The organism is Sphingomonas sp. CD22, from assembly GCF_034556155.1.
GTDB lineage: Bacteria > Pseudomonadota > Alphaproteobacteria > Sphingomonadales > Sphingomonadaceae > Sphingomonas.
In genome coordinates this window covers 394587-451298 of record NZ_JAYDYX010000003.1, presented here as the reverse complement: position 1 = coordinate 451298, position 56712 = coordinate 394587, and the positions used below count along the sequence as shown (strand labels likewise).

The window sequence follows — 56712 nt, the reverse complement described above, 5'->3', positions numbered from 1 at the left end:
CGTCGGCAGCGGCTGCGCCACCTCGCGCGGCGGCGCGAACACCACCCGCGTGAACGGCGAGGCCGGCACCGGCGTCTCGACCGCAGCGGTCCGCACGGGCGCCGCCTGCGCCGGCATCACCGGCACCGGCGCGTTGAGCGCCAGCGCCACCGGCCGGCCGGCATCGGCCCCCGCGGTCACGCCGAGCAGGCTCGCCACCTGATCCGACGCCGCCCGCGGCTGCGCGAACGCCGCCCATTGCTCCAGCCGCGCGTCGACATCGGCGGGCGACATATCCGCCGCCGCCGCGACCCGCGCCATCGCCCATTGCCCGGCGAGCGCATAGCTCAACGCCAGATTCTGCCGCACCTTGGCATCCGCGCCCGGCGTCCGCGCCGCCGCGTTGAGTGTGGCGATCGCGCCGGCCGGATTGCCGGCGAGCGCGGTGGCAAGGCCGAGGTCGCCGACCGGGATGATCGCGGCGTTGCGCGTCAGCGTCGCCTGCGCCGCCGACCAGTCGCCGGTGGCGATCTGCGCCAGCGCGAGGTTGAGCGCCGCCTTGCCGTTGCCCGGCGTCAGTTCCATCACCTCGGCGAAGGTATCGCGCGCCGACGCGAAGCGCCCCGCCTGCTGATATGCCTGCCCCAGCACCATCCGATAGTCCGCATTCCGCGGCGCCAGCGCGACCGCCGCCTCGGCGCGTTCGATCGCGGTGGCGGGATCGCGTTTCGCCAGCGCCCGCGCCGCTTCCTCGGCGTGCCGCGTCGCGGTCCGCGCGACGATCCCGTCGTTGCGATCGCTCACCGCGGCGATCCGCCCGCCGCCGCCGGTACACCCGACCACCGATCCGCCGAGCACCAGCGCGGACAGGCCGAAGGTCAGGATCAGCCGCGGGGCAGAAGACATCACCGCGCTCATGCTCCGACCACCCGCCGACCGAAGCCACCCGCCGCCGGGCGCGGTCCGAAGCCCCCGCCATGCACCGTCGGCACGCTGAACACGGTACGCCGGAAATTCGTCTCCAGCCGCCCGGAGACGTAACTCCACAGCTGCGCGATCTCCGCCGCCGCCCTGCCGCCGGGATCGGCCTCCATCACCGTGCCGCCGTCGATCATCGCCGTGGCATAATCGGGGCGCTGGTGGACGGTGACCGGCGCGACGCTGCCATGCTGCGCCAGCGCCACCGCGGCGTCGGCGTTGATCTGCGCATCCGGCGTCGCGGCGTTGATGACGAAGATCAGCGGCTTGCCGGCGCGCTGACACAGATCGACGGTCGCGCCCACCGCGCGCAGGTCGTGCGGCGACGGCCGCGTCGGCACGACGACCAGTTCGGCGACCGCAATGACGCTCTGGATCGCCAGCGTGATCGCCGGCGGCGTGTCGATCATCACCAGCTTGAACCCCTGCTGGCGCAGCATCTCCAGATCCGCCTGGAGCCGCGCCACGACGGTCTGCGCGAAAGCGGGATACGCCGTGGTACGATCGCCCCACCAGTCGGACAACGTGCCGTGCGGATCGATGTCGATGAGGACCACGGGGCCATGCCCGGCGATCTGGGCCTGCACCGCCAGATGCCCGGACAATGTCGTCTTGCCCGAACCACCCTTTTGCGATGCCATCGCGAGAACGCGCATAGGCCCCCTTCAATCTGTGCCGTCAAACCGTAAGCGAACCTGACAGGACAGCGCTAACGGACGGTTAATGTAGCGCTTTGCGCGATGTGGCTTTGCCTGCGCGCCGGTCCGGGGCATGATGCGACCGATATGGTGAAGAGGGTGACGAGCATGCGGAATACCGGTTGGATCGCGGTCGCGTTGCTGGCCAGCCTCGCCGGTGCCGCACCGGCCGGGGCGCAGGCGGTCAAGGCGGGCGTCGATGCCTGGAGCCGCGGCGACTTCGCCGGCGCGGTCGCGCAATGGCGCGGCCCGGCGGTCGCGGGCGATGCCGACGCGCAGTTCAACCTCGGCCAGGCGTATAAGCTCGGCCGCGGCGTGCCGCTCGATCCGGCGCTGGCGGAAAGCTGGTTCCGCAAGGCGGCGCTGCAAGGCCATCCGCAGGCCGAGGACAATTACGGCTTCGCGCTGTTCCAGGCCGGCCGCAAGGCGGAAGCCGCGCCCTGGCTCGAAAAGTCGGTGCGGCGCGGCGAGCCGCGCGGCCAGTTGGTGCTCGGCACGATGCTGTTCAACGGTGACGGCGTGCCCCGCGACTATCCCCGCGCCTATGCGCTGATGACGCTGGCGTCGCAGGCGGGGCTGAAGTCGGCCTCGGAAACGCTGGCGCAGATGGATCAATATATCACGCCCGCCGACCGTCAGCGCGGCACGGCGCTGGCGCAGCGCTACGCGACCGAATCGCGCGCCGGGCCGCCCGCCGCCGACCGCGGTGGGATGATGGCGGCCGAGAACACCGCCCCCCGCCGCGGTACCGTTCCGATTGCCACCCCGGCGAAGGCGCCGGCGCGCCCGAAGCCGGCCCCCGCGGACCTGTCGCCCGACCGCCCGGTCGCCGATCGCATCGCGCCGCACGAGAAACGTCCCGCCCCGCCCCGCCCCGCGGCGGCGCCCGCCGGCGGCGCGTGGAAGATCCAGCTCGGCGCCTTCAGCACGCAGGCGAACGCGCAGACGCAATGGTCGCGGGTCCGCGGCAAGCTCGGCGGCGCACAGCCGGTCTATGCCAAGGCCGGCACCGTGATCCGCCTGCAAGCGAGCGGCTTCGCATCGAAGGCGGCGGCGCAGAAGGCGTGCGCCACCGCGGGCGTCGCATGCGTGGTCGTCGCGCCTTAGATCCGATCGACAGCCCTCAGCCCGTCACCCCGGACTTGATCCGGGGTCCCGCTGCGTCCTTTTTATTGCTGTCGGGAAAAAGCGGGACCCCGGGTCAAGCCCGGGGTGACGGAGGAATGGTTCGCGCGGAGGCGCAGAGGACGCAGAGGTGTAGCGCATGGGGTTCAGCGCGATCTTGCCCCCGGCTTCGGCGAGAAAGTCGTCGACGCGGCGAGCGTAACAGCTCTGCGTCCTCCGCGCCTCCGCGCGAACCCGATCGTCGTTTAGACCTTTCGCTTCCGACGATGGTGAATGTCGGGTCCGCCGCAATTCCGCGTGGCGGCCTTTATCCGTCGACCCAGTCGGCGCGCCGATACCCCTGCGCATAGAGGAGCGTCGACAGGTCGCCATGATCGATCCGCGCGCCGGCTGCCGCGGCGACGATCGGCTTGGCGTGATAGGCCACACCCAGCCCCGCCCGCTTGATCATCGCGAGGTCGTTGGCGCCGTCGCCCACCGCAAGCGACAGCGCGGGATCGATGCCGCGCTCGGCGATCCAGGCGAGCAACGTGTCCTCCTTGGTGGCCGACCCTACGATCGGCTTGGCGACGTTGCCGGTCAGCCGACCGTCCTCGATCAGCAGCACGTTGGCGATCGCGCGATCGAAGCCGATCTCTGCGGCGACGGGTTCCGCGAACCGGGTGAAGCCGCCGGACACCAGCACCGCCGCCGCACCCTGCGCGCGCATCGTACGGACCAGCGCCTTCGCCCCCGGCATGATCCGCACTTGCTCCGCGAGGCATTGCGCGATCACCGCTTCGTCCAGCCCGGCGAGCAAGGCCACACGCGCATCGAGCGCCCCCTCGAAGTCCAGCTCGCCGCGCATCGCCGCCTCGGTCACCGCCGCTACCTCTGCCTTGATGCCGGCATAATCGGCGAGTTCGTCGATGCACTCGACGGTGATCATCGTCGAATCCATGTCGGCGACGATTAGCGCCTTGCGCCGCGTCGCGGTCGGCTGGACGATGACGTCGCTGCGGGCGATGACGCCTTCCAGCGCGCCCCGCGCCGCATCCGCGTTGCCGGCGAAGGCGATATCCGCGGCGACGCCGGGCTCCAGCCACGTCGTCGCGCCCGGTACGCAGCCCGCCGCCGCCAGCCGGTCGGTCGCCACCGACAGGTCGCCTGCGCCGAGCGTTTCGCCTATGAGCGTCGCGGTGAACATGCCGGTCTCCAACCCCAAACCAAGGGTCGCGCTCATCGCAGGCCCCACCGCCAGCGGCAAGTCCGCCGCGGCGATCGCGCTTGCCGAGGCGCACGACGGCGTCGTCATCAACGCCGACGCAAGTCAGGTCTATGCCGATCTCGCCGTCCTAACCGCCCGCCCGAGCGCCGAGGAGACTGCACGCGTACCGCACCGGCTATTCGGCCATGTCGACGCCGCCGATGCCGGCTATTCCGCCGCGCGCTGGGCCGCCGAAGCGCGCGCTGCGATCGCCGCGGCGCATGCGGCGGGCAAGCTGCCGATCCTCGTCGGCGGCACCGGCCTGTACCTGCGCACGCTGCTCGACGGTATCGCGCCGGTGCCGGAGATCGATCCGGCGATCCGCATCGCAGTGCGCGCGCTGCCCGTCGCGGAGGCGCATCGCCTGCTCGCCGGCGAGGATGCGGCCGCAGCCGCCCGCCTCGCCCCGGCGGATACGGCGCGCGTTGCGCGTGCGTTGGAGGTGGTGCGATCGACGGGCCGGCCGCTGGCGGCATGGCAGCACGAGCGCGTCGGCGGGATCGGCGATACGATCACGCTCGCCGCCGCCATCCTGCTGCCCGACCGCGACCGCTTGTTCGAACGGATCGACACGCGGTGCCACGCGATGTTCGACGGCGGCGCGATCGAAGAGGTCGCCGCCCTGCTCGCGCGCGACGACGTTCCGGCCGATGCGCCGATCCGCCGGGCGATCGGCGTCCCCCCGATCGCCGCGCTGCTCGCCGGGACGATCGATCGCCCCGCCGCGGTGGCGCAGGTACAGCTCGACACGCGCCGATATGCCAAGCGGCAGTATACCTGGTTCCGTAATCAACCGCCGGAGAGCTGGCGACGCGAGACAGATTCAAACGAATTAATCTATTCATTAGCAAGTTTATTACGCGAAGAGGGTTGACCCGTATCGGACCGGCGGCTAACCGCACCGCAGCATTCCCGTACAGCAACGTTGGAGACAGACCGTGGGCGAAAAGTGCGGAGCAGACATCCTGGTCGAGGCGCTGTGCGATCTCGGCGTGGAGGTCGTGTTCGGCTACCCCGGTGGGGCGGTCTTGCCGATCTATGACGCGATGTTCCGCGCCAATGCGAATGGCGCGCGGCTGAAGCACATCCTCGTCCGCCACGAGCAGGCGGCGACGCATGCGGCGGAGGGCTATGCGCGCTCGACCGGCAAGCCCGGCGTCGTGCTCGTCACCTCGGGTCCCGGCGCGACCAATGCGGTCACCGGCATCACCGACGCGTTGCTCGATTCGATCCCGATGGTCGTCATCACCGGACAGGTGCCGACCGCATTGATCGGCACCGACGCCTTTCAGGAGGCGGATACCGTCGGCATCACGCGCCATTGTTCCAAGCACAATTATCTGGTCAAGGACCCGGCGACGCTCGGCGCGACGATCCACGAGGCGTTCCATATCGCCACCTCGGGCCGCCCCGGTCCGGTCGTCGTCGACATCCCCAAGGACGTCCAGGTCGCGACCGCGCGCTACAGCAAGCCCGGCCCGATCCAGCACAAGACCTATCGCCCGCAGGTGAAGGCACCGCAGCCGCAGATCGAGCAGCTCGTCGACATGCTCGCCGCGGCGGAGCGGCCGATCCTCTACACCGGCGGCGGGATCATCAATTCGGGTCCCGCGGCGTCGCAATTGCTGCGCGAACTGGCGCGGATCACCGGTGCGCCGGTGACGTCGACGCTGATGGGCCTCGGCTGTTTCCCCGCCTCGTCCGACCAGTTCCTCGGCATGCTCGGCATGCACGGGACCTATGAGGCGAACATGGCGATGAACCAGGCGGATCTGATCGTCGCGATCGGCAGCCGCTTCGACGACCGCGTCACCGGCCGGCTCGACGCGTTCAGTCCGAACAGCCGCAAGGTCCATATCGATATCGACCGGTCGAGCGTGAACAAGAACGTCCGCGTCGATCTCGCGATCATCGCCGATGCCGGCCACGCGATGGAGGATATGGTCCGCATCTGGAAGGCGCGCCAGCATCCCAAGCCCGATACCGCCGAATGGTGGAACCGGATCGCCGGGTGGCGCGCCAAGAAGAGCCTGAGCTTCCCCGAAAGCGGCGAGGCGATCATGCCGCAGCGCGCCGTCCGCGCCTTGTGGGAGGCGACGCATCGCCGCGACCCGATCATCACCACCGAGGTCGGCCAGCACCAGATGTGGGCCGCACAGCATTTCGGCTTCGAAAAGCCCAACAAATGGCTGACCAGCGGCGGACTCGGCACGATGGGCTACGGTCTGCCCGCGGCGATCGGCGCGCAGCTCGGCAACCCCAATGCCCTGGTCATCGATATCGCCGGCGAAGCCTCGATCCAGATGAACATCCAGGAGCTCGCCACCGCCTCGCAATACCGGCTGCCGGTCAAGATCTTCATCCTCAACAACGAATATATGGGGATGGTGCGCCAGTGGCAGGAACTGACCTACGAGAGCCGCTATGCCGAAAGCTATTCGGATTCGCTGCCCGATTTCGTCAGGCTCGGCGAGGCCTATGGCTGGAAGGGCATCCGCATCGACACGATGGGCGAGCTGGACGACGGCATCCAGGCGATGCTCGATCATGACGGGCCGGTGATCGTCGACTGCCGTGTCGCCAAGCTGGCGAACTGCTTCCCGATGATCCCGTCGGGCGCGGCGCATACCGACATGATCCTTCAGGCCAACGAAGTGTCCGGCACGATGGACGACGAGGCCAAGGCCCTCGTCTGACCAAACCAGAACAGACCGTCACCGCGGCTAAAGCTGGGGTTTCGTGCCCCAAGCGCGCGCTCATACAACAGGGAGACCCTGGCCTTTGCCGGGGTGACGATGCGGATGCATATCAAGACCGAAGCTGCCGAACGCCATACGCTGGCGGTGATCGTCGACAACGAGCCGGGCATCCTCGCCCGCATCGCCGGCCTGTTCACCGCACGCGGCTATAATATCGAGAGCCTGACCGTCAGCGAGATCACCGCCGACAAGACGGTCAGCCGCATCACCATCGTCACCAGCGCCTCGCCGGCGACGATGGAGCAGATCATCGCGCAGCTCGACCGGCTGGTGCCGGTCCACAAGGTCACCGACCTCACCGCGCAGGGCGCGCACGTCGAGCGCGAGCTGGCGCTGATCAAGGTCGCCGGCACCGGCGATCACCGGATCGAGGCGCTGCGCCTCGCCGACGTCTATCGCGCCCGCGTGGTCGATGCGACCACCACCAGCTTCGTCTTCGAGGTGACGGGCTCGATCGAGAAGATCGACAAGTTCGTCGAGCTGATGAGCGAGGTCGGCCTGATCGAGGTCGCCCGCACCGGCATCGTCGCCATTTCGCGCGGCCGCGAGGCGGCCTGAATTTTACCCACCACCCCGTCACCGGCGGTGACGAAAGGAAGAAGCATGAAAGTCTATTACGATCGCGACGCCGATCTGAACCTGATCACCGACAAGAAGATCGCCATCGTCGGCTACGGAAGCCAGGGTCATGCTCACGCGCAGAACCTGCGCGATTCGGGCGTCAAGGACGTCGCGATCGCGCTGCGCGAGGGGTCGGCGACTGCCAAGAAGGCGATCGATGCCGGCTTCGCGGTCAAGTCGAACAAGGAAGCGGCGCAATGGGCCGACATCGTCATGATCCTCGCCCCCGACGAGCATCAGGCGGCGATCTGGGACGCGGACCTCAAGGGCAACATGAAGCCCGGCACGGCGCTCGCCTTCGCGCATGGCCTCAACGTGCATTTCGGCCTGATCGAGCCGCCCGCGGACATCGACGTCATCATGATCGCCCCCAAGGGCCCGGGCCACACCGTGCGCAGCGAATATGTCCGCGGCGGCGGCGTGCCCTGCCTGATCGCGATCCATCAGGACGCCAGCGGCAACGCGCATGACGTCGCGCTCGCTTATGCCAGCGGCGTCGGCGGCGGTCGTTCGGGGATTATCGAGACCAACTTTCGCGAGGAATGCGAGACCGACCTGTTCGGCGAGCAGGCGGTGCTGTGCGGCGGCATCACCCATCTGATCCAGGCGGGTTTCGAGACGCTGACCGAGGCGGGTTACGCCCCCGAGATGGCCTATTTCGAGTGCCTTCACGAGACCAAGCTGATCGTCGACCTGCTCTATGAGGGCGGCATCGCCAACATGCGCTATTCGATCAGCAACACCGCCGAATATGGCGACATTACCACCGGCCCGCGGATCATCACCGACGAGACCAAGAAGGAGATGAAGCGCGTGCTCGCTGACATCCAGTCGGGCCGTTTCGTCAAGAACTTCGTCCTCGACAACCGCGCCGGCCAGCCCGAGCTGAAGGCGGCGCGCAAGCAGGCCGCCGCGCATCCGATCGAGAAGGTCGGCACCGAACTGCGCGCGATGATGCCGTGGATCGGCGCCAACAAGCTGGTCGACAAGGACAAGAACTGACGTCGTACGGCTCCTCCCCCGCCAGGGGGTGGGGGACCGCCACGCTTCAGCGTCGTGGTGGAGGGGGACGATACGGGACGTTTCGATAACGAGGCTCCCGCCTTTCCTCCCCCTCCGTCAGCGTTGCGCGCTGCCACCTCCTCCTGCGGGGGAGGAATGGAAATTGGAACGATCCGTTTCGGCTTTGCCTCTTCCGATTGTCACAAACCCGTGGTTAAACCTCCGAAACATCTATTCGGAGCTTCCCATGCGCCTCATCCTCGCCGCCGTGCTCGCAACGGCCGCCGTCCCCGCCGTCGCCCAGATCATCCCGACCGCCCCCGGCCAGCCGGGCCAGCCGACCGCGAAGGTGCCGGCCGGCACCTATCAGGTCGATCCCGCGCACACGCAGGTGTCGTGGGAGGTCAACCACATGGGCTTCTCGATCCTCGAGGGCATGTTCGGCGCCGCGAGCGGCTCGATCACCGTCGATCCCGCAAAGCCCGCCGCCGCCAAGGTCGACGTGACGTTCCAGATCGCCGACCTCGCCGTCACCGCGGCGCCATTCGCCAAGCACCTCCAGTCGCCCGACTTCTTCGACGCCGCCAAATATCCGACCGCGCGCTTCGTCTCGACCAGCGTCACGCCGCGCGGCGGCAACAAAGCGACGATCACCGGCAATCTGACGATCAAGGACCAGACCAAGCCGGTGACGATCGACGCGAGCTTCATCGGTGCGGGCGCCAACCCGATGAGCAAGAAGCTCAACTTCGGCTTCAACGGCACCGCGACGATCAAGCGCAGCGACTTCGGCGTCGGCGCCTATGCGCCGGTCGTGTCGGACGAGGTCAAGCTCCACATCCACGCCGCCTTCGCCGCGCAATAACCGGGCCGGCGCGCGACCGGTCAGGCCGCGCGTCGCACCTTGGCGAAACCCGCGAACGTCGCCCGCACCGCCGGGTCGGCGTTCGCGGTGAGCTTGCCGATCCGTTCCAGCGGATTGCCGCCGTCCTCGCCCGGCGCCTGATAGGCCATCGCCCATTCGCCGAACTCGCGTTCCTCGATACGCCGGTTCGACAGCACGACCAGGGCATGATGCCGGGCGTCCGCCTGGATGCGCGCGAACGTGGCGTCGACCGTCGCCTCGTCGCCCTCCAGCGCCTGAAGGAAGCGCTTGCCGTCGAAGAACAGCAGGCCCGTCACCCGCGCCCGCGCGTTGTTGCGGCGCGACTGCGCAAGGATCGTCGCAGGATCGACATCCGCCGGTTTTCGCACGCTGCTGATATAGACGAGCTGACGCATCCTAAGCCCTTCAAAACATATGTTAATGAGAGGTCTCGCCGTCTCATCCCGGGCTACCCCGGAGAGGCTTAACGCAGCGTCAACGCCGATCGACGGCGATGCGACGGGTGGACAAGCCGAACCGCCTCGGCCATGACCCGCTCCGATATGGACCGCACCGCCCTTCTTCTGCGACTTATCCGCCCTTAGGGCGGCGGTTGCTCGTGCACGCTTCCCTAAGGGCCGGATAACGCTTCAGCGCCACCCTGCCGCGTGCGACCCGATGGTCCGCGGCCTCCAGACGGGACCAGTCATGCTCCGCGATCCTTCGACCAAATACCGTGCCTTCCCGACCATCGACCTGCCCGACCGGCAATGGCCGTCGCGCGTCATCACCCGCGCGCCGCGCTGGCTGTCCACCGACCTGCGCGACGGCAACCAGGCGCTCATCGACCCGATGGACGCCGAGAAGAAGACGCGCTTGTTCGACCTGCTCGTCAAGGTCGGCCTCAAGGAGATCGAGGTCGGCTTCCCCTCGGCGGGCGCCACCGAGTTCGACTTCATCAGCGGGCTGGTGAAGTCCGGCCGCATCCCCGACGACGTGTTCGTGCAGGTGCTCACCCAGTCGCGCCGCGACCTGATCGAGACCAGCTTCGCCAGCCTCGACGGCGCGAAACAGGCGATCGTCCATCTCTACAACGCGGTCTCGCCGGCGTGGCGCAAGATCGTGTTCGGCATGACCCGCGACGAGGTGAAGCGGATCGCAATCGAGGGCGTCAAGGTGCTGCGCGACGAGGCGGCGAAACGTCCCGACACCGACTGGCGCTTCGAATACAGCCCCGAGACCTTCTCGACCGCCGAGCTCGATTTCTCGCTCGAGGTCTGCGCCGCGGTGATGGACGTGCTCCAGCCGACCGCGGACAGACCGATCATCTTCAACCTGCCCGCGACGGTCGAATGCGCGACGCCCAACGTCTATGCCGACCAGATCGAATGGTTCGGCCGCAACATCCCCAATCGCGACGCGGTGGTGATCTCGCTCCACACGCACAACGATCGCGGCACCGGCGTCGCCGCGGCGGAATTGGGACTGATGGCGGGCGCGGACCGCGTCGAGGGCTGCCTGCTCGGCAATGGCGAGCGTACCGGCAATTGCGACCTCGTGACCGTCGCGCTCAACATGTACACGCAGGGTGTGGCGCCGGGCATCGACCTGTCGGACATCGACGGCATCGTCAACACGATCAATTATTGCACCAATATCCCGGTGCATCCGCGCACGCCCTATGCCGGCGATCTGGTGTTCACCGCCTTTTCGGGCAGCCATCAGGACGCGATCAAGAAGGGGTTCGCCGCACAGGCCGCGCGCAACGACGAATTGTGGGAGGTCCCGTATCTGCCGATCGATCCAGCCGATCTCGGCCGCAGCTACGAGGCGGTGATCCGCGTCAATTCGCAAAGCGGCAAGGGCGGCGTCGCCTGGGTGATCGAGCAGGACAAGGGGCTGAAGCTGCCCAAGCGCTTGCAGGCGGATTTCAGCCGCCACGTCCAGGCGCTCGCCGACGAGACCAGCCGCGAACTCGGCGCCGCCGACATCTGGGGCCGGTTCGAGGCGACCTATCTGCCGCGTCCGACCGACCGGTTCGTGCTGCGCGATTATGACGAGAGCGGCAGCGCGGGCGACCGGCTGTTCGTCGGCCGGGTCGCGGTCGACGGCGAGGAGCGGTCGATCTTGGGCCGCGGCAACGGCCTGATCTCGGGCGTGATCGCCGCGCTCGGCGAGACCGGGCCGGCGCTCGACGTGGTCGATTACAGCGAGCATGCGATCGGCCACGGTGCCGACGCGCAGGCGGCCGCCTATGTCGAATGCCGCACCTCCGACGGACGCATCGTGTTCGGCGTCGGTATGGATACCGACATCGCCACCGCCAGCGTCCGCGCGGTGCTGAGCGCCGCCAACCGCGCCTGACCGCGCCGCACGCGCGTGCTCGGCGCGCGCGGTGTCGGACGACATGGACAACATGGACACCTGAATGGAAACGATCCACCCCGATCGTTTCCATTCCTGCACCTTTCGCGTCACCGAGTCGCGCACCGGGTGCGGCAAGGATTGCCTAGCGCCGAAAATATATCGTTCGGCATCAAGCCGATGAGAAGGAGCCGGAGAGGATATTAGCCTCGCCACGGCATGTAGGACAGGCGGTAGTTGCTTGTCTCGCACGGTGCGTTAGTCTGGCCCGGGTCCGAAGGTCTTGCTGCTGGAGAAGCGCATCATGCTGATGATCGTCGCACTGGCGCTCGCCACGCCGCAGGTCTGTACCGACGTGGCGAAGGTCTGCCGCGCGTGCACGGCCAAGGACGGCAAGACGGTGTGTTCGGACATCGGCATCGCCTGCCAGCCGAAGCTGCGGACCTGCCGGCCGCGGAAGGTGCCGGAGACGCGGGCCAAGACCCCGCGCGTGCGTTGAGGGCGACGGGATATGCGCGTCACGCCGCTGATCCTCACAGCTCTGCTGCTTGGCGCCGGCCCGGCCGACGTGCCGGTCGGCCAGTTCCGCAATTGGCTGTCGTTCGAGAAGAAGTCGCTCGACTTCACATCGGGCGGCGTGACCGTGCACGTCGCGCCCCTGCCCTGCCCTGCAAAGCCCGTCGGCGATTCCTCATGTCGATGGGACGGCTTCAACAATCAGGGGTCGGTGACGGTGCGAGCGCCGGGCATCCGGCCGGTCACGGTGGCCACCGATCCGCAGAGCGAGTATGCACGCATCGCGGTCGTGCGCTTCGATCGGCGCGACCCGCGTCCCGGCGTGATCGTCGAGAGCCAGTCCGGCGGCTCCGGTGGCGAACTGACCGTACGATTGCTGCTACCGGTCGGCGACGGCTATCGCGCCTTACCCATGGTGCGACGCGGCGGCGGCAGTCTCGAAGGGCAGATCGCCGATTTTCCGGTCGATCGGTCGGGAGACGGCCGGATCGATCTGATCCTGGAAGATGGCGCGTTCGATTCGACGTTCGGCTGCAACGCCTGCACCCCGCGGCCGCCGCGGGTCTTCGCGGTGATTGGGGGCGTGCCGGCGGACGAGAGCGACGATCCCGCGCTGCGCAGCGTATTCGCCGCGGACATGAAGCGATTGGCGCCGGGATGTCTGTCAAACCGGCAGTCGCGTAACGGCACCTGCGCCGCCTATGTCGCGGATGCCGCCCGCGCCGGGCAGGTCCCGGCGGCTTGGGCGGCGATGCTGCGTCACTACGAACATGGCGTGGACGTGTGGCAATCCTGCGATTCGTACCTTCCGGCGAAACATGCCTGCAAGCCCGGGCATGAGACGCGATATCGCGATTTTCCGGAGTCGCTGCGAGCGTTCCTGATCCGCGCCGGGTATCTGCGGCGGCGTGGCGCGACGGTCACCGCATCGTGATGACGATGGGGCTGGCTATGAGGCTCGCTGGATCAGCCAGGACTCGATCGGGACCTTTGCAAAGACCTCGATCACCGGTGAATCAACGCAATGCTCCTGCGAACGCAGGAGCCCAGAGCCAAGCAAAACAACGTCTCATGGCGTTCGCGCCTCCTAGGCTCCTGCGTTCGCAGGAGCACTGCTGATATCTCATGGAATACTCAACGACCGAAAATCTCTCATCTGGCTCTACTCATCCATAACATCCTATCACTATGGTCCGGAGCACCACATGGCCCGCGCGTTTCTCGTTATCGATATCCAGAACGACTATTTTCCCGGCGGCGTGCTGCCGTTGTGGGAGCCGGAGGCGGTCGAGGCGAGGATCGTTGCGGCGATCGGGCGGGCGCGGGCGCAGGGGGATCGGGTGATCCTCGTCCGGCACGAATCGCCGGCCGACGCCGGGCCGTTCGTGCGGGGCAGCGCCGGGGCCGAGATCCGTCCCGCGATCCTCGCCGCCGCGGGAGACGCACCGGTCGTCGTCAAGCAGCATGCCGATGCGTTTCAGGATACCGATCTCGCGCAGCATCTGACGGGGATCGACGCGCTGATCGTCGGTGGCATGATGACGCAGAATTGCGTGGTGTTCACCGCGCTGTCGCGCGCGGCCGAGGGGTTGCGGGTGCAGGTGGTGGGCGATCGCTGCACCGCGCCGATCGAGGTCGTGCACAGGATCGCGCTCGGCGCGCTGGAATCGAAGACGATCGTCAGCAGCGCGGCCGACGTCTGGCGCTGAGCCTTTCGGGGGCGGGAGATGCGGGGTCAGCGGGTGCGGACGATCTCGCAGCCGACTGCGGCGTCCGGATAGACGTCGGGCTTGAGCGAGCGGACACGGACCTCGCGGACGCGCGGGTCGGCGAGGCAGAGCGTGGCGATCGCCTCGACCAACGTCTCCTGCAACGCGAAGCCGGGGCCGGCGGCCATCGCGAGGATGCCGTCGCGCAGGAAGTCGTAGTCGAGCACCTCGTCGATGCCGTCGGCGCCCGGCGGCGCGGGATAAGCGACCGTCATCCACACCGACAGGCGGACGCGCTGCGGCGCCGCCTCGTGCGGGTGGATGCCGAGGCGCATCGCGACCTCGAGCCCGTCGAGGATCGTGGTATAATCAGCCATCGCGTCCCTCGAACATCACGTCGCCGTCGCGGCGCAGGAAACGCTGGCCGCAATCGACGTAGAGCGTCTGGCCGGTGACGCTGCGCGCGTCGAGCAGATAGACCACCGCCCCGGCGACCGCCGCCGCGCCGACCGGGCGGCGCAGCAGATTGTCGGCGGCGACGGCGGCGAAATCCGCCTCGCTCTGGTCGCCGCTCGGCAGGGTGATGCCCGGTGCGACCGCATTGACGCGGACCTTGGGCGCCAGCGCCTGCGCGAGCATCTCGGTCGCGCCGGCCAGCGCGTATTTGCTGAGCGAGTAACTGAAGAAATCGGGATTGGGATTGGCGAGCTTCTGGTCGAGCAGGTTGACCACCGCGCCGTCGGCGAGGTCGTCCTGCGCGGCGAGTGCGGCGGCGAGCATCGCGGGGGTCATCGCGTTGATCGCGTGGAGCCGTGCCGCCAGCGCGGGGTCGATCGCCTCGGGCCGGTCGTAGGCGAAGAGCGAGGCGCTGTTGACCAGTGCCGCGATCGGCCCCCCGGCGGCGTCGCGGGCGCGGGCGAACAGCGCGGCAGCGCCCGCGGGATCGGCGAGGTCGCCGTGCACGGCCGCGCCGCCCAGGTCCGCCGCCAGCGCCTGCGCCTCGGCGGCGGAGGCGCCGTAATGCACCACCACGCGCCAGCCGGCGGCGGCGCAGGCGCGCGCGATCGCCGCGCCGAGCCGCTTCGCGCCACCGGTGACGAGGACGGTGCGGGTCAGCATCCCATCAGCGCCAGCACTTCCTTGCGGCTGCGGTCGTCGTCGCGGAACACGCCCATCATCCGGCTGGTCACCATCGACACGCCCGGCGTGCGGACGCCGCGCGCGGTCATGCAGGCGTGGCTCGCCTCGATCACCACCGCGACCCCCTGCGGCTTGAGATTGTCCCAGATGCAGTCGGCGACCTCGGCGGTGAGCCGTTCCTGCACCTGCAACCGGCGGGCGAAGCCGTGCAGCACGCGGGCGAGCTTGCTGATCCCGACGACATGGTCGCGCGGCAGATAGGCGATGTGCGCCTTGCCGATGATCGGCGCCATATGGTGTTCGCAATGCGACTGGAACGGAATGTCCTTGAGCAGGACGATCTCGTCATAGCCGCCGACCTCCTCGAACACGCGCGACAAATGGCGGGCGGGATCGTCGGCATAGCCGGCGCAATATTCCTTCCACGCCTTGGCGACGCGGCGCGGCGTGTCGATCAGCCCTTCGCGGCCGGGATCGTCGCCGGCCCAGCGGATCAGCGTGCGGATCGCCTCGGCGACTTCGGTGGGGACGACCGGCGCGTCGCCGGTTGCGGCGGTGGTGCCCTCGTCCGGCGCGTCGTGCTGATCGGTCATGCTGCGTTCCTTGATCCTGCCGCCGGTGGCGGCATCGGCCTCCATAAGTTCGTTTCGGCAACGCGTCCAACCGCCCCGCCGCAGCGCGTGCAACCCTTTGCCGCATCCGCGCGCTGTTGCGGGCGTAACGAACGGAGAGAGACGATGGCGGACCTCAAGAAGGGCGACGACGTGACCTGGAACAGCCATGGCGGCACCGCGCACGGCACGGTCCAGAAGAAGCAGACGAGCGACACCGAGATCAAGGGCCATACCGTCCGCGCATCGAAGGACGACCCCCAATATATCGTAGAGAGTGACAACGGGGGAAAGGCAGCGCACAAGGCGACCGCGCTGAAGAAAGCGTAACGTTTAGAGCACCCGGGATCGACCGGGTGCGAGCAGGAAGGAATGCGATGGCTACGACTACCAAGACCGGCGGCATCCACGCGCCCGTTCAGCCCTCCCCGGAGCTGGGCGCGATCGTCGGCAACGAGAAGCTGCCGCGCAGCCAGGTGATCAGCAAGGTGTGGGAATATATCAAGGCCAACAACCTGCAGAACCCTGAGAACAAGCGCGAAATCCTTGCAGATGACAAGCTGCAGAAGGTGTTCGGCCGCGACAAGTGCACGATGTTCGAGATGAACAAGTACATTTCGCAGCACGTGAAGGCCTGAACCCCACACGACTTTCGATCGGGAGCATCGCGCCACTTGCGGCCGGCGATGCTCCCGACGTCAATAACAAGCGATCGATCGGGATGAGCCGCGGTGCGCCGCGGCGCCGGCTCAGCGCGAGCGGGCCGGCAGGAACGGCAGCGCGATCGCCGAGGCGATGATCATCACCACCCCGACCAGCACATAGAGCCAGAAGGCGAGCGGCTTGATTCGCGATCCGCCGAGCGCGGGCGAATCGGCCTTGGCCGGCGCCGGCGCGCTGATCGTCTGGCTGATCATATTCATCCCCAAGTGGCTGATCCGGCTGCCGGCGTAGCAGCGGATTGTTGCCGGCATTTTGCAGTCCGGGCGATCGCCCCCCGGCGACCCCAGCGGGCGCGCTATGCGCCGCACGACGGCCGGATGCAAGCCGGGCCGATCCGGACCGATGCCGTCACACCGCGGCGGGATCGACGCGATGACGGGAATGGTGACCCCGGCGCGATTCGAACGCGCGACCTACAGATTAGGAATCTGGCGCTCTATCCGGCTGAGCTACGGGGCCACTGTGCGTCTGATACCGGGCGGCGCCCGGCGGGTCCAGCGGCTCAATTGGTCTTTTCGGGCGGCACCACCGGGCAGAGCAACGGCGCCACCGGCACGCCGTCCGCGACCAGCGCCTTCGCCTCGGCGAGGCTGGCCTGGCCATGGATCGGGCGGACGACCTCGTCGCCGTCGTGCATCGCGCGCGCCCGCGTCGCGAAGTCGCCGCCGACCCAGGACGAGGTGGCGAGCGTCCTGGCCTGGTCGGCGGCGATCTCACGCAGCGCCGCCTTGATCGCCGCGGCCGGCGGCAGATCGGCGCGGCGGTTGCCCTTGGCCGGAATGCTCGGCGCCATCAGCGCCTTGGCGACCGCGGTGTCGCCGCACATGGGACAGGCGAGCAGCCCCGCCGCCGCCTGCGCATCATAGGCCGCGCTCGACGCGAACCACGCCTCGAAGACGTGATCCAGCCCGCAGCGCAGGTCGAAGACGATCACGCGCGGGTGACCGGCGGGATCGCGCGGGCATGGTCGAGCACCGGGATACGGGCGCGGACATCGGCGACGCGCGCCGGGTCGATCTCGGCGAGCCCCAGCCCGCGCGCCTCGCCCATGTCGAGCAGCACGTCGCCCCACGGATCGATAACCAGCGAATGGCCGTAGGTGGTGCGGCCATCCGCATGCGCACCGGCCTGCGCCGCGGCAACGACGAAACAGCCGGTCTCGATCGCGCGGGCGCGCATCAGCGCATGCCAATGCGCCGCGCCGGTCGGGCGGGTGAAGGCCGCGGGGATCGCGAGCATCTGCGCGCCCGCCGCGGCGAGCGCGGCATAAAGCGCGGGAAAGCGCAGGTCGTAGCAGATCGACAGGCCCATCGGCCCGACCGGCGTATCGACCACCACCGCGGCGTCACCGGGCGCATACGCCGCGGATTCGCGCCAGCTTTCGCCGGTCGGCAGGTCGACGTCGAACAAATGGAGCTTGTCGTAGCGCGCGCGGATCTCGCCCGCGGCATCGATGACGAAGCTGCGGTTGGCGTAGCGGCCATCGTCGCGACGCACCGCCAGCGAGCCGACATGCACCCACAGGCCGGCGACCGCGGCGGTCTCGCGGACGCTGGCGAGCACCGGATCGTCGGCCTCGGCGTGGATCGACGCGGCGGCACGCGCGCGGTCGCGATCGATCAGCCCCGCCATCTCGGGCAGGAACACCATGCCGGCGCCGTTGGCGGCCGCGGCGGTGATGCCGTGGCGCATGTCCGCGGCATTGACGGCGGGATCGATCCCGCTCGTCATCTGCAGCAGCGCGATCCTCATGCGGCGAGCAGCGGGTCCAATCCTCCGCGCGCGTTGAGCGCGGCGAGATCGTCCGAGCCGCCGATATGCGTGCCGTCGATGAACACCTGCGGCACGGTGGTGCGGCCGTTGGCGCGCTGGATCATCTCCTGCCGCTGCGGCCCGCCGAGCGAGATGTCATGTTCCTGCGGCGCAACGCCCTTGGATGCCAGCAACGCCATCGCGCGCGTGCAATAGGGACAATATGCCTTGGTGTAGATTTCGACCTTTGCCATGGGCTTGAGGTGTGGGCTGAGGACCGGCTTGTCAATCGCCCGCCGCCCCCGAGCCGACCACCCGTGCCCAGCACAGCACCACCACCGCGGCGGCCCCGGCGCGCAGCAGCGCCTGCGTACAGGCGGCGGCGGTGGCGCCGCTGGTATAGACGTCGTCGACCAGCGCGATCGTCCGGCCCGCCACCCGCGCCGGATCGGGCACCGCGAACGCGCCGGCGACCGCCTGCCGCCGACGACCGCGACCGAGCGCGCGCAGCGGCACCGTGGCGCGGCGGCGGACCAGCGCGAACGGATCGTGCGCGATGCCGGTGCGCCGCCGGACCGCGGCGGCGATCAGCGCCGCCTGATTGAAACCGCGGCTCCACAATCGCCAGCGGTGCAACGGCACCGGCACGAGCAGGTCGATGCCGGGCGGCAGCGTCGGCGCCATCCGCTCCGCCATCGTCGCGGCGATACCAATCCGGCCGCCATATTTCAGCTTGAGCGCCAGCCGCCGCGCCACTGGTCCATAAGCGACGGCGGCGCGGATGCCGGCATGGCGCGGCGGATCGGCGAGGCAGGCGGCGCAGCGTGCGTCGGCGCCGCGGTCATGCGCGAACGGCCGGTTGCATGCGGCGCACCACGGCGGGGTCAGCCAGCGCAACCCGCCCCAGCATGTCGCGCAGAAACGGTGGTCGGCGGCGACCGGCGTCCCGCAGCCGGGGCAGCGCGGCGGCAGCGCCGCGCCGGCGATCGGACCGAGCAGCAACGCCAACGCGCGGCGGCCGCGCGCCGCGATCGCTGTCAGCCCGCCCGTGCCGATCGTCCGCATACCCGCTTGTCGCGCACCGCCGCAACAGGCACAAGCCGGGCGGTGAACGCCAATGCCATCTTCGACCGCCCTGCCCGCCGCCTGCGCCGCGACCGCGCCGCCGACGGCTATCCCGACCACGCCTTCCTGCGCGACGTCATGGTCGAGGGGTTGCTCGAACGGCTCGACGCGGTGAAGCGCGCATTCACCGACGTGCTCGACATCGGCGTGCCCGACCGCAGCCTCGTCGTTCCCGGCGCGCGGATCGCACGCGTCGATCCCGGCTTCCGCTTCGCGCAGGCCGCCGGCGGCGTGCAGGGCGACGAGGAGCGGCTGCCGTTCGCCGACGGCAGTTTCGATGCGGTGCTGAGCGCGGGCGTGCTCGATCAGGTCAACGATTTGCCCGGCGCGCTGACGCTGATCCGGCGGGTGCTGCGGCCCGACGGATTGTTCCTCGGCGCGTTCCTCGGCGGCGGCAGCCTGCCCACGCTGCGCGCGGCGCTGCGCATCGCGGAGGGCGAGCGGCCGGCGGCGCGGCTGCATCCGCAGATCGACGTGCGGTCCGCGGGCGACCTGCTGATGCGCGCCGGCTTCGCGCTGCCGGTCGCCGATATCGAAACGTTCGACGTCCGCTATGCGAGCTTCGGCCGGCTGCTAGACGATTTGCGGGGCATGGCGGCGAGCAACATCCTGATCGGTCGCTCGGCGATGACGCGCGGCACGCTGGCGCGGACCGCGGCGGCGTTCGCGGCGGCGGCAGGACCGGACGGGCGGACCACGGAGCGCTTCTCGATCGTCTTCCTCACCGGCTGGGCGCCGGACGCCTCGCAACCCAAGCCGGCGCGACGCGGCAGCGCCACCTCGTCGCTGGCCGCCGCACTGCGCGTGCCGTCTTCGCCGCCAAAGGCCGATTAGACATTTAGGGCTCAGTCGAATTCCTCCCCCGCCAGGGGGAGGTGGCGCGGCGAAGCCGTGACGGAGGGGGAGGACACGGAACAGACGTGTCGCTTACCTCCCCCTCCGTCATGCCTGCGGCATGCCACCTCCCCCTGGCGGGGGAGGAATTTGGTCGAATATCGATCCGGCCGAACGGGGGGAAGAGCAGTGTTCACGCGGAGGCGCGGAGGTGTTGCGCTTGCCGCGCTAGCGGCTCTCCCATCAGCGATGCGATGACAGGGCCACGCAGCCCCACGCGATTCCTCCCCGCGCCTCCGCGCCTCCGCGCGAACACAGCCTTTCTTCTGCATTCTTCCCCGGTTGGTGCCGAGCTTGTCGAAACACCGTGAGACTCAGGGCGAACCCCAAGACGGTTTCGACGGCCTGTGCCTACAAGCCCCTTATCTCAAACCCTTCCCGCCTCGCGGGCGTGGATGAGCCCGGCTTCGAGACCGCGCAGTTCGGCAAGACCGCGCAGGCGGCCGATCAGCGAATAGCCGGGGTTGGTACTTTTGTGCAGGTCGTCGACCATCTGGTGGCCGTGGTCGGGGCGCATCGGCAGCGCGCGGCCGGTCCGTTGTTGCAGATCGACCACCGCGGCGACGATTCCCGCCATGTCGGCGTCGCCGCGCAGATGCCCGGCCTCGTGGAACGCGCTATCCGGCTCGCGTTGCACCGAGCGGAGGTGGAGAAAGCCAATACGCTCGCCCAGGCGCCGGACCATCCCGGGTAGATCGTTGTCAGCGCGCACGCCGAGCGAACCGCTGCAGAAGCACAGGCCGTTGGCCGGCGACGGCACCGCGGCGAACAGCGCGGTGACGTCCGCTTCGGTGCTGACCACCCGCGGCAGGCCGAAGATCGGGAATGGCGGATCGTCGGGATGGACGACGAGCCGGATCCCCTCGGCCTCGGCGATCGGACAGACCGCTGCGAGGAAGGCGATGTGGTTGGCGCGCAACCGGTCGGCGTCGATCGCGGTATAGCTGCCGATCCGGCGCAGCAGCTCGGCCGAAATGAAGCTCTCCTCACTGCCCGGCAGGCCGGCGATGATCGTCCGTTCCAGCCGGTGGCGGCCCGCCTCGTCCAGCGCGGCGAAGCGCTGCGCCGCCGCGGCGACGACCGCGGGGGAATAGTCCGCCTCCGCACCCGGTCGACGCAGGAGATGGAGGTCGTAGGCGGCGAGCGCGTGCAGCTCGAAGCGCAGGGCGCGGGCGCCATCGGGCAATTCCCAGCCGAGATCGGTCCGCGTCCAGTCGAGCAACGGCATGAAATTGTAGGTCACCACATTAATGCCATGCGCGGCGAGGCGGCGGAGGCTGATCGCATAGGCCTCGATCAGGCGATCCCAGTCCGCCGACCGGGTCTTGATCCCCTCGGCGACGGGCAGGCTCTCGACCACCGTCCAGTCGAGGCCGGCGTCCTCGATCATCCGCTTGCGGGCGGCGATCGCATCGTCGGGCCAGGCGTCGCCGTTGGGGATGTCGTGCAGCGCGGTGACCACCCCTGTCGCGCCGGCCTGCCGGATCGCGGCGAGCGGCACCGGATCGTTCGGGCCAAACCACCGCATGGTCTGGGTCATCATCATCGTCGCCGCCATCCCCGTCTTGATTGGCTGGGGTGACTAGCAGCGCGATGATTGGTCTGACAACATAGAAGCGTGCGGTTTGCCGCTTTGCGTCAGGCGGCGGGCAAGGCGCCGTAGCGCCGGCGCGTGCTGGCGAGCGAGCGGCGCACCTCCTCGACCGCGAGTTCCTCGGTGCGGAACAGCAGGTGATCCATCACCGCCGACAGATGCGCACGCATCGCGGTGCGGGCGGCATTGGCGTCGCGCGCGCGAAGCGCGTCGATGATCGCGGCATGTTCCTCGACCACCGGGCGCACCTTGGCATTGCGCGCCTTGGCGTGGAGCAACGCGCATTCGGGCGAGGTCGAGCGCAGATGCCACAGATCCTCGATCGTGCGCAGCACGCCGGCGTTGCGGGTGGCGGCAGCGATGGTCAGGTGGAAATCGCGATCCGCCTCCTCGGTCACCTCGGGCAGCAGGTTTTCGGTCGCCATCGCCGCGACCAAAGCGTCGAGCCGGTCGATCTGGTCGTCGGTGACGTGCAACGCCGCGAGTGCCGCCGCCTCGCCCTCGAACATCAGCCGCACCTCGGTGAGTTCGAACGCGGTGATCGCGAAGCCGGGCTCCTCGCCCTGACCGGGCAGGCGGCAGACATAGGCGCCCGAGCCGACGCGGACTTCGATGAACCCCTGCACTTCCAGCGCGATCAGCGCCTCGCGCACCGCCGGGCGGCTGGCGCCATATTCGATCGCGAGTTCGCGTTCGGCGGGCAGGCGGTCGCCGATCGCGAACGCGCCCGAGGCGAGCTGGTCGAACAGCTTGCGGGCGAGGCGCTGATACAGACGATCGTTGGTGGCGCTCTCCTTGCCGAGATCGACCTTCGAAGGGCGGCGGATGGTCGGCTTGGGCATCGGACTTACCAATTAAAGCGGGCTGAGCGTCCTCATTACTACGAGAGGCAGGCGTATGGAAAGGCCGCGCTGCACGCGATTCGAACCGGAACCGGTCAGACGAGCATCCCGCCGTCGGCGTCGCGCGCCAGGATGCGGCCCATCGCCTCGAACAGCGCGTCCATCGCGACCGGCTTGAACAGCACTTCGTCCGCACCCGCGGCGATGCAACGCTCGCGCAGGTCGAGCGCGGTGTCGGCGGTGATGACGATGATCGGCACCGCCGCCTTGCCGTCGGGCCGCGCGCGGATGTGGCCGATCGCGGTGATGCCGTCCATGCCGGGCATGCGCAGGTCGATCAGCAGCATGTCGAAATCCTGCGCGTCGATCGCGCTCAGTCCGTCCTCCGCGCTTTCCGCCTCCATCATCGTGACCCCCGCGACATCGAGCATGTCCCTGACGACGCGGCGGTTCATCCGGTCGTCTTCGATGAACAGGACGTTCATCGGGAGGGCTGCGGCGTCGGTGGGATCAGCGATGGCATGCTAATGCGTCTACGCTTCATGCCGCCTGCGACACAAGCGCCACATGGCACGCGGGATAGAGGAATGCGACCAATGTCGAACCACTGACCGGTTTGATAACGTTACGGAATGCTGCATCCGTTTCGGACGCGCATCGATCGGCGTCCGCGGCGCTCGGCCAGAGGATCGTGATGTCCGCAGCAGCGGCCGCATCGGCCAGTTTTCGCAAGGCGACGCGGGCTTCGTCGGGCTCGCCGAGCGCAGATGCGTCGACCAGCAGTTGGTCGAACTGCGTCGTGGCCAACGCGGCGAATGCCTCGTCCAGCGTCGCGCTGACCATTACCGCGCCGGCATGCGGCGTCATCAGCGTCCGGAGCATGCTGCGCGTGATCGGGTTGCGGTCGAGCACCAGCATCCCCGCGGTGCCGGCCGCGGCATCGGCCGGCGCGGTCGCGGCCTCGGCACGGACCAGCGGCAGATCGACGATGAACCGCGACCCCTCGCCCATCACGCTGGTCACGGTGACGTCGCCGCCCATCGCGCGCGCGAGATTGCGGCAGATCGACAGGCCCAGGCCGGTGCCGCCGAAGCGGCGGGTGGTGCTGGTGTCCGCCTGACGGAAGGATTCGAAGATCGCCTCGCGCGTCTCGGCCGGGATGCCGATGCCGGTATCGGCGACGACGATGCGCAGGCGGTCGTCGCCGACCGCGGACACGTGCAGCGTCACGCTGCCCTCCGTCGTGAATTTGAGCGCGTTCGACATCAGGTTGAACACGATCTGCCGCAACCGCGCAGCGTCGCCCTGAATCATCGTCGGGCACGCCGCGATGTCGCGGTGGAAAGCGATGCCCTTCGCCTCCGCCTGGTCCTGCCACAATCGGGTCGATTCGGTGATCATCGCGCGCAGGTCGAACGGCGCGTCCTCGACCGTGAGGTTGCCGGTCTCCATCTTGGCGACGTCGAGGATGTCGTCGACCAGTGTGCGCATCGTCACGCCGGCGCTGTACACGACGCTGAGCCGGTCGCGCGTGCTGCCGCCGATCCGCGCGTCGGCGAGCATCACCTGCGTCATGCCGAGGATGCCGTTGAGCGGCGTGCGGATTTCGTGGCTGGTGGTGGCGAGGAATTCGGTCTTGGCGGCCAAGGCCTTGCCGAGCGCGGTGTTGGTGACGGCGAGGTCGTTGTTGGCGGCGCGGACTTCGTTGCGGCTGCGGCGCAGGGTGATCAGGCCGATCCCGAGCAGACCGATCGCGAGGATGGTCGAGGCGACGACGCCGAGGAAGATGTTGCGCTGCGTGCGGGTGCGCGCCTGTTCGTAGGCGACGTTGCGGCGGGCCTCGTCGCGCTGCAGGCTGGCGATCTTGAGTTCCTGATTGGCGAAATCGAACCGCGCCGCCATCAGCGCCGCGCTGGTCGAGCGGGCGAGCGCGGTCGATTCGTCGTCGAGCCGCTTCAAGGCGACGAGATGACGCAACGCCAGTTCGGGCCGGCCGGCGGCGCGATAGATGGTGTAGGCGGTGCGATGCGCCTCGCGATCGATAAGGGTGGTGCGGTCGATATCCTCGCCGTCGAACCGTTCGGCGATCAGCGCCAAGGCCTTGGGGATATTGCCGCGCTGATAGGCAGCCTGCGCGTCGAGGCCGATCAGCGTCTTGCGAAACCCCGCCGCCTCGCCGCGGGTCGACAGTTGCAGCCCCTGGTCGATCGCGCGCTGTGCCCCGGCGACATCCTTGTCCATCAGCCGTGCCTCGGCGATGTTGCCGAGGATCAGCACGCGCAGCAACGGGCTGTTGATCCGTTCGGTAAGCGCCAAGCCGTTGCGGAACTGCTGCGCCGCCTCGCGGTAACGACCGAGGTCCTTCAGCGAGTTGCCGCGGTTGTTGTAGAGCGTCAGCGCCAGCATCGGATCCGAACGGTAGAGTGCAAGCGCCTGATCGTAATAGCGAAGCGCGCTCGCCTGATCGTTGGCGTCGGCGTAGAGCGACCCGATCGACTGCAATGCCTTGGCTTGGCTACGCGTATTGCCCAAAGCCTGAAAGATGCCGTGCGCGCGTTGATAGTCGCTGAGCGCACGAGCAACATCGGCATGTACGGTATGAATCCAGCCGCTGGCGAGCAATGCGTCGCCTTGCAATTCCGATCCCGGTGCCAGCCGTGACGACAACGTCACCGCCTTTTCGATCAACGGTTCGGCGGCGCCGACGTCGTTGAGCCGCATCAGCGCCTCGCCGCGCAGCCAGTTGGCGGTTGCTTGCCGGAGCGCACGCTGACGCGACGGCGGCTCGCGATCGGCGAGGCGTTCGGCAGCGAGCGCGCGGTCGGCGGTACGGTGGGGATCGCTGAGCATCGCCGTCTTGGCGTCAACCACAAGCGTATCGAAGACATCCGCCGTCGCCGAAACCGGCGCCAGCGCGAGCAGGCCGACCGCCAGCCACGACCGCCAGGGCCAGCGGCGCATCGTCAGACGACGCGTCGGGTAGCGGCGAAGCCGCCGAAGCCCGCGAGCGGATCGGGTGCCGGCGCGCGGTGGCGCCCTTCGTCGAGATATTGGATCAAGGATTCGAGCACGACGGGGCGGCTGATCAGGAAGCCCTGCACCATGTCGCAGCCCATCACGGTGAGCAGCGCCAATGCGGCATGCGTCTCCACGCCTTCGGCGACCACTTCCATCTCCAGCGCGTGGGCGAGATCGATGGTCGAACGGACGATCAACGGATCGCGGTTGGAGCTGGTGAGCTGGGTGACGAACAGCTTGTCGATCTTGAGCTCGCGCGCCGGCAATTGCTTGAGATAGGCGAGCGAGGACAGGCCGGCACCATAATCGTCGATCGCGATCGTGATGCCGAAATCCGCAAAGATCTGGAGATTGGCGATCGCGCTAGCGGGATCGCGAATCACCGACGTTTCGGTGATCTCGAAGCCGAGCTTGGCGTCGCTGCCGCCGACGAGATCGCAGGCGGCGCGGACGAAGGCGCTGTCGGCGAGCAACTGGCCGGCGATGTTGATGAACAGGCGGAGATCATGGCCGCGCGCGGCGAGGGTCCGCTGATCCTCGATCGCACGACGGATCGTCCACAGGGTCATGCGGTCGATCAGCATACATTCTTCGGCGACCGAGATGAAATCGTTGGGCATCACGAGGCCGCGCTCGGGATGATGCCAGCGTACCAGCGCCTCGGCGCTGCGAATCTCCTGATGGCGGACGTGCACCTTGGGCTGATAGTGCAGCACCAATTCGTCGCGATCGATCGCCTGATCGAGATCGCGCGCCACTTGCAGCACGTCGAGCGTCGACCGCGGCGCGACCGCGTGGGTCACCGTATGATAAGCGGTGCGTGCCTCGGCGAGGGCATTCTCCGCCTCCTCGATCAGGGCAACCTCATCGAGATTGGCGGCGGGTGCGGCGGCGGCACCGAAGGTCAGGCGGATGGTGACCTGCTGATCGTCGAGGATGAAGGCCTGTTCGAACGCTTTTTCGATCGCGACGATGTTGCGATCGACCGCGGCCCGGTCGCCGTCGCGGAAACCGCTGGCGATCTGGGTCCGGCCAAGCACGGCGACGCTGGCGGTCGGCAACACCCGCGCGACTCGGTCGGCGACGAGGCCGACGAGCAGTTCGGCGCGGGCGCAGCCGAGGCGGCGGCGTAGTTCGATGAAATTGGCGATTTCCGCGATCAGCTGGAAGCGGAACGCCGGATCGGTCGTCCGCTGTGCCCCCGTCTTGGCACGGGAAGCCAGCATTTCCACGGTTTCCGAGCGGTGCGCGACGGTCATGGGCTCGGGGTAGGCCATCAGGTTTGAAGATAAGATTAATCGCGCATGAGCCATCTAAGCGGCTGCGGGACGGATTGTTAAATGCTTAACATCAGGTTAAGGAAATCACGCATCCTGGAGATGCCACGATAAGGGAGATTAGCATGTCGGTAGTTTTCGCACTCGTCCTCGCGGCCATTTCGGTTAACATCAAGCCCTGGTAACCGCCTTCGCGGCCCGGGCCGTGTCGTTCCCTGTCGCTGGTCGGCGGGATCGCACGGGCCGGGCCGCTTCGCGTTCGAGGGTCACCGCCCTCCCCTTACGGGCCGCCGGCGAACGATCAGGCGGCGTCGCGCCGGCCGGGCTCCGGATTGTCGAAGACCATGTCGTCATCGACCGAGCCGAACCGCAGCGCGACCACATCCAGCACATAATTCTGGTTGAGCTTCCACGGCTTGCGCGCGCCCTGCTGCGGCAGGAGATGCGCCGCCCGCTGGATGTACCCAGAGGTGAAATCGACGAAGGGTTCGGTCGCCATCGCCGGATCGCGCAGCCGCGGCGTCGCCTGACGCAGCCCGCGCTGGCGCATCGTATTGAGCAACCGGCAGACATAGGTCGCCACCAGCTCCGCCTTCAGCGTCCACGATGCGTTGGTATAGCCGAAGGTGTAAGCGAGATTCGGCACGTCCGAGAACATCATCCCCTTATATTGCAGGGTCTTGTCGAACGCGATCGGTGCGCCGTCGCGCGTGAAGCGGATGTCGCTCAGCCATTGCAGCCGCAGTCCGGTCGCGGTGACGATCACGTCGGCGGGGATTTCCTCGCCTGAGCCGAGGCGGATACCCGTTTCGGTAAAACGCTCGATCGTCCCGGTCACCACCGAGGCGTCGCCGCGCTTGAGGCTGGCGAACAGATCGGCGTCGGGGACGAGGCAGAGCCTTTGGTCCCACGGATCGTAGCGCGGCGTGAAATGCCGCTCGACGTCGTAATCGGGGCCGAGGTGGCCGCGGACCATCGCCAGCAGGCGCGCCCTGAATTGTGCAGGGCGGGTCTTCGCGAGCCGGTAATAGACCATGCTGGTCAGCACGTTCTTCCAGCGGGTGATGCGATAAGCAGCCTTGCCGGGTAGCCGCGCGCGCAGCCAGTTGGCGAGGCGATCTTCCGCCGGGCGCGACACGACATAGGTCGGCGAGCGCTGCAACATGGTGACGTGCGCCGCCTGCCGGGCGAGTTCGGGTACCAGCGTCATCGCGGTCGCACCGCTGCCGATCACGACGATCCGCTTGCCCGCATAAGAGAGGTCGTCGGGCCAGAATTGCGGATGGACGATCGTACCCCCGAACCGCTCGGCATCGGCGAAGTCGGGCGTGAAGCCCCGGGCGTAATCATAATAGCCCGAACACATGCACAGGAAATTGCAGATGAAGACCCACGGTTCGCCGTCGGGGCCGGTCGCCTCGATCGTCCAGCGCGCCGCCTCGGTCGACCAGGCGGCGGTGATGACGTGGTGGCCGAAGCGGATGTGGCGATCGATGCCATGCGCTCGCGCCGCCTCCTCGACATAGCTGCGGATCGTCGCCCCGCCGGCGATCGAGCGTTCGTCCGTCCAAGGATGGAAGGAGAAGCCAAGCGTATGCATGTCGCTGTCCGAGCGGATGCCGGGATAACGGAACAGGTCCCAGGTGCCGCCGAGCGTCGGCCGGGCTTCGAGGATCAGATAGCTACGGTCGGGGCAGCGGCGTTGCAGGTGATAGCCCTGGCCGATGCCGGAAATCCCGGCACCGACCACGAGGACATCGACGTGCTCGGCCATCGCCCCCTCAATAATCCTTCGAATATTTCAGTCGGGCATCCGAACCACCGGCCGATCCGGTCGAGGTGAGCAGACTCAACGCCTTGGTGAGCGCGATCTCGAGCTGCGTCGCGGTATAGCCGCGGGCATCGGTGACGATCTCGACGTAGATGTTGTCGGTCAGATATTTGCCCGCGGCGAGGCTGGTGCCGCGACCGCTCGCCTCGTCGGCGCCGAGGACGCGCAGCCGGTCGAAACCGGTCGCCGAACGCAGCTTGCCGAGCGGGTTGAGCCCACCACCGCCCGACCCGCGCAGCGAGTTGAGCGCGCTGGCCAATTGCAGCGCCTCGGTCGCCGAGAGGTTCTCGGGGTTGGTGCCGAACAGCAGGCGGCTGAGCACTTCGTCCTGCGGCAGCGCCGGGGTCGAGGTGAAGGCGATCTGCGGTCGCTGGCCGGTGCCGGTGATCGCGATCACCGCGGTGATGCCGTTGACGGTGGTCGACGCCTGGATGTTGATGTCCGGATCGGTCAACTGCCCGCCGCGGAAGCGGATCGTGCCGCGCGTCACTTCGAACCGCTTGCCGGCGAACGAATAGGTGCCGCGCACCAGATCGAGGCCGCCGGTGATCACCGGCGCCACCGAAGTGCCGCCGACCTTCAGGTTCATCTCCCATTCGGATTCGAGACCCATGCCCGACACGAAAAGCTGGTTGGCGGCGCGGACGGTGAGGTCGAGCTTGATCAGGCTGACCGGCGCCGGCTTGGGTCGATCGGTCGGCCGCGGCGTCACGATCTGGCTCTTGCGGCGGATGCCGGTGAGTTCGGGAACCTCGGCAGAGCCCTGGCGGATGATCTCGTAGCGCGCCTCGGGGATGTTGAGGTTGCCCTGCAACAGGCCGCCGTCACGCCCATACGTGAAGCGGATGTCGCCCGAGGTGGTCGCCGACAAAGCGTCGCTCTTGGCGAGCTGCGCATTGTCGAGCTTGGCGCGCAGGTCGATCGGGAAGCCGCTGGCGGCGGCCAGGCCGACGCTGCCCTGCGCCTGCACCGTGCCGTTGCCGGCACGCGCCGACAGGCTGGTCAGTTCGAGGCGATCGTTGGTGAAGCGCGCGGCGATCTTCATCTGCGACAGGCGGGTCCCGTAGGTCTCGTTGTCGTAGGTGAGATTGTCGGCACGGATCAGGCCGTTGAGCTGCGGCGCGGAGACGCGGCCGGAGAAATCGGCGGCGACCGCGATCGGCCCGCTGAGCTGCTGGCCGGGCAGAGCGGCGAGGCTGAACAGCACGCCCGACGGACCGTTGTAGCGGATGCCGCCGGACAGCGGCGCCTGCATCAGCCGTGTCGTCCACGAACCCGCGCCCGGCGGCAGCGGCCGCAGCGTTGCGAGCAGGCGACCGACGGTGGTCGTCCCGCGCTTGACCAATGCCCGCGCCTCGCCGCCGTCGGGCACGAGCCGGCCGACGAACTGGACGTCGACGGGTTCGGACACCGCGGCAAGGCCGGTGCGCTGGAAGTTGGCGATGGTGACGCGCGCGTCCGCCTGCGGGATGGCATTGCCCTGCTGGCGGTAATCGAGGCTGCCGGTGACCGCGCCGGACACGCCGAGATTGGGCATGAACGCCGAGAGCATCGACAGGTTGAGCCGGTCGAGCCGCGCCTGCGCCGCGGTGACGCCGCCACCGAACGAGCCGGCGATCCGCGTCGAGCCGGCGGTGGCGCCCTGGCCGAAGTCGATCCGCGTCGCGGCGAGGCGATAGCTGCCGCCCGCCTTGGTGACGTGCGCCGGATTGACCGTGCGGAACGGAATGTTGTTCGCCTGGCCCTGCGCGGCGATCAGATAATCGTCGGGCGACAGGCGGGCGTTGAGCGCGACGCGCAGCGGCACGCCGCTGGAGCCGGTGAGCAGCGCCTGCGCCGTGCCGCGACCGCGGACATAGTTCACCTTGGCGCGCATCGCCTGGATGACGAAGGCATTGTAGCGCGTGTCGGCGACCTGGACGTCGGCGACCACCTGCGGCGCCTTGGGCGTCATCACGACGCTGGCGTTGACGATCGCGCGGCCGATGGTGAAGTCGGCATAACCGGGGATGGTGGCGTTATAGGCGCGCGCGGCGACGTCGGCACGCTGGTTGCCGCCCTGATCGGCGAGGCGGACGTTGCCGGTGATGCCGCGGCCGGCGAATTGCAGTGCGCCCGCGAACGGACCCGCCGGCGTCGCCGCGACCCGGCCGCTGCCGACGATACCGGCGAAGACGACGCGGTTGACGTCGACGGTGAGGCGCGGGCTCGGCCGCACCAGCACGTTGGCGGTGAACGGACCGTAATTGGTGCCGCCGCTGGCGGTGACCGCATAGGCGCCGCCACGGCCGACGACGCGCGCATCGAGGTTGACGAGGCCGATGCCGACGCCGGGCCGCGCCGCCCGCAAGACAACGACGGGCGCATCGGCGCTGCCGGTGACGCGCGCGGTGAGCGGGCCATATTGGGTCGAGACGGCGTCGGCATTGACCGCGACGCTGCCGGTCGCTGGATCGAACCGGCCCTCGCCGCGGGTGATGCGGAATTGCGGCGCGTTCATCCGCAGATTGGCGAAGGTGACGATGCCTTCCGGGCTGTAGCCGATGTCGCTGCGCACCACGGCATTGCCGCCGAGGAAGTCGCGCACGCCGCTGTTGAACAATTGCTTGGTCTGCGCGACGACGCGGCCGGTGATGCCGAAGCCGCCGCGCGCGCCGGGGACGAGCTTGGCGTCGGTCGACAGATCGAGGATGCCGATGCTTTCGAGCCGGTAGTTGTTGACCCGCCCCTTGAGCGCGCCGGTGTAGCGGCCGGTCGCGGTATTGGCGACGACGATCGCGGTTGCGTCGATATTGTCCGAGCGGATCCGCAGATTGTCGGACAGGATGTTGGGCATCGAGATGGCGAAATCGCCCTGGATGCGGACGTTGTTGGCGAGGCCGCCGACCGCGGCGTTGAGCCCGGTGACGCGGCGCGCGCGGGCGTTGACCGGCACCAGGATGCGATCGCTGTTCACCCGCGCCAGCCCTTCGGCATAGACGTTCTCGACGGTCGTGGTGCCGAAGCCCAGCGCGGCGGCGTTGATCTTGTAATTGACCGTCGGCGTCGCGAAGGCGCCGTCGAGCACGACGCGCGCCATCACGTCGCGGCCGCGCACGTTGGGGGCGATCGCACCGGGCGTGAGCAGCCGCGCGTCGACCGCGAAATTGCCGAACCTGCTGTTGGCGAGGTCGATCAGGCCGCCGGCATCGACCGCGAGCGCGTTCGATTTCAGTCGCATCCGCGTATCGGCCTTGCGGTCGTTGAGCGTGGTGTCGATCGCCAGATCGAGCCGCGGCGCGGTCAGGCGTTCCACCGGACCCTGCATGTAGAGACCGGGCGTCGCGAACCCGCGCAGCTCGATATGGCCGTCGCGGGCGTTGACGTTGATATCGGCGAGTTGCCCGCCGCCGAGCGTGGCGAGCGCACGGCCCTGCCAGGCCTTCCAGCTGCCGCGGCCGTCGACGCTGGCGGTGAGCGGCGCCTTGAGCGACCCTATCGTCGCGACGACGCCGCCGACGGGGGCGTCGAGCTTCAGATTGACGTCGAGCTTGTTCTGGTCGGGCACCGCGTCGAGCTTGAGGTGCAGCGTGTCGCCGCCGGCGACCCCTGCCCCCTTGAGCGCGGCGGCGTCGGTGACGAGCTGCGCGCGGCGGTCGGCGATATGCACCGCGCCGTCGAGGCGGACGATATGCGTCTGGCCGGTGACGGGCTTGGCGATCACCAGCCGGCCGACATGCAGCCGGTTCACGTCGATATCGAGATCGGGGAGCAACGGCGCGTTAGGGTCGCTCGGCGTCTGCTTGAGTTCGGGCTTGCGCGCCAGCGTGACGAGATCGGTCGACAGGCTGCGCACGTCGACGTGGTTGCTGGCGAAGGCAAACGGTCGCCAGTCGACGGCGAGCTTAGGGCTGGTCAGGAAGACGCCCTTGGGATCGGCGACGCGAACGTCGGACAGCACCATCTGGCCGTAGAGCGAACCGTCGATCCGCCCGACCTTGATGTTGAGGCCGGAGGCGGTGGTGTAGCCGCCGATCCGGTTGGCGACGAAGCGGCGGCCCGGATCGGTGTTGATGCCGAGCACGACCACGCCGGCGAGCACGACGACGCCGAGGACGGCGATCAGCACCCATTTGAGGATGCTCTGCCACAGCGGGCGCTTGGTCACGGCCGGAGCGTCGGTCGTTTCGTAATCGGGCTGCGCCATTAGAATGCCTGCCCGATCGAGATGTAGAGCGCGACCTTGCCGTCGCCCGGTCGCGGATTGAGCGGTGTCGCCACGTCGATCCGCATCGGCCCGAAATTGGTATAGAAGCGGCCGCCGATACCGGCGCCGAACTTCAGGTCCGAGCCCTTGGGCAGGCTCGATTCATAGCTGTTGCCGGCGTCGAGGAACGGCACGATGCCGAAATTGCCGAAGCGATAGCGCGCTTCCAGCGCGAATTCGTTGAGGCTGCGCCCGCCGACCGGATTGCCCTGCGGATCGAGCGGCCCGAGCCGCTGATAGCCGTAACCGCGCACCGAGCCGCCGCCGCCGCCATAATAACGGCGCGACGGCGCGAGATCGTCGCGATCGATGCCCTGGATCGAGCCGGCCTTGGCGCGGCCGGCGATCACCAGGCTGGACGAGATCGGATAATAGACCGTGCCTTCGATCATCGTACGGACGTACGGCCGCACCCCGCCGTTCACCGCGCCTTCCGGGCTGAGGTTGAGGCGCAGGCGATAACCGCGGGTCGGGTTGAGCAGGCTATCCGACGTGTCCCATTCGACCTGGCCGGGCAGCGCGACGATCCCGTAGGTGCGCCGGACGGTGTCGCCGCGCGCGAAATCGTAGACGCTCTCGTTGGTGCCGACGAGCTCGCCGCCGTAATAATATGTGAAACGCTTCTGCCAGATCGGCGTCGAGACGCGGCTCCAGCGCGCCGACAGCGTGCCGGTGAAGGCGTCGAACGCGTCATAGCTCTGGTGGACCGCGCTGGCGATCGCGGTGAAGGTCTTGTCGCGCTGCCCCGCATTGGAGCGGCGGAAGGTGCCCGACAGACCCTGTTCCTGCGTACCGGCGACGACGGTGCCGATCAGGGCGCCCTCCGGCGGGAACAGATTGCGGTGCGTCCAGCTCCCCTCGGCCTTGAAGCCCTGTCCGGTCGAATAGCCGGCGCTGCCGGCGAGGCTGCGCGGCGGGCCCTCGGTCTGGCGGACGAGCAGGTCGATCGCCTCGGTGCCGTCGGCATTGGTGCGGCCGGTGCGCTGCGGCTCGACCGCGACGCTGCGGAACAGGCCGGTGGCGACCAGCGCGTCGCGCAGGTCGTCGGTCTTGCGGCTGTCGTAGAGGTCGCCGCTCTTGAAGCGCGGGAAGACGTTGAGATGATCGACGCCGAACACCGGATCGCCCGCGGTGACGAGCTGGCCGAAGCTGGAGCGCGGGCCGGTGTCGACCGGCAGCGTATAGGCGCCGGTCGCCTGTTCGGACTGATCGTCGAGCAGGATGTCGCGCTCGCCGACCTTGACGAAGGGATAGCCCTGCTGCGGCAGGACGAGGCTGACATTGGCCTCGGCGCCCTGGATGCGCGCCGCCTCGATCGGATCGCCGACGCGCAACGGCAGATTGTGCGTGATGAGATCGGCGGGAACGACCGGCTGGGCGTTGACCTTGATCGACGACAGACGGTACAGGCGGCCGGGCGTGCCGGTGACGGTCGCCTTGAGGCGGCCGGGCTTGCCGGGATCGGTGCTCGTCGGCGTCTCGATCAGCGAGATCGCGGTCGCGTCATAATAACCGAGCGACTTCATCAGCCGTACCGCGAGCGCCTCGTCCTCGCGGGCGCGGGCGGCGACCTGCGTCGCGTTGGCGGCCTTGCCCTTGCCTTCCTTGAGCGCGGACAGGCTGTTGAACTGCGCGGCGAGATCGAGCTTTTCGAGCCCCTTGAGTTCCGTATCGTAACGAATCTCCGGCGCATCCTTGTCCTTGATGTCGGCGGCAGTCTGCAACGGCGCGGTATCGAAGGTGCTGAGCGGCTGAAGCGGCTGCGCGAGTTCCGGGTTCTCGGCGGCGGCGGGGGGCAGCGTGCCGTCGGCGGCGACGAGTGGCTGCGTCGTCGCCGGGGTGGCCGGCGTGGTCGCGGGCGGCGTGGCGGCCTGCTGCGCGGGCATCGGTTCGAGGGGGGCGTTGATGTCGCCGTTCAGCGGCGGCAGGCTGGCGTTGAATTCGCTGTCGGGGACGATCGGTGCGTTGGCATCCGGCGTCGCGGTCTGAGCGCCGGCGGGCTGAGAATTGGCGTTCTGGGGATTGGTCTTCGGCGCATCGGGTCCGCGCGCGGGGGCGGTACCTTGCTGCTGGTTGAATTGCGCGCCGGTCGGCGCCGCAGCGACCAAGGCGATGGCCAGCCAATACTGTCGTCCGGTCAGAAATCGCACGCGGTTTTCGTTCCCCTTTGCGAGAGCGTTCGCGTTCGAATCCACCCCCAAGCCTACCGACAACGTTCCGATCCGCCTCTGGTTGCGCCGCAGCGTGAAAATAGCTGGGGATGAGTGGGAAAGTGCGTGCGGCCGTAACGGGTTAGGCCATAGGCCAACACGCCCTCCCCGTCACCCCGGACTCGTTCGAGAGGTCCGAAAAACGGCTGATGCACCCCGGCGAAGGCCGGGGTGCAAGCTTGGTGTTTCACGGACCGAGCTTCGCCGAGATCGCGAGATGCGCCGAATGACGGACGGGCAGGTCAGCGTACCGCCCGCCACCTCAGTCGCGCAGCAGATCGTTGATGCTGGTCTTGCTGCGGGTCTGCGCATCGACGCGCTTGACGATCACCGCGCAATAGAGGCTGGGCTTGCCGTCGCTGCCGCCGGTCGAACCCGGCACCACCACCGCATAAGGCGGGACCTCGCCCTTGAAGACCTCGCCGGTGGCGCGGTCGATGATCTTGGTCGAGGCGCCGAGATAGACGCCCATCGACAGCACCGCGCCCTCGCCGACGCGCACGCCCTCCGCCACTTCGGAGCGCGCGCCGATGAACGCGCCGTCGCCGATGATGACAGGGTCGGCCTGCAACGGCTCGAGCACGCCGCCGATGCCGGCACCGCCCGACAGATGGACGTTCTTGCCGATCTGCGCGCAGGAGCCGACGGTCGCCCATGTGTCGACCATCGTCCCCTCGCCGACATGCGCGCCGATGTTGACGAAGCTCGGCATCAGGATCGCGCCGGGCGCGACATAGGCGCCGCGGCGCACGACGCTGCCCGGCACCGCGCGGAAGCCGGCGGCGCGGAATTCGGCCTCGCTCCAGCCGCTGAACTTGGAGGGGACCTTGTCGAACCAATGGCCGGCGCCCGGACCGTTGTCGATCAACGTATTGTCGTTGAGGCGGAAGCTGAGCAGCACCGCCTTCTTGAGCCATTGGTTGACCCGCCAGCCGCCCGCACCGTCGGGCTCGGCGACGCGCGCCTCGCCCGCGTCGAGCAGCGCCAGCGCGCGATCGACCGCGAGGCGGACCTCACCGGTGGTGGCGAAGCCGAGCGACGCGCGATCCTCCCATGCGGTCTCGATGACGGTGGACAGGTCCTGGCTCATGATGCCTCCATGATGTGCTGCAGCCACGATGCGAGATCGTGGACGGTGAAGTCGATGAAATCGCGCGCGGTTTCCGGCCCCTGTTCGGAGCCGTTGTCGATCCAGACGGTGGTCATCCCGATCGCCTTGGCGGGCGCGAGGTTGCGTGCCATGTCCTCGAAGAAGATGGCGCGGGTCGGCTCGATGTTCAGCCGCGCGCACAGGTTCGCATAGGCCGACGGGTGCGGCTTGGGGACGAGGTCCATCGCGTGGATGTCGTGGATCGCCTCGAAATGCGCACCGAGGCCGAGCCGGTCGAGCACCTTCAACGCATAGGGCTTGTCGCCGTTGGTGAAGACGAGCTTGCGGCCGGGCAGCGCGGCGATCGCCGCGGCCAGCGGCGCATCCTGTTCAAGCACGTCCATCTCGATATCGTGGACCTCGGCGAGGAAGTCGTGCGGATCGACGTCGTGGTCCGCCATCAGCCCGGTCAGCGTCGTGCCGTGGCGGTGGAAATACTCCTTCTGCACCAGCCGCGCCTCGTCCCACGGCAGATCGAGCAGCCGCGCGATATAATCGGTCATGCGGTGATCGATCCGCGCGAACAGATTGGCGCGGGCCGGATACAGCGTATTATCGAGATCGAAGATCCAGGTGTCGATCGGGGCGAGCGTCGCGAGCATGCCGCGGCGTCTAGGCGGCGATCGCGACAGGCACAAGCAAGTGGCTGTCCTGCCTGCCTGACGTTCGCGTTAAGGTCTTGTAAGGACGCCGACACTAAGTCGACTTCCGACCGGGGGTGGATGTGCGCGCAGGAACGGGAATACGATACGGCGCCGCTTTGGCGTGGCCGCTGCTGATCGCCGGTTGCGGCGGCGGCGGCGGTGGCGGGATCAACTCTACGCCCGCCCCGCCCACCGCGCAGACGCCGACACCGACGCCGGTCGCAACGCCCGCGCCGACACCGGCACCCGCTCCCGCACCGACACCAACGCCGGCCGCGACACCCGCGCCGACGCCGACGCCGACCAATTACGACACGAGCGAATATCGCGCCGCGGTGGGCGCGGTGTCGATGAACGCGCTCGCCGCCTACAACAAGGGCGCGACCGGGGCCGGCGTCAACGTCGCGGTGATCGACAGCGGCATCAGCCTGTCGAGCCAGGAATTCACCGGCCGATTGTCGAGCGCGTCGCAGGACGTCGCGGGCAATGCGACGATCGGCGACGAGGGCGGCCATGGCACCGCGGTCGCCTTCGCCGCGGTCGGCCGGCGCAACGGCATGGGATCGCAGGGCGTCGCGTTCGAGGCGACGCTGACCGTGCTGCGCGCCGACCGGCCGGGCTCGTGCGCGTCGAGCAGCGAGGCGGGGAGCGATTCGGGCTGCAAGTTCGGCACCGACGCGATCACCAAGGGCGTCGATGCGGCGCGCGGCGCGGGCGCGCGGGTGATCAACCTGTCGCTGGGCGGCGCGACGATGCCGCAGTCGCTGATCGACGCGATCGGCCGCGCCACCGCGCGCGGCATCATCGTCGTCATCGCCGCGGGCAACGACGGCAGCGACAATCCCGATGCGTTCACCTCCGTCGCCGGCAATGCCGCGGCGCGCAATCTGGTGATCGTCGCCGGCTCGGTCGGTACCAACGACGCCATCTCCTCGTTCAGCGACCGGGCGGGCACCGGCGCGGCGCATTACCTGACCGCGGTCGGCGAACAGGTGCGCGCGCCCAACCAGAACGGCACGCCGTATCTTTGGTCGGGCACGTCCTTCGCCGCCCCGCAGATCTCGGGCGCGATCGCGCTGCTCGCGCAGGCGTTTCCCAACCTCAGCGGCGCGCAGATCGTCGACCTTCTGTTCCGCACCGCGCGTGATGTGGGCGCGGCGGGGGTCGACAGCGTCTACGGCAACGGCGTGCTCGACCTGACAAAGGCGTTCCAGCCGGTCGGCACGTCGAGCGTCGCCGGATCGCATATCGCGGTCTCGCTCGCCACCAATGCGACGCTGTCGGCGCCGATGGGCGACGCGCGGGTCGGGCAGCTCGGCACGGTGATCCTCGACAGCTACGACCGCGCCTTCGCGATCGATCTCGCCGGCACGATCAACCGTGCCGGTCCCTCGCGCACGCTCGCCGGCGTATTGCAGAACCGGCAGCGCAACCAGGTGCTGGCGGCGGGCGACACGACCATCTCGCTGACGCTGGCACCGCGGCCAAACGGCGAGATCGCGCTGGAACGCAGCCGATTGAGCGAAGGCCAGGCCAATACCGCGCGGGCGATCGCCGGCGCGGTGACGCAGCGGCTCGGCGCCAGGACCAGCTTCGGCTTCGCCTTCTCGCAGGGAACCGGCAGCCTCACCGCGCAGATGACCGGACAGGCGCAGCCCGCCTTCCTCGTCGCCGGGCAGAGCGGGCTCGGCTTCGACAGTATCGCCCGGTCGGCGGGCGCGCTGCGCCAGCAGGTCGGCGGCATCGGCCTGACCGCAACGATCGAGAGCGGCGACGTCCTGGCGCGGCGCGACGCGATGCTCGCCGGGCTCGATGGCTATCGCCGCTCGGGCTATCAGCGAGTGACGGTGACCGCGGACCATCATTGGGGCGGGCTCGACGCGACGCTGTCGCTGAGCAACCTCAACGAAAGCGACACGTTGCTCGGCGCGCGCTTCGACGGCGGGCTCGGCGCGGCGCGGGCGCGCAGCTGGTTCATCGACGCCGATGCGCGCTGGAGCATCGGCGCGGGCTGGTCGCTGGGCGGATCGTGGCGGCGCGGCCGCAGCGATGCGACCCTGCGCGGCGGTTTCGACGGCCGCGGCCGGCTGCTCACCGAGGCGTTCGCCGCGGATGTCGGCAAGGATCATCTGTTCGGTCGCGACAGCATCGGATTGCGCGTCGCGCAGCCGCTGCGGGTGGCGCGCGGCGGGCTCGACTATCGCCTGCCGACCAACTGGGATTATGCGACGCTGACGGTCAGCGACTGGACGACGCAGCGGCTCAACCTCGCCCCGCAGGGCCGCGAGATCGACGTCGAGGCGCGCTATCGCATCCTGCTCGGCACCGGCGACCTGCAGACCAACCTGTTCTGGCGGCGCGATCCCGGCAATTACGCGGTGTTGCCCGCCGACGTCGGGGGCGCGGTGCGCTACACGATCGGCTTCTGATTGCGCGGGCGGGATGGCGCCCCCATCTTGGCCGGCATGACACGTTATTCCCTGCTCGATCTGGTGCCCGTCGTCGAAGGCGGCACCGTGGCGCAATCGCTGGCCAATGCCGCCGACCTCGCGCGGCATGCCGAGACGCTGGGCTTCCAGCGCTATTGGGTGGCCGAACATCACGGCATGCGCGGCATCGCCAGCGCCGCCACCGCGGTGGTGATCGGCCATATCGCCGCCGCGACCAGCCGCATCCGCGTCGGTGCCGGCGGCATCATGCTGCCCAACCACGCACCGCTGGTGATCGCCGAGCAGTTCGGCACGCTCGACGCGCTGTTCCCCGGTCGGATCGACCTCGGCCTCGGCCGCGCGCCGGGATCGGACCAGCGCGTCGCAAGGGCGATGCGGCGGACGCTGGAGACCGATGCCAACGCCTTTCCGCAGGACGTGATGGAGCTGCAGAGCTATTTCGCCGACGACGGGCGTACCGGCATCGCCGCGACGCCGGGCGCGGGGGCGAACGTGCCGCTGTGGATCCTGGGATCGAGCACCTTCGGCGCGCAGCTCGCCGCGGCGCTCGGCCTGCCCTATGCCTTCGCATCGCATTTCGCGCCTGACGCGCTCGACAGCGCGCTGGCGATCTACCGCCGCGACTTCCGCCCCTCGGCGCAGCTCGCCAGGCCCTATGCGATGGCGGGCTTCAACGTCTTCGCCGCGGAGACCGACGAGGAAGCCGAGCTGCTGGCGAGTTCGCAGCAGCAGTCGTTCGTCGCGCTGCGCACCGGCAACCCGCGCCAATTGCCGCCGCCGGTCGCGGGCTATCGTGCCGGGCTGGGCGCGCAGGGCGCGTCGATCCTCGACCATGTGCTGCAATGTTCCGCGGTGGGCTCGCCCGCGACGGTGGCGCGGCAGACCGCGGCGTTCATCGAGCGCACCGGGGTGGACGAGGTGTTGGTCGCCAGCGCGATCTACGACCATGCGGCGCGCAAGCGCAGCCTGGCGATCACCGCCGAGGTGATGAGCGGGCTGACCGTTCCCGCCTGATCGCCGCATGGCGCGCCGCGGCGGCGAGCAGCGCGTCGAGGTCGGCGCGGGCGATGTCGAAGCTCTCGTGCATCTCGGCGAGCGCGGCGTCCATGTCCTCCGCCGCGAAGGGCGACGGTGCCGGCGCCGCCGCAGCGGGCCGGTGCGGATAGGCGCGCCGCGACAGCCGATGGAAGAGCATGGCGCCGAACACGAGCAGCGCCGAATCGATCCCCACCGGCAGCCACGGATATCGCCAGCCGTTCGGCAGATGACCGGCGGCGAGGACGACCCCGAGCGCGACCGCGCCGCCGGGCGGATGCAGGCAGCGCAGCAGCGACATCACCACGATCGCACCACCGACCGCGAGCGCCGCCGCGGCGACCGGCTCGGGTACGCATTGCACTACCAGCAGACCCCACAATGCGGACAGCATGTTGCCGCCGATCACCGGCCAGGGCTGCGCCAAGGGGCTGGCGGGCACCGCGAACACCAGCACCGCGCTCGCCCCGATCGGTGCGACGAGCAACGGCAGCGACCCCTGCCCCGCCAGCACGGCGGCGAGAACGCCGGTCAGTGCGATACCGACCGTCGCCCCGACACCGGCGAGCAAACGGTCGCGAAGGGCTGCGCCGGCGAGGATCGGGCGGAAGATCATGGCCCGCGCGTTAGCGGCTGCGGCGATCGTGGCAAGATCGAGTCGTTATGCGGTTGGGGAAGAACTAGCCCGGATCGGCAGTGACCGCCTTCGGTTTGTGCGAGGGCACCGCCAGCGAGCGGCGGGGCCATTGCATATCGCGGCGGTAGCGAGCTTCGATCGGCATCCTCATCAGATTCGTCACCCCGGACTTGTTCCGGGGTCCACCGTGCCACACGGAAACAGCGTCGTCTCAAGCCTTCTGGTTCACGCGGAGGCGCGGAGGCGCGGAGGCGCGGAGATGGTGCGGTTGCCGCGTTCGTGGTCCTTCCTCTGATTCGATGAAGGGGAAATCTGTGTTCGCCTGCGGCGGGACATCTCCGCGCCTCCGCGCCTCCGCGTGAACAAAAGCATCTTCTTGCCTGCCTCCGCGTGGCTTTGGCTCGCAGTCCGGGACGACAAGGTGGGTAAATAGAGGTGCGCGAACCTCACCCCGCCGCTGGCAGCCGCAGCCGGACCATCAAGCCGCCCAGATCCTCGCTCTCCTCGAGGCTCACCGTACCCCCGTAGATCTCGGCGACGTCGCGGACGATGGCGAGGCCGAGTCCGGTGCCCGGCTTGCCGGTATCCAGCCGCACACCGCGGTCGAAGATGCGCACCCGGTCTTCCTCGGGAATGCCCATGCCGTCGTCCTCGATCAGCAGCTCGACGAAGCCGGCTTCGGCGCCGACGGTGACGAAGACGCTGCCGCCGCCGTATTTGGCGGCATTCTCGATGAGATTGCCGAGCATCTCGTCGAGGTCCTGGCGCTCGACATGGACCTGCAGGTCGCGGGGACCGGTGACGTCGATGCGGACGTGGCGATAGAGGCGGCCGACCGCGCGCTCGACCGATTCGAGGCTCGGCCACACCTCGGCGCGGCTGTGCGCCGAGCCGCGGCGACCGACGGCGCGGGCACGCGCGAGGTGATGGTCGACCTGGCGGCGCATCGTCCGCGCCTCGCGGATCACCGTATCGGCGAGATCGTCCGACTGCGCGGTCGCGGCGTTCATGATGACGGTGAGCGGCGTCTTGAGCGCGTGCGCGAGGTTGCCGGCGTGACGCCGCGCCTCCTCCGCCTGGCGTTCGTTATGCTCGATCAGCGCGTTCAATTCCTCGACCATCGGCGCGACCTCGTCGGGCATCGCAGTCGAAATGCGGTTGGATTGGCCGGCGCGCATCCGCGCGATCTCGTCTCGCACCCGGCGCAGCGGCCAAAGACCGTAGAAGGTCTGGAGCCAGACGAGGACGATCAGCCCGAGCCCGAGCAGCGCGAAGCTGCGGATCAGCGTGCGGCGGAGAACGGAGATCTGTGCGTCGAGTTCACCGCGGCTCTGCGCGACCTGGAACCGCCAATGGACTTTCGATCCGGGAATTTGCGCGTCCCGCTCCACGATCCGCAAAGTCTCGTCGGGGAATTGCTTGCTGTCGTAGACGTGGACGTTGCGATCATCGTGACTGCCACCGAACCCCAGTCGGCGATCCCAGAGCGAGCGCGAGGTAAAAGCGTTCTGGACCGATACCCCCGGCGCCGAAACCTGCCAGTAGAGGCCGGAATTGGGTTCGATGAAGCGTTGATCGGCGGCGGCCTGACGGCTGAAATAGACGTCGCCTTCCGGATCGATCATCGCAGAGGCCAGCAACGAGCGCAGCACGTACTGCATCTGCGTATCGAAGTTGTTCGTCACCGCGTTGATGAGCACGCGGTCAAGCGCGAAGCCGCCGCCGAACAGCAGGAGCCCGATCCACGCCGCGGCGATCAGGATCATCCGCCGCGACAGCGATCCCGTCGTCACCGCGCGTTGGCGCGGCGGGGCTTCGGCGAGCGGCGGCGTGTCCATGACGGTAAGACCCGATCCGATCCGCGGATCAGGCGTCCGGGTCTTCGAGGCTGTAGCCGAGGCCGCGGATCGTGGTGATCACGTCCTGCCCCAACTTCTTGCGGATGCGCGTGACGAACACCTCGATCGTGTTCGAATCGCGGTCGAAATCCTGATCGTAGATATGTTCGATCAACTCGGTGCGGCTGACCACCTTGCCCTTGTGGTGGAGCAGGTAACTCAGCAGCTTATATTCCTGCGCGGTCAGCTTGACCGGCTCGCCGGCCTTGGTGACCTTGCCCGAGCGGGTGTCGAGGCGGACGTCGCCCGCAGTCAGTTCGGACGAGGCATTGCCCGAGGCACGGCGGATCAGCGCGCGCAGGCGGGCGATCAGCTCTTCGGTCTGGAACGGCTTGGCGACGTAGTCGTCGGCGCCGGCGTCGAGCCCCGCCACCTTGTCCGACCAGCTGTCGCGCGCGGTGAGGACGAGGACGGGCATCGTCTTGCCCTCCTTGCGCCAGCGGTCGAGCACGGTCAGCCCGTCGATCTCGGGCAGGCCGAGATCGAGCACGATCGCGTCGTAATTCTCGGTCGAGCCGAGGAAATGCCCCTCTTCGCCGTCGGTGGCGAGGTCGATGGCATAGCCCGCGCCTTCGAGGGTGTTCTTGAGCTGCTGGCCGAGGTTCGGCTCGTCCTCGACGATCAGAACGCGCATGTGATCCCCCTTAATTTCCGGTGCGGCCGATGATCTGGCCCGATCGGCCGTCGACATCGACCCAGACGACGACGCCATCGCGCATGAATTTCAGCGTGTAAACCGCAGTGCTGAAATCGAGGTCGAAGCCGAGATATTCATAGCCCTTCATCGTCGGGATGACCCGCGCCTCGATCGCGCGGGGCGAGAGCACCTCGCCCTTGCGGCGGGCGTCATAGGCGCGCGCCTGATCGCTGCGACGCTGATCCGGCGCCTGCGCGACGGCGGGAGACACTGCGGCGACCATCGCGAATAACATGAGGGGCACGACCATCTTCATGAGGACTGGCATAGGCGGAAAGCATTGAACAGCCTGTGAATGGAGCAGGCGCAAAGCATTCGGAGCAACGCTGGTTCCCGGCATCGATTGCGGGTGCGCTTGCCGCGGGCGCTCCGGCCCCCTACCTGCGCCGGCCATGGCTGCCCCAATCCTTGCGTACGAAGACCTTGGCGTGATCCAGGGCCACGGCTGGCTGTTCCGCCACCTCGACATCCACATCGGCGCGCGCGACCGGCTGGCGCTGATCGGGCGCAACGGCGCGGGCAAGACGACGTTGCTCAAACTGATCGGCGGCCTGATCGATTGCGACGAGGGCCGGCGCGTCATCGTGCCCGGCACCCGCGTCGTGCTGCTCGAACAGGAGCCGAGTCTCGCCGGCTGCGCGACGCTCGCCGATTACGTGCTCGGCGGCGAGGACGCGCCCGAGCGGCACGAAGCGGATGCGATCGCCGACCAGCTCGGCATCGACCTCAGCCGCGAGTCCACCTCCGCCTCGGGCGGCGAGCGGCGGCGGGCGGCGATCGTCCGCGCGCTGGCGCAGGACCCCGACGTGCTGCTGCTCGACGAGCCGACCAACCATCTCGACATCGCCGCGATCGACTGGCTGGAGGACTGGCTGGGCCGGTTCCGCGGCGCGTTCGTCGTCATCAGCCACGATCGCACCTTCCTCACCCGGCTGACCAAGCAGACGCTGTGGATGGATCGCGGCTCGATCCGCCGCGCCGAGATCGGCTTCGGCGGGTTCGAGGCGTGGACCGAACAGGTCTATGCCGAAGAGGAGCGCAACGCGCAGCGGCTCGACGCCAAATTGAAGATCGAGGAACATTGGCTGCAGCGCGGCGTCACCGGGCGGCGGCGGCGCAACCAGGGGCGGCTCGCCAAATTGAAGGACATGCGCGCCGAGCGTGCGGCGATGATGGGGCCGCAGGGCGCGGCGAACCTCGTCACCGCCTCGGACGACAGCAAGACCAAGGTGGTCATCGACGTCAAGCATGCCACCAAGAGCTATGGAGACCGCACGATCATCCGCGACCTCGACCTGCGCGTGACGCGCGGCGACCGGATCGGCATCGTCGGGCGCAACGGCGCGGGCAAGACGACCTTGCTCAAGCTGCTGACCGGCGAATTGCAGCCGGATTCGGGCGAGGTGAAGCTCGCCAAGACGCTCGACGGCGTCATCATCGACCAGCAGCGCAGCCTGATGGCGCCGACCAAGACGGTGCGCGAGGTGCTGGCGGACGGCGGCGACTGGATCGACGTGCTCGGGGTGCGCAAGCATATCCACGGCTATCTCAAGGAGTTCCTGTTCGATCCCAGCCTCGCCGAGGCGAAGGTCGGCACGCTGTCGGGCGGCGAGCGTTCGCGGCTGCTGCTGGCGCGGGAGTTCGCGCGCGAATCGAACCTGCTGGTGCTCGACGAGCCGACCAACGACCTCGATCTCGAGACGCTCGACCTGTTGCAGGAGGTGATCGCCGATTACGGCGGCACGGTGCTGATCGTCAGCCACGATCGCGACTTCCTCGACCGGACGGTGACGGTGACCCTGGGGCTCGACGGATCGGGAACGGTCGACGTCGTCGCCGGCGGCTATGAGGATTGGGAACGGCAGCGCAAGAAGCCGGCCGAGGCGAAGAAGGCGTCGGCATCCAGGGCGGCGCCCCCTCCCCCGGTGCAGGCGAAGACCAAGCTGACCTACAAGGACCAGCGCGACTACGACCAATTGCCGGCGCGGATCGAGGCGATCGACGCGGCGATCGCGCGGGACGAGGCGCTGCTCGCCGATCCCGCGCTCTACGTGCGCGATCCCAAGAGGTTCGCGGCGCTGACCGCGGCGATCGACGCGGCGCGGGCGGAGAAGGATGCCGCCGAGATGCGCTGGCTCGAACTCGCCGAACAGGTCGAGGGGTTGGGCTAGGCGGGCAGGTCCATCGTCACCGTCGTGCCCTCCGGGCCGCTTTCGGTGGCGAGCGTGCCGCCCGCCTGCCGCGCGAACGCCGGGATGAGGCGCGAGCCCAGGCCGTGGTCGATGCCGGTCGGCGCGGCGGCGGCGGGCATGCCGACGCCGTCGTCGCTGACGATCAGCGTGCAGCCGCCGGGCCGCTGCCGGAAGCCGACGGTGATCGTGCCGCCGGTGCGGCCGCCGAAGGCGTGTTTGGCGGCGTTGGTGACCAGTTCGTTGACGACCAGCCCGATCGACACCGCACGGTCGCGCGGCACCTCGACATCGTCGCTCGAACAGACCAGCGAGATGCCGCCGCGCAACAGCAGCGCGTCCGACAGCGCCGAGCAGAGATCGCCGAGATAGCCGCGCATCTGCACCGCATCGCCCTGCCCGGCGCCGCGGTAGAGGTGGCGGTGGGCTCGCGCGATACTCTCGACCCGGTTCAGCGCGGCGCCGAGCGCCTCCGCCGCATCGCCGTCCGACCGGCGGCGCTGGATGTCGAGGATCGAGGTGACGATCGCGAAATTGTTCTTCATGCGATGGTCGATCTCCTGCAGCAGCAGGTCGCGATCGGCGATCTCCTGATCGCGCTCCGTCGTCGCGCGCCGCACCGCGCGGCGGAACAGTTCGGCGGTGGCGACCGTCACCACCGCCGCGACGACGATGAAGCCGAGCGTCACCGCCGCGCTGCGATCGGGGATGCGCAAGCCCGCGGTGGCGGGAAAGACATAGGCCCAGGCGTAGACGATGCCGATCGCCCCGGACAGCGCGCCCGCCGGCCAGCGCGCGAACAACGTCGCCAGCATCATCGCCGGAAAGCACAAGGCGAAGGGCGCGCCGTCACCGACGGTCAGCCGATCGAGCGCAGTGTACAACACTATCGCGGTCAAGGCGGTGAACAGCCCGACCAACGCCTGCGTCACCACCCGCGGAACCGCGGGGGCGAGGCGTATAGTCAGATCGAGTTCACTCAGCCGAGACACGCGCGGACTGAGCCGTTGCGGCCCAATGCTGTCAAGCGCTTTGCAACATGATTGGCAAAGCGGTCAGCCGATCTCGCGCAAGCTTCGTCCTGCCCGCCCGGCCAGCTCGGTAACATATTGCCAGGCGACGCGGCCCGAACGGCTGCCGCGCCGCGTCGCCCAGTTGATCGCCTCCGCCGCGTCGAAGGGCAAGCCGTAGCGCGCCGCATAGGCCGCGACGATCGCGCAATAATCGTCCTGATCGAGCGCGTGGAAGCCGAGGCTGAGCCCGAACCGGTCGGCGAGCGCGAGCTGGTCGTCGATACTGTCGCGCGGATTGATCGCGCCATCCTGCTCCGCGATGTCACGCACCACGAGGTGGCGGCGGTTGGCGGTGACCAGCAGCCGCAAATTGTCCGGGCGTGCCTCCGCGCCGCCTTCGAGCAGCGAGCGCAGCATGCGCGCCTCGGCGGGCAGATCGATGCCGAGGTCGTCGAGGAACAGCGCGAAGGCGCGCGGCACCGGCGCGAGCAAGGCGAACAGCTGCGGCAGCGTGTCGAGCGCGGCGACCTCGACCAGCGCGATGGCGCCCCCCTCCCCCTGCACCGCGCCGATCGCGGCCTTGACCAGCGCCGACTTGCCGGTGCCGCGCGCGCCCCACAGCAGCACGTCCTGCGCGGCGGCGCCCGCCGCGAGACGGCGCAAATTCTCGACCAAAGCGTCGCGCTGGCGATCGACGCGGATCAGCAGGTCGAGCGGCAGCGGCGCGAAGGCGCGGGCGGCGACCAGCGCGCCGTCGCGCCAGACGTAGGCGGGATGCGCCTGCGGATCGTCGCTGGCGGGCGGCGGCGGGGCGAGGCGGTCGAGCGCCGCGGCGATACGCTCCAGGGGATCGGTCATGCCGCGGTCATGACCGCGCCACCCCGCCGGCGCAAGCGATCCGGGCGCGATCAGGCGGCGATCCGGCGGGCATCCGCGGCGATCGCCGCATCGCCGGGCGCGAGCGCGACCGCCTTGGCGGCGAGCTGCCGCGCCCCTGCCAGATCGCCCGCCGCGGCGAGCGCCACCGCATACGCGTCGCACACGCCCGCGTTCATCGGTGCGAGCCGATAGGCGGCCCGGCCGTAGCTGCGCGCCACCGCCCCGTCCGCATCCTCCCCGCCGGCGGCATAGGCCAGCGCCAGATCGGCGAGCAGCGCGGCGTCGCGATTGCCGGCCATGCGGCGGACGCCCTCCAGCGTCTCGATCGCCGTGTCCGTCTCGCCGTTGCGGACCTGCCAATGGCCGAGGATCCGACGCCCGGACAGGCTCTGCGGATTCTGGCCGAGGTAGAGCGACAGCGCGGCTGCCGCCTCGCGCGGGCGGCCGGCGCGGCCCCAGGCGTCGACCAGCCGCAGCATCGTCGGTTCGTCGAAGGCGAGGCTGGCGGCGCGCGCATAGGCCTGCGCCGCCTCGGCGAAGCGGCCGCCGACCGCGAGCGCGTCGCCCAGGGCGGTCTGCGCGGCGGGCGCGCCGGGGCTGGCAACGGCGAGGCCGCGCGCGCGTGCGATCGCGCCGGCGGTATCACGGCGGCCGAGCTGCGCGCGGATGACGCCGAGCAGGTAATTGGGATCGCGGGGGGCTGCGCGCGCGTCGGCGAGCAGCGCCGCTACATCGTCGTCGCTGGCGAAGGCGACGGGACCGCCATGCGCACCGGTCGCGGCGCGGTCGAGATAGCGCGCGGCGGCGATGCGGTCGCCGGTCGCTTCGAACGCGCGGGCGACAAGCGTCAGCGTATAGCCATCGGCATCGTCGCGCAGCGCGATCGGCTGCAATTGGTCGAGCGCGCCCTGCGCGTCGCCCGACCGCAGCAGCGCGGCACCAAACAGCCGGCGGACCGCGACGTTCATCGGCTGATCCGCGGCGAGCTGCCGCCAGGTGCCGATCGCCCGCTCGGTCTGGCCGCGCGCGAAATCGAGGCCGCCGCCGAGCAGCGCCGCACCGGGCAAGGCGCCGATACCGTCGCCGGCGCGCTGGAGCAGGTCCCGCGCCAGTTCGCCGCGCCCGGCGCGCGCAGCGAGCACCGCCTGAAGGTAGAAGGCCTGCGGACTGCCCGGACGCGCGGCGAGCGCGCGGCGGCTGGCGTCGAGCATATCGGCGTTGCGCCCGACCTCGCCGAGCGTCGCGGCATATTCGATCAGCGCCGGGTGATAATAAGCGTCGCGGTCCAGCGCGGCCTCGAACCACGGCAGCGCGGCGATCGGGCCATAGCGGGTGCGGACGATCTCGGCCTGCAGGGCGAGCGCGACCGGATCGCCCGGTGCGAGCCGTTGCGCACGCGCCGCGGCATCGCCGGCGGCGGCGATCTCGCCGGCATCGAGGCGGATGCGACCGAGATCGGTCCAGGCGGCGGCGTCGCCTGGCGTACGCGCGAGCAGGCCGACGAGCGCCTGCGCGGCGGTGCCGCTGTCGCCTTGCATCGCCGCCGCGCGGGCACGGGCGCGGATCGCCTCGCCGTCGCCGGCCGGTGCGAGCGCGGCGGTGTCGATCGCGCCCTGCCAGTCGGACTGGAGGAAGCGGGCCTGCGCCCGCAGACCGGCGATGTCGGCGGGCGCGATACGCAGCGCACGCGCACGGCTCAGCGCACCCTCCGCCGCGACGCCGTCACCGAGCCGCAGATAGGCGCGGGCGAGCAGCAGCATCGCCGGTCGCGATCCCGGCGCGCCGGCGAGTGCGGCGAGCGCATGGTTGCGCGCGGCGCTGTAATTGCCGATCCGATAGGCGGTGCCTGCATCGCGGAGCGCCACGGCGGGGTCGACGCGCGGCGCGGGACGCAGCAGCAGCAGCGCAGCGAGCGTCGCGACCAGCGCCAGCACGGCGAGCGCGATCACCTGCCGGCGGCGCGGGCGCGGCCAGACGATCCGCCGGCGGCGCTTGCCGGGAAGCAGGGGATAGCGGCGCTCAGCCATGCAAATCGTAGCTTTTGAGCAGATCGTACAGCGTCGGCCGGCTAACCCCGAGCAGCCGCGACGCGCCCGAGATATTGCCGTGGGCCTGCGCCAGCGCCTGGCGGATCGCCTTGCGGTCGGCCGTCTCGCGCGCGCTGCGCAGGTTGAGCGGCAGCGGATCGACCGTGGTCGCGTCGAGGTCGAGATCGGCGGCGGTCACCGATTTGCCGTCGGCCATGATGACCGCGCGCTTGATCCGGTTTTCCAGCTCGCGGACGTTGCCCGGCCAGCCCCAGGCATCGATCGCCGCCAGCGCATCGGGCGCGAGGCCGGTGACCGCAGGGTTCATCGTCGCGGCGTGGCGGCGGACGAAGGCGCGGGCGAGCAGGCTGGCGTCGCCCGGCCGCTCGGCAAGGCCGGGGATGGGCACGACGATCTCGGCGAGCCGGTAATACAGGTCGTCGCGAAACCGGCCGTCGGCGACCATCGCGTTCAGGTCCTGATGCGTCGCGCAGACGATGCGGGTGTCGACCGGGATCGGCCTCCGTCCGCCGATCCGTTCGATGACGCGCTCCTGCAGGAAGCGCAGCAGCTTCACCTGCAACGGCAGCGGCACGTCGCCGATCTCGTCGAGGAACAGGGTGCCGCCCGCCGCCTGTTCGATCTTGCCCGGCGTCGTCTTGACCGCGCCGGTGAACGCGCCCTTTTCGTGACCGAACAATTCGCTTTCGAGCAACGTCTCCGGAATGGCGGCGCAGTTGATCGCGACGAACGCGCCGCGGCGGCGCGGCGAATGATCGTGGATGCCGCGGGCGAGCAGCTCCTTGCCCGTGCCGCTCGCGCCGAGCAGCATCACCGAGACGTCGGCGGGCGCGACGCGCTCGATCGTGCGCACCACCTTCGCCATCTCGTCGGAGGCGTAGAGGAGGCCGCCGAACCCCGCCGCGGCGACCTCACGCGCGGCGAGCCGGCGGTTCTCCGCCTCCAGCGCGTGGACGTGGAAGGCGCGGGCGACGATCAGGCCGAGCGCGTCGATGTCGATCGGCTTGGCGTAGAAATCCCAGGCACCGAGCGCGATCGCGCGTAACGCGCTGTCGCGGGCACCGTGGCCCGAGGCGACGATGATCTTGGTCGCGGGCTTGAGCGCCAGCATCTCGGCGAGCGTCGCGAACCCCTCGCTGGTGCCGTCCGGATCGGGCGGCAGGCCGAGGTCTAGCGTCACCACCGCGGGCTCGCGGCTGCGCAGCGCCTCGATCGCCTCCGCGCGGGTGGCGGCGCCGACGATCTCATAACCCTCATAGGCCCAGCGAAGCTGACGCTGGAGCGCGAGATCGTCCTCGACGATCAGCAGGACGGGCTTGTCGGTCATGCGGCATGCTCCAGCGCGGGCGCGGCGGGAAGGGTCAGGCGGAACCGGGTGCCCTCGCCTTCGCGGCTGGCCACGTCGAGCCTGCCGCCCATCTCCTCGGCGAGCTGCCGCGCCTCATAGGCGCCGATGCCGAAGCCGGCGGGCTTGGACGAGGCGAAGGGGCGGAACAATTGGTCGCGGACGAAGGCGGCGCTCATCCCGCAGCCGGCGTCGATCACCTCGATATATGCGCCGTCGCCGGTCGTGCCGGCGACGAGGTCGATGGTCGCGGCGATGGGGCTCGCCTCGATCGCATTCTGGAGGAGGTGGCCGAGCAATTGTTCGAGCCGGCCGGGCCGGGCGAGCGCCGTCCCCTGCCCCGCGACGCGCACCGGATGCTGGGCGCGGCGCCCGGCGGCGAGGCGCAGCGCGAGGTCGGCGAGATCGACCGGCTGGAGCGGTTCGGGCGTCGCGCGATGATGCTGCGACAGCCGGGCGAGCAAGGCGTTCATGCGGGCGGCGGATTCCTTGAGCGTCTCGACCATGTCGGCGCGGAATGCAGGATTGTCGGCGTGACGCTCGGCATTGCGCGCGACGAGGCTGAGGCCGCTGACCAGATTCTTGATGTCGTGGATAATGAAGGCGAAGCGGCGGTTGAACTCGTCGAACCGCGCGGCGTCGGCGAGCGCGGCATGCGCACGATCCTCGGCGAGGTAGCTCGCCGCCTGCCGTCCGGCGACGCGCAGCAGGTCGAGGTCCTCCCAGTCGAGCGGCCGTTCGTACGGCGGGCGGGCGAGCAGGATGACGCCGATCAGGCTGGTATTGTGGATCAGCGGCACCAGCGCCCACGCCTCGGCATGGTCGCTTATCCAGTGCGGGATCGCCGCCGCTTCCTCGGCCGGCGCCGCGCCGCGGCGGACCTGATCCAGCTCGACGATGCGCGCGCTGGCGGCGAGATGGTCGCGCAGCGCCGCGTCGGCGGTCCCCGCCTCGTGCCAGTGCCACGCGGCGCCGGGGGCGAGGCCGCTGCCGTCGGGCTCCAGCAGCACCCCGGCAGGCGAGCCGGTGAGATCGGCGATCGCGCGGACGATGCGCAGGTCGAGCGGATCGGCGCCCGCCCCCGGCGTGCCCAGCGTCGCGGTGAAGCGCTGCCATTCGGCACGATAATCGTAGCGATGGCGGAAGAAATTCTTGGCGACCTTCACCTTGAGCCAGGCGCGCAGCCACGGCGTCGACAGCAACGTCATCAGCGCGGTGGTCGCGCCGAGCACGATCGCGGTCTGCACGATCCGCACCGTGCTGCCGGCATAATGTTCGGCGATGCGGGTCAGCAGGATGGTGAACGCCGCATAGAGCAGCACCGCGGCGATCGAGACGAAGCGCAGCACGATGCCGTGCGACACCGCGAGGCTGCGCGCGCTGCGGCGGGTGGCGAGGACCAGCGCGACGCCGGTGACGACGAAGCCGCGCAACGCGATCGCCGCCGGCGGCACCGTAGCGAGGCCGTAGCCGAGCATCGCGACGAGCAGGTCGACGCCCCACATCCCGCCGAGCGCGATGGCGACGCGCACCGCCGGTCCGGCGGGGCGCGACCCGCCGCTTACCGCGACCTGATGCGCGAGCATCAGCCCGGCGACCGCCGCGAGCATCGCCGCGATCAGCCGCAGCACGGCGATCGCCGCCAGCGCATCGCGGGCGAGCGGCAGCGTGTCGAGGATCGCGAGCAGCCCCGCCGCGGCGGTGATCGTCGCCGCGACCAGATAGACCGCGTAGAGCGCGATGCTGCCGCTCCGTCCCCGCCGAACGAGCGCGAGCAGCACCGCCAGCCAGACGAGATTGCGCAGCGCCTCGCCGAGCCGCGCGGCGACATCGTCCGCGCCGATCCCCGCCACCGCCAGCGCCCACAAGGCGGTCAGGATGCAGGCGACCGTCAGCCCGTTGCGCGCCGCCCCCGCCCCTGCGCTGGCCCCCGACCCCAGCCCCTGCCGGCGCAGCGCGTCGAGCGCGAGCAGCCCGAACGCCAGTGCCGCCAGCGCATGGCCCCACAGGATCAGTGCGGCCATCGGCTCAGCGCGCCCCCGCCGGCCACAGCACCACGCGCAAGGTCTGCAACAGGATCAGCATGTCGAGGAACGGCGAATAGTTCTTGGCGTAGTACAGGTCGTATTCCAGCTTGTGGCGGGCATCCTCGATCGACGCGCCATAGGGATAATTGATCTGCGCCCAGCCGGTGATCCCCGGCTTCACCATATGCCGCTCGGCGTAGAAGGGCAGATGCTGTTCGAGCTGTTCGACGAATTGCGGCCGTTCCGGGCGCGGCCCGACGAAGCTCATCTCGCCTTTCAACACCGCCCAGGTCTGCGGCAATTCGTCGATCCGGACGAGGCGGATGATGCGGCCGATGCGGGTGATGCGCGGATCGTCCTTCTCCGCCCATACCGCCTTGCCCGCGACCTCGGCATCCTGCCGCATCGAGCGCAGCTTCACGATGTCGAACCCCTGGTTGTAGAGGCCGATGCGGCGCTGGCGATAGAAGGCCGGCCCGCGCGATTCGAGCTTGATCGCCAGCGCGGTGAGCAGGATCAGCGGCAAGGTCAGGATGAGCAGCAGCAGGCTGGCGAGGATGTCGAAGGCGCGCTTGAACACGCTCGACAGCATCCGGCCCGAGGCGAAGCCGTCGGAGAAGATCAGCCACGACGGATTGACCGAATTGAGGTCGATCCGACCCGTCTCGCGTTCGAGGAAGGTCGAGATCTCGCTGACCGCCACGCCGGTGGTGCGGACGCGCAACAGGTCCTTGAGCGGCAAGGCGTTGCGGCGTTCCTCCAGCGCCAGCACCACCTCGCCGGCGCCATGGTCGACGACGTGCGCGGCGAGGTTGGGGATGGCGTCGCGCGGCACCGCGCCTGCGACCACCGGATCGGCCTCCCCCATCGCGACATAGCCGGCGACGATGACATTGGCGCCCGGCAGGTCGGCGAGCGCGCCGATCCGGGCGGCGCGATGCCCGGCGCCGAGCACGATGATCCGCCGCTTGAACGTATCCCCACCCAGCGTCCGGTTGAGCAGCGCGCGCACCACGACCAGCAGCACTGCCGCGATCAGCGTCGCATAGGCGAGGTTGGAGCGCCACAGCGCCACCGGCGGGATCAGGAAGAAGAGGATCGACAGGAAGACGACGCCGATCAGGATCGCCACCGCGAGCCGCGCCGCGGCGAACCGCAGCGACAGGAACGAGCCGACGCCATAGGCGCCGACCGCGATCAGCGCGATCTGCAACGCCGCCGCGAAGGCGAGCAATTGCGGCAGACGGGTGGTCACCGGCAGCACCAGCATGCCGATCTGATGCGCGCGAATCACCCAGCCGAGCTCCGCCGCGGTCATCAGCAACAACGCGTCGACCAAGCCGAGCAGCAGCACGGCATAGGGCACATAATGCTTGAACAGGCGGATCATGCGGGCCCTCTCCTGCCGGTCTGTAAGCTTTTCCGACAGCTATCCCGCAGGTCGCAGAAAAAAGAAAAGAAAACTTGAAGAAGGCGCCCTTAAGGATCGTTTCGCGCGCGCTTCATTTCGGTTAGGGATGCGCCTCCCAAGGAGTTTAGTACGCATCATGACGATCGTCCCAGTGATCCTTTCCGGAGGGTCCGGCACCCGCTTGTGGCCGATGTCTCGTCCCGAGATGCCCAAGCAGCTGCTGGCGCTGACCGCCGAGGAAACCATGCTGCAACTGACCGCCAAGCGCGCGCACGGCGAAGCCTTCGCGGCGCCGATCGTGGTCGCCAATGCGCGGCACGCCGATCATATCGACGAGCAGCTCCACGCCGTCGGCGCGGCGCCGCAGGCGGTGATCCTCGAACCGGTGGCGCGCAACACCGCGCCCGCGATCGCGCTCGCGGCGCTCGCCGCCAAGGGCGAAGAGGCGTTGCTGGTGATGCCGTCCGATCACGTCATCGCCGACGTCGCCGCCTTCCACGCCGCGATCGAGGCGGCGATGCCGCTGGTCGCCGACGGCTGGCTGGTCACCTTCGGCATCGCTCCCGATGCGCCCGAAACCGGCTATGGCTGGATCAAGGTCGGCGAGCCGCTCGCCGAGGGCGTCCACCGCGTCGCGCGCTTCGTCGAGAAGCCGATCCGCGAGCGTGCCGAAGAGATGCTGGCCTCCGGCGATCATGCCTGGAACGGCGGCATCTTCCTTTTCCGCGCCGACATCTTCCTCGGCGCACTCGCCGCACACGCCCCCGGCATGCTCACCGCGACGCAGGATGCCATGACCAAGGCCCGCCGCGACGGCGTCCGCATCTATCCCGATGCCGAAGCGTTCGGCGCATCGCCCGACGATTCGATCGATTATGCGGTGATGGAGCGTGCCGAGCGGGTCGCTGTGGTGCCGGTGGCGATGGGCTGGAGCGACGTCGGCAGCTGGGACGCGCTGCACGCGATCAGCGAGCGCGACGAGAGCGGCAACGCGCATCGTGGCGACGTGCTGGCGATCGATACGAAGGACTGCCTGATCCGCTCGGACGGCATCCGCATCTCGGCGGTCGGGATCAGCGACCTGATCGTGGTGGCGAGCGGCAACGACGTGATGATCCTGCCGCGCGGCCGCAGCCAGGAGGTCAAGAAGCTGATCGCGGCGATGAAAAAGGACTGAGGTGGAACCGGACGGTCGCGCTCAGGCGGCGACCGTCCACGCCCACAGGCCCGCCAGTCCCGCCGCGCCGATCAGCAACTGGCGGGGCCGCAGCGTCGCGAAATAGGCGGGGGCATTGCCGGCGAGCGCCGCTCGGCGATCGAGCAACGCGGCGAGCACGTAACCGACGATCAGCGGCAGCAGCGCGCCCGACGGTCGACCGATCACCAGCGCGAGACCGGCGAGCGTGAAATAGGCGATGCTGGTCGCGATCTCGACCGGCTTCGACGCGCGCGGATAGCCGAAGCCGAAGCCGCGACGCACGCCGGCGATGAAGGCGAGCACCAGCGCCCCCCAGATGATGCCGAGCTGCACCGCCCAGAACGGCCACGGCGGCGGCAGCACCCAGGCCCCCACCGCAGCGACGACCAACGGCACCATCGGCCCATAGCCGAGCAGCACACCATCGGCAGGAATATCGGGACGATCGGCATCATGGTTCATGCCGCGAGCAACGAGCAGAACGCCGCCGGGTTGCCTGCCGGCCTGGCTATGGCAGGATCACGACGACGCCATCGATCCTCCGACGGCGTGCTGCCATCGCAGCGGGCAGCGGCATGTCGGCGAGCAGGACGTACAGGCGGCCGGGAACACGCTGCCCCCGTGCGAAGGCGGCAGCCTCTGCGTGCGCCCGGCGGATGGTGACGCGATCGGCGCGCGCGGCATAAACGTTGGACACCGGCCGACCGGCATTGGCGGCGCGCCAGGCGATCTCCTGGAACAGCCCGAGGTCGCGGGTGACGTCGGCAGGGAAGAAGGCGATGCTTCGCGAACCCGTGATCAGTGCGCCCCAGCGTGGATCGCGCGTGCGGGTGTAGAGGCGATGCGCGCCTGCGGGCTGGGTTTGCGCACGGATCGCGTCGGCCATGCCGGCGAGGTCGATGACCTGGATCGCAACGATGCCGATCAGCGCCAGCCCCGCGCGCTGTGCCGACAACCGGAACGAGG

At 69.1% G+C, this 56712-nt stretch carries 51 protein-coding genes and 1 tRNA gene (2 of these 52 running past the window's edge); 17 read left to right on the top strand and 35 right to left on the bottom strand.

All coding sequences use genetic code 11. The features are described from left to right. Both SFC76_RS08420 and SFC76_RS08415 read right to left on the bottom strand, forming a co-directional pair. Positions 1-885, bottom strand: partial view of a tetratricopeptide repeat protein gene (locus tag SFC76_RS08420; RefSeq protein WP_322849024.1) — the 5' portion only. It extends 363 nt beyond the left edge of the window; only the first 885 of its 1248 coding nucleotides appear in the window; it begins with the start codon at positions 883-885; the stop codon falls past the left edge of the window. 8 nt (positions 886-893) lie between these two features. Next, complete coding sequence (locus tag SFC76_RS08415; protein ID WP_322849023.1) at positions 894-1613, bottom strand: ParA family protein; 720 nt, start codon at positions 1611-1613, stop codon at positions 894-896. Positions 1614-1763: 150 nt separating this feature from the next. Between SFC76_RS08415 and SFC76_RS08410 the strand changes: the two genes are divergently transcribed. Further along, positions 1764-2762, top strand: coding sequence for an SPOR domain-containing protein (locus SFC76_RS08410; protein ID WP_322849022.1), 999 nt, complete (start codon positions 1764-1766; stop codon positions 2760-2762). A 325-nt stretch (positions 2763-3087) separates the two neighbouring features. Here the strand turns inward: SFC76_RS08410 and serB are convergent, their stop codons facing one another. Next, on the bottom strand, positions 3088-3966 hold the full coding sequence (serB, locus tag SFC76_RS08405; RefSeq protein WP_322849021.1) for a phosphoserine phosphatase SerB: 879 nt from the start codon (positions 3964-3966) through the stop codon (positions 3088-3090). Here serB and miaA point away from each other — a divergent pair. The 5 genes from miaA (at position 3947) to SFC76_RS08380 (ending at position 9273) form a co-directional block, all read left to right on the top strand. Continuing rightward, positions 3947-4900 carry a tRNA (adenosine(37)-N6)-dimethylallyltransferase MiaA gene (gene miaA / locus SFC76_RS08400; RefSeq protein WP_322849020.1) on the top strand — a complete coding sequence of 318 codons (954 nt, stop codon included), beginning with the start codon at positions 3947-3949 and terminating at the stop codon, positions 4898-4900. The genes serB and miaA overlap by 20 nt on opposite strands. A gap of 64 nt (positions 4901-4964) precedes the next feature. Continuing rightward, positions 4965-6722, top strand: a complete 1758-nt coding sequence (gene ilvB, locus SFC76_RS08395; protein WP_322849019.1) for a biosynthetic-type acetolactate synthase large subunit — start codon at positions 4965-4967, stop codon at positions 6720-6722. 105 nt (positions 6723-6827) lie between these two features. Next, positions 6828-7343, top strand: a complete 516-nt coding sequence (gene ilvN, locus SFC76_RS08390) for an acetolactate synthase small subunit (RefSeq protein ID WP_322849018.1) — start codon at positions 6828-6830, stop codon at positions 7341-7343. A 45-nt stretch (positions 7344-7388) separates the two neighbouring features. Continuing rightward, the gene (gene ilvC / locus SFC76_RS08385) at positions 7389-8408 is read left to right on the top strand and encodes a ketol-acid reductoisomerase (RefSeq protein ID WP_322849017.1); all 1020 of its coding nucleotides are present in this window, start codon (positions 7389-7391) and stop codon (positions 8406-8408) included. 247 nt (positions 8409-8655) lie between these two features. After that, the gene (locus tag SFC76_RS08380) at positions 8656-9273 is read left to right on the top strand and encodes a YceI family protein (RefSeq protein ID WP_322849016.1); all 618 of its coding nucleotides are present in this window, start codon (positions 8656-8658) and stop codon (positions 9271-9273) included. Between the two features lie 20 nt (positions 9274-9293). On the opposite strand, the gene SFC76_RS08375 is transcribed toward SFC76_RS08380, so the two are convergent. Next, positions 9294-9689, bottom strand: coding sequence for a BLUF domain-containing protein (locus SFC76_RS08375; protein ID WP_322849015.1), 396 nt, complete (start codon positions 9687-9689; stop codon positions 9294-9296). A gap of 292 nt (positions 9690-9981) precedes the next feature. On the opposite strand from SFC76_RS08375, the gene leuA reads away from it, so the two are divergent. The 4 genes from leuA to SFC76_RS08355 all read left to right on the top strand — a co-directional run bounded on the left by leuA (position 9982) and on the right by SFC76_RS08355 (position 13862). Next, positions 9982-11637, top strand: a complete 1656-nt coding sequence (gene leuA / locus SFC76_RS08370; protein ID WP_322849014.1) for a 2-isopropylmalate synthase — start codon at positions 9982-9984, stop codon at positions 11635-11637. A 304-nt stretch (positions 11638-11941) separates the two neighbouring features. Further along, entirely contained in the window at positions 11942-12136 is a 195-nt protein-coding gene (locus tag SFC76_RS08365; protein WP_322849013.1) for a hypothetical protein, read from the top strand. Between the two features lie 12 nt (positions 12137-12148). Further along, the gene (locus SFC76_RS08360; RefSeq protein WP_322849012.1) at positions 12149-13087 is read left to right on the top strand and encodes a hypothetical protein; all 939 of its coding nucleotides are present in this window, start codon (positions 12149-12151) and stop codon (positions 13085-13087) included. Between the two features lie 271 nt (positions 13088-13358). Continuing rightward, a complete protein-coding gene (locus SFC76_RS08355; RefSeq protein WP_322849011.1) occupies positions 13359-13862 on the top strand; it encodes an isochorismatase family protein in 504 nt (167 codons plus the stop codon). Between the two features lie 26 nt (positions 13863-13888). On the opposite strand, the gene SFC76_RS08350 is transcribed toward SFC76_RS08355, so the two are convergent. The 3 genes from SFC76_RS08350 to folE are packed head-to-tail and all read right to left on the bottom strand — an operon-like array spanning position 13889 to position 15595. Then, the gene (locus SFC76_RS08350; protein ID WP_322849010.1) at positions 13889-14239 is read right to left on the bottom strand and encodes a dihydroneopterin aldolase; all 351 of its coding nucleotides are present in this window, start codon (positions 14237-14239) and stop codon (positions 13889-13891) included. Continuing rightward, on the bottom strand, positions 14232-14981 hold the full coding sequence (locus SFC76_RS08345; RefSeq protein ID WP_322849009.1) for an SDR family oxidoreductase: 750 nt from the start codon (positions 14979-14981) through the stop codon (positions 14232-14234). The genes SFC76_RS08350 and SFC76_RS08345 overlap by 8 nt, the downstream gene beginning before the upstream one ends. Further along, complete coding sequence (folE, locus tag SFC76_RS08340) at positions 14975-15595, bottom strand: GTP cyclohydrolase I FolE (protein ID WP_322849008.1); 621 nt, start codon at positions 15593-15595, stop codon at positions 14975-14977. The genes SFC76_RS08345 and folE overlap by 7 nt, the downstream gene beginning before the upstream one ends. 144 nt (positions 15596-15739) lie before the next feature. Between folE and SFC76_RS08335 the strand changes: the two genes are divergently transcribed. Both SFC76_RS08335 and SFC76_RS08330 read left to right on the top strand, forming a co-directional pair. Continuing rightward, the gene (locus SFC76_RS08335; protein WP_322849007.1) at positions 15740-15943 is read left to right on the top strand and encodes a DUF2945 domain-containing protein; all 204 of its coding nucleotides are present in this window, start codon (positions 15740-15742) and stop codon (positions 15941-15943) included. 47 nt (positions 15944-15990) lie between these two features. Beyond that, positions 15991-16251: an SWIB/MDM2 domain-containing protein gene (locus SFC76_RS08330; RefSeq protein WP_322849006.1), complete on the top strand. Its 261-nt coding sequence runs from the start codon at positions 15991-15993 to the stop codon at positions 16249-16251. A 111-nt stretch (positions 16252-16362) separates the two neighbouring features. Here SFC76_RS08330 and SFC76_RS08325 read toward each other — a convergent pair whose 3' ends face one another. The 6 genes from SFC76_RS08325 to SFC76_RS08300 all read right to left on the bottom strand — a co-directional run bounded on the left by SFC76_RS08325 (position 16363) and on the right by SFC76_RS08300 (position 19153). Further along, positions 16363-16587, bottom strand: coding sequence for a hypothetical protein (locus tag SFC76_RS08325; protein WP_322849005.1), 225 nt, complete (start codon positions 16585-16587; stop codon positions 16363-16365). A gap of 131 nt (positions 16588-16718) precedes the next feature. Continuing rightward, a tRNA-Arg gene (locus SFC76_RS08320) sits at positions 16719-16795 on the bottom strand. Positions 16796-16838: 43 nt separating this feature from the next. Beyond that, a complete protein-coding gene (locus SFC76_RS08315; RefSeq protein ID WP_322849004.1) occupies positions 16839-17270 on the bottom strand; it encodes a DUF1178 family protein in 432 nt (143 codons plus the stop codon). Beyond that, positions 17267-18088 carry a carbon-nitrogen hydrolase family protein gene (locus SFC76_RS08310; protein ID WP_322849003.1) on the bottom strand — a complete coding sequence of 274 codons (822 nt, stop codon included), beginning with the start codon at positions 18086-18088 and terminating at the stop codon, positions 17267-17269. The genes SFC76_RS08315 and SFC76_RS08310 overlap by 4 nt, the downstream gene beginning before the upstream one ends. Continuing rightward, positions 18085-18342, bottom strand: a complete 258-nt coding sequence (grxC, locus tag SFC76_RS08305; RefSeq protein WP_322849002.1) for a glutaredoxin 3 — start codon at positions 18340-18342, stop codon at positions 18085-18087. Before grxC ends, SFC76_RS08310 begins: the two co-directional genes overlap by 4 nt. Positions 18343-18373: 31 nt before the next feature. Beyond that, entirely contained in the window at positions 18374-19153 is a 780-nt protein-coding gene (locus SFC76_RS08300) for a ComF family protein (protein ID WP_322849001.1), read from the bottom strand. A gap of 42 nt (positions 19154-19195) precedes the next feature. Here SFC76_RS08300 and SFC76_RS08295 point away from each other — a divergent pair, with 42 nt between their 5' ends. Then, complete coding sequence (locus tag SFC76_RS08295) at positions 19196-20047, top strand: class I SAM-dependent methyltransferase (protein ID WP_322849000.1); 852 nt, start codon at positions 19196-19198, stop codon at positions 20045-20047. A gap of 427 nt (positions 20048-20474) precedes the next feature. On the opposite strand, the gene uxuA is transcribed toward SFC76_RS08295, so the two are convergent. From uxuA to SFC76_RS08245, 10 genes are all read right to left on the bottom strand, one after another. Continuing rightward, the gene (gene uxuA, locus SFC76_RS08290; protein ID WP_322848999.1) at positions 20475-21653 is read right to left on the bottom strand and encodes a mannonate dehydratase; all 1179 of its coding nucleotides are present in this window, start codon (positions 21651-21653) and stop codon (positions 20475-20477) included. A gap of 92 nt (positions 21654-21745) precedes the next feature. Further along, positions 21746-22543: a FadR/GntR family transcriptional regulator gene (locus tag SFC76_RS08285; protein ID WP_322848998.1), complete on the bottom strand. Its 798-nt coding sequence runs from the start codon at positions 22541-22543 to the stop codon at positions 21746-21748. 95 nt (positions 22544-22638) lie between these two features. Further along, a complete protein-coding gene (locus SFC76_RS08280) occupies positions 22639-23028 on the bottom strand; it encodes a response regulator (protein ID WP_322848997.1) in 390 nt (129 codons plus the stop codon). 55 nt (positions 23029-23083) lie between these two features. Continuing rightward, positions 23084-25504 carry an ATP-binding protein gene (locus tag SFC76_RS08275; RefSeq protein ID WP_322848996.1) on the bottom strand — a complete coding sequence of 807 codons (2421 nt, stop codon included), beginning with the start codon at positions 25502-25504 and terminating at the stop codon, positions 23084-23086. 2 nt (positions 25505-25506) lie between these two features. Then, complete coding sequence (locus SFC76_RS08270; RefSeq protein WP_322848995.1) at positions 25507-26820, bottom strand: EAL domain-containing protein; 1314 nt, start codon at positions 26818-26820, stop codon at positions 25507-25509. A gap of 319 nt (positions 26821-27139) precedes the next feature. After that, on the bottom strand, positions 27140-28612 hold the full coding sequence (locus SFC76_RS08265; protein ID WP_322848994.1) for an NAD(P)/FAD-dependent oxidoreductase: 1473 nt from the start codon (positions 28610-28612) through the stop codon (positions 27140-27142). Between the two features lie 7 nt (positions 28613-28619). Beyond that, complete coding sequence (locus tag SFC76_RS08260; protein ID WP_322848993.1) at positions 28620-32855, bottom strand: translocation/assembly module TamB domain-containing protein; 4236 nt, start codon at positions 32853-32855, stop codon at positions 28620-28622. Continuing rightward, complete coding sequence (locus SFC76_RS08255; RefSeq protein ID WP_322849095.1) at positions 32855-35056, bottom strand: autotransporter assembly complex protein TamA; 2202 nt, start codon at positions 35054-35056, stop codon at positions 32855-32857. Before SFC76_RS08255 ends, SFC76_RS08260 begins: the two co-directional genes overlap by 1 nt. 331 nt (positions 35057-35387) lie before the next feature. Further along, positions 35388-36215 carry a 2,3,4,5-tetrahydropyridine-2,6-dicarboxylate N-succinyltransferase gene (gene dapD / locus SFC76_RS08250; RefSeq protein WP_322848992.1) on the bottom strand — a complete coding sequence of 276 codons (828 nt, stop codon included), beginning with the start codon at positions 36213-36215 and terminating at the stop codon, positions 35388-35390. Then, positions 36212-36877 (bottom strand): pyrimidine 5'-nucleotidase, encoded by a 666-nt coding sequence (locus SFC76_RS08245; RefSeq protein ID WP_322848991.1) that lies wholly within the window; start codon positions 36875-36877, stop codon positions 36212-36214. The genes dapD and SFC76_RS08245 overlap by 4 nt, the downstream gene beginning before the upstream one ends. Positions 36878-37035: 158 nt before the next feature. Here SFC76_RS08245 and SFC76_RS08240 point away from each other — a divergent pair, with 158 nt between their 5' ends. Continuing rightward, positions 37036-39348 (top strand): S8 family peptidase, encoded by a 2313-nt coding sequence (locus SFC76_RS08240; RefSeq protein ID WP_322848990.1) that lies wholly within the window; start codon positions 37036-37038, stop codon positions 39346-39348. A gap of 36 nt (positions 39349-39384) precedes the next feature. Continuing rightward, positions 39385-40383, top strand: a complete 999-nt coding sequence (locus SFC76_RS08235) for an LLM class flavin-dependent oxidoreductase (protein WP_322848989.1) — start codon at positions 39385-39387, stop codon at positions 40381-40383. Here SFC76_RS08235 and SFC76_RS08230 read toward each other — a convergent pair. From SFC76_RS08230 to SFC76_RS08215, 4 genes are all read right to left on the bottom strand, one after another. Continuing rightward, positions 40343-41020 carry an HPP family protein gene (locus tag SFC76_RS08230; protein WP_322848988.1) on the bottom strand — a complete coding sequence of 226 codons (678 nt, stop codon included), beginning with the start codon at positions 41018-41020 and terminating at the stop codon, positions 40343-40345. The genes SFC76_RS08235 and SFC76_RS08230 overlap by 41 nt on opposite strands. 467 nt (positions 41021-41487) lie before the next feature. Further along, positions 41488-42879, bottom strand: a complete 1392-nt coding sequence (locus tag SFC76_RS08225; protein ID WP_322848987.1) for a HAMP domain-containing sensor histidine kinase — start codon at positions 42877-42879, stop codon at positions 41488-41490. Positions 42880-42907: 28 nt separating this feature from the next. Further along, complete coding sequence (locus tag SFC76_RS08220; protein WP_037533025.1) at positions 42908-43573, bottom strand: response regulator transcription factor; 666 nt, start codon at positions 43571-43573, stop codon at positions 42908-42910. A gap of 10 nt (positions 43574-43583) precedes the next feature. Beyond that, positions 43584-43892: a hypothetical protein gene (locus tag SFC76_RS08215; RefSeq protein ID WP_416222400.1), complete on the bottom strand. Its 309-nt coding sequence runs from the start codon at positions 43890-43892 to the stop codon at positions 43584-43586. Between the two features lie 136 nt (positions 43893-44028). Between SFC76_RS08215 and SFC76_RS08210 the strand changes: the two genes are divergently transcribed. Continuing rightward, positions 44029-45807: an ABC-F family ATP-binding cassette domain-containing protein gene (locus SFC76_RS08210; protein ID WP_322848985.1), complete on the top strand. Its 1779-nt coding sequence runs from the start codon at positions 44029-44031 to the stop codon at positions 45805-45807. Here SFC76_RS08210 and SFC76_RS08205 read toward each other — a convergent pair. The 6 genes from SFC76_RS08205 to SFC76_RS08180 all read right to left on the bottom strand — a co-directional run bounded on the left by SFC76_RS08205 (position 45804) and on the right by SFC76_RS08180 (position 54527). Beyond that, positions 45804-46817 carry a sensor histidine kinase gene (locus tag SFC76_RS08205; protein ID WP_322848984.1) on the bottom strand — a complete coding sequence of 338 codons (1014 nt, stop codon included), beginning with the start codon at positions 46815-46817 and terminating at the stop codon, positions 45804-45806. The genes SFC76_RS08210 and SFC76_RS08205 overlap by 4 nt on opposite strands. 63 nt (positions 46818-46880) lie before the next feature. Then, entirely contained in the window at positions 46881-47696 is an 816-nt protein-coding gene (locus tag SFC76_RS08200) for a DUF815 domain-containing protein (protein WP_322848983.1), read from the bottom strand. Between the two features lie 50 nt (positions 47697-47746). After that, positions 47747-49744 carry a tetratricopeptide repeat protein gene (locus tag SFC76_RS08195; RefSeq protein ID WP_322848982.1) on the bottom strand — a complete coding sequence of 666 codons (1998 nt, stop codon included), beginning with the start codon at positions 49742-49744 and terminating at the stop codon, positions 47747-47749. Beyond that, positions 49737-51092: a PEP-CTERM-box response regulator transcription factor gene (prsR, locus tag SFC76_RS08190; protein ID WP_322848981.1), complete on the bottom strand. Its 1356-nt coding sequence runs from the start codon at positions 51090-51092 to the stop codon at positions 49737-49739. The genes SFC76_RS08195 and prsR overlap by 8 nt, the downstream gene beginning before the upstream one ends. Continuing rightward, complete coding sequence (gene prsK / locus SFC76_RS08185) at positions 51089-53134, bottom strand: XrtA/PEP-CTERM system histidine kinase PrsK (protein WP_322848980.1); 2046 nt, start codon at positions 53132-53134, stop codon at positions 51089-51091. The genes prsR and prsK overlap by 4 nt, the downstream gene beginning before the upstream one ends. 4 nt (positions 53135-53138) lie before the next feature. After that, a complete protein-coding gene (locus SFC76_RS08180) occupies positions 53139-54527 on the bottom strand; it encodes a TIGR03013 family XrtA/PEP-CTERM system glycosyltransferase (RefSeq protein ID WP_322848979.1) in 1389 nt (462 codons plus the stop codon). A 157-nt stretch (positions 54528-54684) separates the two neighbouring features. On the opposite strand from SFC76_RS08180, the gene SFC76_RS08175 reads away from it, so the two are divergent. Next, a complete protein-coding gene (locus SFC76_RS08175; protein WP_322848978.1) occupies positions 54685-55725 on the top strand; it encodes a mannose-1-phosphate guanylyltransferase/mannose-6-phosphate isomerase in 1041 nt (346 codons plus the stop codon). Between the two features lie 21 nt (positions 55726-55746). On the opposite strand, the gene SFC76_RS08170 is transcribed toward SFC76_RS08175, so the two are convergent. Both SFC76_RS08170 and SFC76_RS08165 read right to left on the bottom strand, forming a co-directional pair. Beyond that, positions 55747-56208 carry a DUF3429 domain-containing protein gene (locus SFC76_RS08170; protein ID WP_322848977.1) on the bottom strand — a complete coding sequence of 154 codons (462 nt, stop codon included), beginning with the start codon at positions 56206-56208 and terminating at the stop codon, positions 55747-55749. Positions 56209-56254: 46 nt separating this feature from the next. After that, a protein-coding gene (locus tag SFC76_RS08165) for a DUF6311 domain-containing protein (protein ID WP_322848976.1) crosses the window boundary here: on the bottom strand, positions 56255-56712 show its 3' end. 1099 nt of this gene lie beyond the right edge of the window; only the last 458 of its 1557 coding nucleotides appear in the window; its start codon lies off the right edge, out of view; the stop codon is at positions 56255-56257.

Coding starts and splice junctions, on each gene's coding strand:
- SFC76_RS08415 (WP_322849023.1), bottom strand. CDS start 1,613: ATGCGCGTTCTCGCGATGGCATCGCAAAAGGGTGGTTCGGGCAAGACG.
- SFC76_RS08410 (WP_322849022.1), top strand. CDS start 1,764: ATGCGGAATACCGGTTGGATCGCGGTCGCGTTGCTGGCCAGCCTCGCC.
- miaA (WP_322849020.1), top strand. CDS start 3,947: ATGAGCGTCGCGGTGAACATGCCGGTCTCCAACCCCAAACCAAGGGTC.
- serB (WP_322849021.1), bottom strand. CDS start 3,966: ATGTTCACCGCGACGCTCATAGGCGAAACGCTCGGCGCAGGCGACCTG.
- ilvN (WP_322849018.1), top strand. CDS start 6,828: ATGCATATCAAGACCGAAGCTGCCGAACGCCATACGCTGGCGGTGATC.
- ilvC (WP_322849017.1), top strand. CDS start 7,389: ATGAAAGTCTATTACGATCGCGACGCCGATCTGAACCTGATCACCGAC.
- SFC76_RS08380 (WP_322849016.1), top strand. CDS start 8,656: ATGCGCCTCATCCTCGCCGCCGTGCTCGCAACGGCCGCCGTCCCCGCC.
- SFC76_RS08375 (WP_322849015.1), bottom strand. CDS start 9,689: ATGCGTCAGCTCGTCTATATCAGCAGCGTGCGAAAACCGGCGGATGTC.
- leuA (WP_322849014.1), top strand. CDS start 9,982: ATGCTCCGCGATCCTTCGACCAAATACCGTGCCTTCCCGACCATCGAC.
- SFC76_RS08365 (WP_322849013.1), top strand. CDS start 11,942: ATGCTGATGATCGTCGCACTGGCGCTCGCCACGCCGCAGGTCTGTACC.
- SFC76_RS08360 (WP_322849012.1), top strand. CDS start 12,149: ATGCGCGTCACGCCGCTGATCCTCACAGCTCTGCTGCTTGGCGCCGGC.
- SFC76_RS08355 (WP_322849011.1), top strand. CDS start 13,359: ATGGCCCGCGCGTTTCTCGTTATCGATATCCAGAACGACTATTTTCCC.
- SFC76_RS08350 (WP_322849010.1), bottom strand. CDS start 14,239: ATGGCTGATTATACCACGATCCTCGACGGGCTCGAGGTCGCGATGCGC.
- SFC76_RS08345 (WP_322849009.1), bottom strand. CDS start 14,981: ATGCTGACCCGCACCGTCCTCGTCACCGGTGGCGCGAAGCGGCTCGGC.
- folE (WP_322849008.1), bottom strand. CDS start 15,595: ATGACCGATCAGCACGACGCGCCGGACGAGGGCACCACCGCCGCAACC.
- SFC76_RS08335 (WP_322849007.1), top strand. CDS start 15,740: ATGGCGGACCTCAAGAAGGGCGACGACGTGACCTGGAACAGCCATGGC.
- SFC76_RS08330 (WP_322849006.1), top strand. CDS start 15,991: ATGGCTACGACTACCAAGACCGGCGGCATCCACGCGCCCGTTCAGCCC.
- SFC76_RS08325 (WP_322849005.1), bottom strand. CDS start 16,587: ATGCCGGCAACAATCCGCTGCTACGCCGGCAGCCGGATCAGCCACTTG.
- SFC76_RS08310 (WP_322849003.1), bottom strand. CDS start 18,088: ATGAGGATCGCGCTGCTGCAGATGACGAGCGGGATCGATCCCGCCGTC.
- grxC (WP_322849002.1), bottom strand. CDS start 18,342: ATGGCAAAGGTCGAAATCTACACCAAGGCATATTGTCCCTATTGCACG.
- SFC76_RS08300 (WP_322849001.1), bottom strand. CDS start 19,153: ATGCGGACGATCGGCACGGGCGGGCTGACAGCGATCGCGGCGCGCGGC.
- uxuA (WP_322848999.1), bottom strand. CDS start 21,653: ATGATGATGACCCAGACCATGCGGTGGTTTGGCCCGAACGATCCGGTG.
- SFC76_RS08285 (WP_322848998.1), bottom strand. CDS start 22,543: ATGCCCAAGCCGACCATCCGCCGCCCTTCGAAGGTCGATCTCGGCAAG.
- SFC76_RS08280 (WP_322848997.1), bottom strand. CDS start 23,028: ATGAACGTCCTGTTCATCGAAGACGACCGGATGAACCGCCGCGTCGTC.
- SFC76_RS08275 (WP_322848996.1), bottom strand. CDS start 25,504: ATGCGCCGCTGGCCCTGGCGGTCGTGGCTGGCGGTCGGCCTGCTCGCG.
- SFC76_RS08270 (WP_322848995.1), bottom strand. CDS start 26,820: ATGACCGTCGCGCACCGCTCGGAAACCGTGGAAATGCTGGCTTCCCGT.
- SFC76_RS08265 (WP_322848994.1), bottom strand. CDS start 28,612: ATGGCCGAGCACGTCGATGTCCTCGTGGTCGGTGCCGGGATTTCCGGC.
- SFC76_RS08260 (WP_322848993.1), bottom strand. CDS start 32,855: ATGGCGCAGCCCGATTACGAAACGACCGACGCTCCGGCCGTGACCAAG.
- dapD (WP_322848992.1), bottom strand. CDS start 36,215: ATGAGCCAGGACCTGTCCACCGTCATCGAGACCGCATGGGAGGATCGC.
- SFC76_RS08245 (WP_322848991.1), bottom strand. CDS start 36,877: ATGCTCGCGACGCTCGCCCCGATCGACACCTGGATCTTCGATCTCGAT.
- SFC76_RS08235 (WP_322848989.1), top strand. CDS start 39,385: ATGACACGTTATTCCCTGCTCGATCTGGTGCCCGTCGTCGAAGGCGGC.
- SFC76_RS08230 (WP_322848988.1), bottom strand. CDS start 41,020: ATGATCTTCCGCCCGATCCTCGCCGGCGCAGCCCTTCGCGACCGTTTG.
- SFC76_RS08225 (WP_322848987.1), bottom strand. CDS start 42,879: ATGGACACGCCGCCGCTCGCCGAAGCCCCGCCGCGCCAACGCGCGGTG.
- SFC76_RS08220 (WP_037533025.1), bottom strand. CDS start 43,573: ATGCGCGTTCTGATCGTCGAGGACGAGCCGAACCTCGGCCAGCAGCTC.
- SFC76_RS08215 (WP_416222400.1), bottom strand. CDS start 43,892: ATGAAGATGGTCGTGCCCCTCATGTTATTCGCGATGGTCGCCGCAGTG.
- SFC76_RS08210 (WP_322848985.1), top strand. CDS start 44,029: ATGGCTGCCCCAATCCTTGCGTACGAAGACCTTGGCGTGATCCAGGGC.
- SFC76_RS08200 (WP_322848983.1), bottom strand. CDS start 47,696: ATGACCGATCCCCTGGAGCGTATCGCCGCGGCGCTCGACCGCCTCGCC.
- SFC76_RS08195 (WP_322848982.1), bottom strand. CDS start 49,744: ATGGCTGAGCGCCGCTATCCCCTGCTTCCCGGCAAGCGCCGCCGGCGG.
- prsR (WP_322848981.1), bottom strand. CDS start 51,092: ATGACCGACAAGCCCGTCCTGCTGATCGTCGAGGACGATCTCGCGCTC.
- prsK (WP_322848980.1), bottom strand. CDS start 53,134: ATGGCCGCACTGATCCTGTGGGGCCATGCGCTGGCGGCACTGGCGTTC.
- SFC76_RS08180 (WP_322848979.1), bottom strand. CDS start 54,527: ATGATCCGCCTGTTCAAGCATTATGTGCCCTATGCCGTGCTGCTGCTC.
- SFC76_RS08175 (WP_322848978.1), top strand. CDS start 54,685: ATGACGATCGTCCCAGTGATCCTTTCCGGAGGGTCCGGCACCCGCTTG.
- SFC76_RS08170 (WP_322848977.1), bottom strand. CDS start 56,208: ATGAACCATGATGCCGATCGTCCCGATATTCCTGCCGATGGTGTGCTG.